Below are 56,053 nucleotides of genomic sequence, written 5' to 3'. Positions count from 1 at the left end.
GGGGCTGCTGGCGCTGCAATGGGTCGATGCCGAAGCGCTCATCAGCCATGCCCGCCTGCGCGGCGCCTGCCCCTGCTCGCAATGCCGTGCGGCGAGGTTGCAGGGGCGGGTGTCATTGGTGAGTGAGGATGTGCGCGTCGAGCAGGTGGTGGCGCAGGGGTATGGCGTGCAGCTGGTGTTCAGCGATGGGCATGAGCGGGGTATCTATCCCTGGACCTACCTGCGCGATCTCGGCTGAGTTGCATCCTCAGTCTCTGAAAATCGTCGCGATCCCTGTGGGAGCGGGCTCGCCCGCGAACACGGGCGAAGCCCGTGCCATCCACCGTGTCGCCTGATTCGCGGGCTTGCCCGCTCCCACAGGTGCGATGCAAGTCAGTATCACAACGCGATCAGCTCGGGCCGCAGGCCTTCCACCCGGCGCGCCGCTGGCGGCAGGTAACCGCCATCGCCAGTGATCTGATGCAGCACCTGCTCGCGCAGCCCATGCAAGGCCACGCCAGTGCGCAGGCGCGGGTGCGGCAAGTCGATTTCCACCACTGACTTGATCCGCCCAGGGCGCGGCTCCAGCACCACCACCCGGTCGGCGAGGTAGGTGGCTTCCTCGGCATCGTGGGTCACCAGCAAGGTGGTGATGCCGGCGCGCTCGCGGATGGCCAGCAGTTCGTCCTGCAGCTGCTGGCGGGTCAGTGCGTCAAGCGCGCCGAATGGCTCGTCGAGCAACAGGATGCGCGGGCTGGCCACCAGGCCGCGGGCAATCGCTACACGCTGGGCCATACCGCCGGACAGCTGGTGCGGGTAGGCCGACTCGAAACCGACCAGGCCTACCAGTTGCACGAACTCGTGCACACGCCGGGCGCGCTCGCCCTGGGTCAGCTGTTCGTTGACCAGACCCAGGGCGATGTTCTGTTCAACCGTCAACCAGGGGAACAGCCGATGCTCCTGGAACACGATGCCGCGCTCGCCGCCGATGCCGCTGACCGCCTGGCCATCGATGCGGATGCTGCCGCTATGGTCTGTGTCCAGCCCGACCAGCAGGCGCAGCAGGGTCGACTTGCCGCAGCCCGAGGCGCCGACGATGGCGATGAACTCGCCTTCGTTGATGGCCAGGTTGAAGTTGCGGATGGCCTCGAACGGCTGGCCATCGACGCTGAAGACCTTGCCGACGCCTTCGAAGCTGACCAGCGGCGGCGTGGTGTCGGCCTGATTGGCCGCGTGCAGGTGTGAAGCATTGAAGGCGTTCATGCGGTTCTCCAGCGCGTGGCGCGCGATTCGAGGCGTTGGCCGAGGGTGCCGAGCAGGGCGCCGACCAGGCCGATCAGGACCATTGCGGCCATCACCTGGTCCATGCGGAACAATTGCTGCGCGCCGATCATCAGGCTGGCGATGCCACCGTCCGAGGGCATGAAGTACTCAGCACCGATGGTGCCCAGCCAGGCGTAGATCAAGGACAGGCGCAAGCCGGCGAATATCGCCGGTGCGGCGCCGGGCAGCACCAGCAGGCGCAGGCGTTGCCACAGGTTCAGGCGTAGTGTGCGGGCCGCTTCGCCCAGTTGTGGCGAGAGGCTGGCGATGCCGCGCTGGGTGGCGATCAGCAGCGGGAAGAATGCCGCCAGGCCGACGAACACGTGCTTGGCCCCTTCGCCGAGGCCGAACCAGGCCGTGAGCAAGGGTACCCAGGCAAACAGCGCCACTTGCCGCAGGGCCGACAGGCTTGGCCCGAACAGGCGTTCGGCCTTTGGCGACAGCCCCAGCAGCAACCCGCTCAGCAAGCCTGCGCCGCCACCCAGGACCAGGCCGGTCAGGGTGCGCTGCAGGCTCAGCAGCATGGCTTCTGGCAGCGAGCCGTCGGCCAGCCCGCTGAACAGCGCGCGCAGCACATCCAGCGGCGAAGCGAGGATGTTCGGGTCGATCCAGCCCAAGCTATTGCTCGCCTGCCACAGCGCCAGCAAAGCCGCTGGCAGCAGCAGGCTTTGCCAGCCCCGTGGAATGGGCCCGCGCTGTTGTTCGCCGGTGGCCGGTTGAGGCCAGAACAGCAGGCGCTTCTCCAGGGTCGAGAAGCCGCGCTCCAGCAGTGCACCGACCAGACCGATCACCAGGATGCACAACAGCACCAGATCGAGCATGAACAGCTGCCTGCCCCAGACCATCAGGTAGCCGATGCCTTCGCTGGAGGCCAGCAATTCCACGGCGAGCAACGACGTCCAGCCGGTCGCCAGGGCCAGGCGCACCCCGGTGAGGAAGGCTGGCAGGGCCGCTGGCAGCAGCAGGCGCAGGAACAACAGGTGACGTGGCAGGCGCAGCACGGCGGCGGCTTCGCGCAGCTTCGGCTGCGCGTCGCGCACGCCGACCAGCGTATGCAGGGTGACCGGCACCACGACGGCTTTCACCAACACCACCAGCTTGAGCAGTTCGCCGATACCGAAGAACAGCATGAACAGCGGAATCCAGGCCAGGGTAGGGATTTGCGCCAAAGCCACGAAGGTTGGCAGTACCCAGGTCTGCGCGTGGCGTGAGGTACCCAGCCATGTGCCGAGCAGCAAGCCACAGCCGACGCCAGCCAACAGCCCCCAGAACAGCCGCTGCAGACTTATCCACAAGTGCCCCCAAAGCTCACCGGAGCCAAACTCCAGCGCGCTTTGCCACACCAGTGAGGGCGCCGGCAGGATCTGCTCGCTCATCCAGTGCTGCTGGCTCGCCACGACCCACAGCAGCGCAATCAAGACTGGCACTGCCCATGGCAAGACGCAGCCTTTGTGGGAGCGGCCTTGCGTCGCGATTGGGCCGCGCAGCGGCCCCCGAAGCCAACCCCGCCCTCTGCTCAGAACTCCATTCATCGGCCATCTCTCGAAGCGTTCCAACGTTATTCGCTCATGGAATTAAAAATTCACACAAGCAGCTTTCAAGAGATAAGAGCATGCAGTCCCTGCCTGCGGAACCCTCTCGTCATTGCGTTTTGCTCATATTTTCCATGCGTTTCCCGCAAGCCACCCCGCGCCCCGCATGAATCCTCGTTTATGTCTTTCCGTTAATGAAAAATGAAGTTTTGATCTTTGTAGGTTCTAACCAGACCTGCCTAGCTTCTGGCCAACGCGCCGGCCATCGCCGGTGGCAGCCTGCCAAGGAGCCTTGCCATGAAAACCCCGCTTCGCCACCTGATCACCGCACTCGGTCTGGCCTTTACCCTGGGCGCCCACGCAGCCGAGCCGGCCAGGCCGGAAAGCATCCGCATCGCGGTGCCCGACCTCAGCGCCGGCAGCAAGCACAGTGCGGGCGGTGTGGTCGACGTACTGCGCGACCAGCAACTGCTGGAAAAGGAATTTGCCAAAGACGGCATCCGTATCGACTGGCACTTCTTCAAGGGCGCAGGCCCCGTGGTCAACGAAGCCTTGGCCAATGGCCAGGCCGACTTCGCCTACCTGGGCGACCTGGCGGCGATCGTCGGCAAGGCCAACGGCCTCGATACCCGTGTGCTGTCGGCCGGGGTGCGTGGGGTGAAGAGCTATCTGGGCGTAGTGCCGGGGTCCGGCATCAAGTCCCTGCACGACCTCAAGGGCAAGCGCGTGGCGGTGTTCCGCGGCACCGCCAACCAGTTGTCGTTCGCCAGCGCGCTGGCCAGCCAGAGGTTGTCCGAGCGCGACCTGAAAGTGATCAACCTCGACTTCAACGCCGCCAACGCTGCGCTGGCTGCAAAACAGATCGATGCCACCTGGGGGCTTTCCAACCTGTTGTCGCTGCGTGAGCGCGGGCTGGTCGAGCTGCCTGTCAACTCCCGCGACCTGGCAGGCGCCGGCAGCACCCAGGCGGTGTTGCTCGGCACGGGCGATTTCATTCGCAAATACCCCGAGCTGGTGCAGCGCCTGGTCAATGCCCAGGAGCAGGCCACCAACTGGCTGCGCGACGAGCGTAACCGCGAGGCCTATGTCGACCTGGTGGCGAGCAACGCCAACTGGCCTCGCAGCATCCTCAGCGATGACCTGGCCAAGGAAGACCTTGCCCATTACTTCGACCCACGGCTGGACGCCGACTTCGTTGCCCAGCTGCAGCAGGGCGTCGACCTGGCCGCCCGCGAGCGCCTGATCCGCCGTGGCTTCCAGGTTTCCGAGTGGATCGAACCGCGTTTCCTCGATGCCGCACTGCAACACCAACAGGCCGTGCAGGCCGCCCGCTGAACCCAAACCCGACCATGACCGCAAGGACCACGACCATGAGCAATGCCGCACTGGCCTCCGTGCCACACAACCTCGAACTCGACATTCACCCGGTTGCCGGCCGCATCGGCGCCGAAATCCGTGGGTTGAAGTTGTCCGCCGACCTCGATGCCGCCACTATCGATGCCATCCAGGCTGCCCTGGTGAAGCACAAGGTGATCTTCTTCCGTGGCCAGACCCACCTCGACGACCTTAGCCAGGAAGGCTTTGCCAAGCTGCTCGGCGAGCCAGTCGCCCACCCCACCGTGCCAGTGGTGGACGGCACCAGCTACCTGCTGCAACTGGACGGTGCCGAAGGCCAGCGGGCCAACTCCTGGCACACCGACGTAACCTTCGTTGATGCCTACCCCAAGGCCTCGATCCTGCGCAGCGTGGTGGCGCCGGCTTCCGGAGGCGATACCGTCTGGGCCAACACGGCGGCGGCCTACCAGGAACTGCCCGAGCCGTTGCGCGAGCTGGCCGACAAGCTGTGGGCGGTGCACAGCAACGAATATGACTACGCGAGCATCAAGCCCGATGTCGACCCGGCCAAGCTTGAACGTTATCGCAAGGTGTTCACCTCGACCGTGTACGAGACCGAGCACCCGGTGGTGCGGGTACACCCGATCAGTGGTGAACGTGCATTGCAGCTGGGGCACTTCGTCAAGCGCATCAAAGGCTATTCGCTGGCGGACTCGCAGCACCTGTTCGCGGTGCTGCAGGGGCATGTGACGCGGTTGGAGAACACCGTGCGCTGGCGCTGGGAGGCGGGGGATGTGGCGATCTGGGATAACCGCGCCACGCAGCATTATGCGGTGGATGACTACGGCACCCAGCCGCGGGTGGTGCGGCGGGTGACCTTGGCCGGTGAAGTGCCGGTGGGGGTTGATGGCCAGTTGAGCCGGACCACGCGTAAAGGCTGATATCGCCGGGGCCGCTTTGCGGCCCTTTCGCGACACAAGGCCGCTCCCACAAAAAGCACGGCGTACGCCAATCAAATGTGGGAGCGGCCTCGTGTCGCGAAACGGGGGCGAAGCCCCCGCCAGCTACACCTCGGTATCACAGGCAATCAACTGCCTGACCAACCCCTGCGCCAACGGCGACAAGCCATACCCCACCCGGCTCACCACCCCATAGCGGGTATAGAACGCCTCTTCCTGCTCCGCTGCCAGGTCCACCAGTTTCAACGCCACCAGCCCCCGCTCCATCTGGTAAGGCCGCAAGTTGGCATTGCAGGCGATGCCAATGGTGTCCGAATGCATCACCACGTTCAGCAATGCATACCCATGCTCGCACTCCACCGTCGGCAGAAAGTCCTGGCGGCCGCTGAGATCGCTGAGGATCTTGCGGATGTTCGGTGGGCGGAAAGTAGTTGCCAACGGGTAGTCGAACACGTCCCGTGCGCGTACCTCGGCCTGCTCGGTCAGCGGGTGCCCGGCCCGGCAACAGAAGTGCCAGCGTTGCGGTGCCAGCTTGTGCACGCGGTAATCCGGGTCAGACTCGAACTGCCGTGTGTCGGCCACGAAGAACTCGATCTCTTCGGCGATCAGCTTGCGGTTCAGCGCCTGCCAGTTATCCACCTGGAAGCAGGTGCGCGCCGCCGGGTACTCGGCCACGAAGCGCGCCACGGCCTTTGGCACCAGGCCGCCAGCCGGTGCCGGGCCGGAGCCGAAGCGCACCACGCCGGTGGTGGCGCCATTGAACTGGTGAATCTCGTTGACCAGATTATGCGCGCCATGCACCAGGCGCCGCGAATGCTCCAGCACCAGCAAGCCCTGTCGAGTGGGTGAAAGCTCTTTGCTGGCACGGTCGACCAGGCGACAGCCGATGTTGTGCTCCAGGGTCTGGATGCTGCGGCTGAAGGCCGATTGCGACAGATTCACCGCAGCCGCCGCAGCGACGAAACTGCGGTGCTCGACAAGGGCGATGAAGTGGCGGAGCTGGCGTAGGTCGATATGCATTTTCTACATGAAAACTTTCGGTCGAATGCAATTGATGAAGAGGGTCAGCCCCCTTATAAAGGGAGTCACTTATTCCACAAAATATGATTTAAAAATATTTATATCTCTTAAAAGAATATAAGCCCAACTGACCGCGATTCGGTTCCGCCAACGGAAATGCTCGCCCAGGGCCGCAGCCTCAAGGAGCATTTGCATGTCTGGACTTTCCCGTTGGCCTGCGCGCGCGTCGCGCTTTACCTTGCAACCCTTGGCCGCCGGCGTGTTGCTGGCAGCATCCAACGGCAGCTTTGCCGAAGAACCCGTCAGCACCACGCCGGCCGTGGAGCAGGAAGCCAAGCTCGGCACGGTCACGGTCAATGCCCGCCGCCGCGAGGAAACCGCGCAGAGCGTGCCCACGCCCATCAGTGTGCTCAGCAGCGAAACCCTGGAAACCCAGCGCATCTACCGTGTGCAGGATCTGCAACAGCTGGTGCCCAGCACCAATGTCGCCTATGTGCATGCGCGGCAGTCGAGCATCTCGATTCGTGGCCTGGGCAACAACCCGGCCAGCGATGGCCTGGAAGGCAGCGTCGGCATCTATCTGGACAACGTCTACCTCGGGCGGCCGGGCATGGCGGTGTTCGACCTGCTCGATGTCGACCAGCTGGAAGTGCTGCGCGGCCCGCAGGGTACGCTGTTCGGCAAGAACACCACGGCGGGGGTGCTGAACATCACCACGCGCAAACCGACCTTCCACCCCGAGGGCAGCATTCAGCAATCGATTGGCGAGGACGGTTACCTGCAGACCCAGGGCAGTTACTCCGGGCCGATCACCGAGACGCTGGCGGGGCGCATCAGTGCCTACCACACCGAAGACGATGGTTATGTGAAGAACATCCACAACGGCGACGAGCTCAACGGTGGCAAACGCCAGGGCTTTCGTACCCAGCTGCTGTTCAAGCCGAGCGAAACCTTCAACCTGCGCTGGATCGGTGAATACAACGAAGAGGATTCCAACAACGGCATCCTCAGCCTCTACAGCACCGGGCCGACCATCAATGGCGTCAACCGCTACGAAAGCCTGGCCGCCCAGGCTGGGGCGACACTGGTATCGGGCAAGGACCGCAAGGTCAACTTCGATGCCGACCAACAGGTGACGGTGTTCCAGGGCGGTACCTCGGTCGAGGCCAACTGGACCCTGCCCAACGACTTCACCCTGACTTCGATCAGCGCCTACCGCTGGTGGGACTTCACCCCGCGTAATGACGACGGCCTCAATGTGCCGGTGTTCTACAGCGCTGGGGTGTCGGTACGCGACAAGCAGTACTCCCAGGAAATCCGCCTGGCGTCGCCCACCGGTGGCGTCTTCGACTATGTGCTCGGCGCGTACTACTTCAAGCAGGACCTGGACAACAAGTCCTTCACCTATTACGGCCCCCAGGCGGACATCTGGAACATCACCCCGGCCGGCGCCCTGGCCAACGTCAATACCATCGGCAATGGCCATATCGATACCGACAGCTACGCGCTGTTCGCCCAGGGCACCTGGCACCTTACCGATCGCCTGGACTTCACCGCCGGTATCCGCGGCACCTACGAGGAAAAGAGCGCCTGGGTGACCCGCGACGCGCCAACCGGTGGTGCTGCTGTAACCGGTGCGGCCGCCGCTGCGCGCCAGGGCAGGGTGGGGGCGTACGATTCGGGCGACCTCAACCAGTACAGCTTCAGCCCTTCCGGGCTGCTGGGGCTGAGCTATCGCTTCAACGAGCAATTGCTCGGCTACGCCACCCTGACCCACGGCGAGAAGTCTGGTGGCGTCAACCTCACCGTCGGCGCCGCGCCGCGCCTGGGCACCGACTCCTTGCTGGTCGGCACCGAGCGGGCCAACAACGCCGAGTTGGGCCTCAAGAGCACGCTGTTCGATAACCGCCTGCAGCTCAACACCAACCTGTTCTGGACCGAGGTGCATGGCTACCAGGCCAACGTCTACGACCAGATCAACCGCGTGCAGTACCTGGCCAACGCAGGCAGCGTGCGCTCGCGCGGCCTGGAGTTCGAAGCCACGGCGCTGCCGATCAAAGGCCTGACGGTGAACTTCAACGGCTCGTGGAACGACGTCCGCTACCTGAAGTACGACGACGCACCGTGCCCGCCGGAAGTGAGCCTGGCCAATGCCACGGCCACCTGCGACCTGTCCGGCCACCAGGTGGTCGGCGCCTCCAAGTACATCGCCAACCTCAACGGCGAATACAAGTGGCAGGCCAGCCAGCACGTCGAACCCTACGTCACCGCCAGCTATGCATTCCGCTCGCGGGCGGTGGGCACCATCGACGATTCCGACTTCGGCCAGATCCCCAGCTACGCGCTGGTCAACCTCTCCGCCGGTGTGCGCCTGGACCAGGGCGACGGCGTGGTCGACCTGTCGCTGTGGGTGAAGAACGCCGGCGACAAGACCTATTTCACCAGCCTGTGGAACTCCGCCAACGGTGGGTACGCCGGCGTGCTCGGTACCCCGCGCACCTTCGGCGCCACCGCCCGTTACGACTTTTGAGTAAAAAGGAGCTTTGCCATGAACGCCAAGACTGAAACCCCAGTACTGCCCGAAGGCGCCTGCCTTACTGCCAAGGTCCCCGAGCGCACCGAGGCGCTGCTCGGCGATGTGGTGGTCAACCCGTACCGCCTGGCGCCGCTGACCGCGATCATCCGCGACGGTGGGCGCAGCCTGAGCGCCGCCCATGTGCGGGTGCGCGGCAAGGGCGAGCGCGGCGTGGACATTGCCTACGAGGTGTCCGAGCGCTCGCTGTGGACCTATGGCGGTATCCCGGTATTCGGCCTGTACCCGGACTACGTCAACCAGGTGGAAGTGACCTACAAGCTCGACGGCGAGCGCATCCGCGAGCAGTACCAGATCTATGCTCCGGCCGTGCGCCTGCCAGTGGTGGCGAAGCAGACCGCCGCGCTGCCGGAGGTCGAACCGGTCAAGGTGGCGCCAGGCTTCGAGCAGCGCCTGTACCTGTTCAACCACCTGCAAGGTGACATTCCCGGTGGCCGTGCCTTCAAGTGGAACGGCCTGGGCGGCGCCGCGGAATGGGACCAGGTCGGCAACAACTGGATCTCCGACAGCAACGGTGACGTGCGTTGGTACCTGGACATCGAGCAGATCCACGACTCCAACCGCCGCGACGGCCTGGGCGGGACCATGGGCTTCCAGCAGACCCGCGACGGCAAGCTGATCTGGGGGCAGGGCCAGACCTATTCCAAGTTCGACCTGCTGGGCCGGCGTATCTGGCAGCGCAACCTGCCGGACAAGTTTGCCGACTTCTCCCACGAGATCCGCGAAACCGCCAACGGCACCTACCTGCTGCGCGTCGGCACCAGTGATTATCGGCGCCCGGACGGCAAGCGGGTGCGTTCGATACGAGACCACATCATCGAGGTCAACGAAGCCGGCGACGTGCAGGACTTCTGGGACCTGAACCAGATTCTCGACCCCTACCGCGGCGACTTGCTGGAAACCTTGGGCAAGGCGGCGATCCAGCTGCCAGAAGGTGTACAGAAGCAGGACGACCGCCTGGCCAACGAACTGGCCGAAGGCGACTTGCCGTTCGGTGATACCCCAGGCGTGGGCACCGGGCGCAACTGGGCCCATGTCAATGCCATTGACTACGACGCCGATGACGACAGCATTATCGTTTCAGCTCGCCATCAAGGGGTGGTGAAGATCGGTCGGGACAAGCAGGTGAAGTGGATTCTGGCTTCACCACAGGGCTGGCCGCAGCGCCTGCGCGAGAAGGTGCTGACCCCCGTCGAGAGCGAAGGCTTCGACTGGTCCTGGACCCAGCACACCGCCTGGCTCACTGGCAAAGGCACGCTGACCGTGTTCGACAACGGCTGGGGGCGCGACTTTGCGCCCACCAGGCTCAGTGGCAACTACAGCCGGGCGGTGGAATACAGGATCGATGAAGCCAAGGGCACGGTCGAGCAGGTCTGGGAATACGGCAAGGAGCGTGGCGACGAATGGTATAGCCCGGTGACCTCGGTGGTGGCCTACCGGCCAGAGACCGATACCCAATTCATCTATTCGGCTTCGGTGAATTTCCTTACGCCCGAGAAGCTGACCACCACGGTGCTCAATGAAGTGCGTCGAGGGACCCAGGAGGTATTGGTGGAACTCAAGGTGCACAGCCGCCAGCCGGGTTCCGTTGGCTATCGGGCCCTGGTGATCGACCTGGCCAAGGCGTTCTGACTTTGGTTGGCCTGACGTAGATTTTGTATGGGTGCATAGATCGAGCGCCGCCCGCGCGGCGCATCGCGGGCAAGCCCGCTCCCACATCTGTTTCGGGCCAGTCTCTCCTGTGCCGCCAACAGGATCCGCCTTGGTGCATGACTGGAGACTGGTGGAGCGGCATCAGCGCCCACCGAGATGCATTGCCATGCCAACAAGGCGGTCCCTGTTGGCTTCACAGGAGAGATTGGCCCGAAACAGATGTGGGAGCGGGCTTGCCCGCGATGCGCCGCGCGGGCGGCGCTCGATCTCCCAGGCGCCAAAGATGTCACGGCGAACCCTCCACCCTTCACATTTCCCTCCGCTCGATCGTCTACCCTGTAGCGACCATTTCCGGATAGGGTGTTCAACCATTCGTTCTTTTTTTCGAACGGCCTATTGTCCAACACCCCAGCAGCCGCTTAGCATTCGTTTGAGATTTCAAACGCTCGATGCCCTGCCTTGGGCGCTTTTCAAACAATCAACAATTCGGGAAGCCGACATGCAGCTCAAAGACGCTCAGTTGTTCCGCCAGCAAGCCTTCATCAACGGTGAGTGGCTGGATGCGGACAGCGGCCAGACCATCAATGTGACCAACCCGGCCACTGGTGAAGTCATCGGTACCGTGCCGAAGATGGGCACCGCGGAAACCCGCCGCGCCATCGAAGCCGCCGACAAGGCCCTGCCGGCCTGGCGTGCACTGACCGCCAAGGAGCGTTCGGCCAAGCTGCGTCGCTGGTTCGAACTGATGATCGAGAACCAGGACGACCTGGCTCGCCTGATGACCACCGAGCAAGGCAAGCCACTGGCCGAAGCCAAGGGCGAAATCGCCTACGCTGCCTCGTTCATCGAGTGGTTCGCCGAAGAAGCCAAGCGTGTCTACGGCGACACCATCCCGGGCCACCAGCCAGACAAGCGCCTGATCGTCATCAAGCAGCCGATCGGCGTTACCGCGGCCATCACCCCGTGGAACTTCCCGGCCGCCATGATCACCCGTAAAGCCGGCCCGGCCCTGGCCGCTGGCTGCACCATGGTGCTCAAGCCTGCTTCGCAGACCCCTTACTCCGCCCTGGCCCTGGTCGAGCTGGCCAACCGTGCCGGCATCCCGGCTGGCGTGCTGAGCGTCGTTACCGGCAGCGCTGGCGAAGTCGGCGGCGAGCTGACCGGCAACTCCCTGGTACGCAAGCTGTCCTTCACCGGCTCGACCGAAATCGGCCGCCAGCTGATGGAAGAGTGCGCCAAGGACATCAAGAAGGTTTCCCTGGAGCTGGGCGGCAACGCTCCGTTCATCGTGTTCGATGACGCCGACCTGGACAAGGCGGTCGAGGGCGCGATCATCTCCAAGTACCGCAACAACGGCCAGACCTGCGTCTGCGCCAACCGTATCTACGTGCAGGATGGCGTCTACGACGCGTTCGCCCAGAAGCTGGCCGCTGCTGTCGCCAAGCTGAAGATCGGTAACGGCCTGGAAGAAGGCACCACCACTGGCCCGCTGATCGACGGCAAGGCTGTCGCCAAGGTCCAGGAACACATCGAAGACGCCGTAGGCAAAGGCGCCAAGGTGCTGTCCGGTGGCAAGCTGATCGAAGGCAACTTCTTCGAGCCGACCATCCTGGTCGACGTGCCGAACACCGCTGCTGTCGCCAAGGAAGAGACCTTCGGCCCACTGGCGCCGCTGTTCCGCTTCAAAGACGAAGCCGAAGTGATCGCCATGTCCAACGACACCGAGTTCGGCCTGGCCTCGTACTTCTACGCCCGTGACATGAGCCGTGTGTTCCGTGTCGCCGAGGCCCTGGAATACGGCATGGTCGGCATCAACACCGGCCTGATCTCCAACGAAGTGGCGCCATTCGGCGGCATCAAGGCTTCGGGCCTGGGCCGCGAAGGTTCCAAATACGGTATCGAGGACTACCTCGAAATCAAATACCTGTGCATCAGCGTCTGATCGCCAGGTAAAAGGTTTTACCTCTGCCAGCGGGGCGCGAGAGCGACGTCTCGCTGGCCTTTTTGACATCGCAGTACCTGGTGGACAGGGCGTTTACGGCAGTCGATCAACGAATACTGTTCGCGAACACACCCGGCCACCCCCGAATAAAAGCGCCGCTGTCGGCGCAATGAGGGCTTTATGAGCAAGACCAACGAATCCTTGATGCAACGTCGTGTAGCCGCCGTCCCACGTGGCGTCGGCCAGATCCACCCGATCTTCGTGGAATCCGCGAAGAACTCGACGGTGATCGACGTTGAAGGCCGCGAACTGATCGACTTCGCCGGCGGCATCGCAGTACTCAACACCGGCCACCTGCACCCGAAAGTGGTTGCAGCTGTGCAAGAGCAGCTGACCAAGGTCAGCCACACCTGCTTCCAGGTGCTGGCCTACGAGCCTTACGTCGAGCTGTGCGAAAAGATCAACAAGCTGGTGCCAGGCGACTTCGACAAGAAGACCCTGCTGGTTTCCACTGGCTCCGAAGCCGTTGAAAACGCCGTCAAGATCGCCCGTGCAGCCACTGGCCGCGCTGGCGTGATCGCCTTCACCGGCGGCTACCACGGCCGTACCATGATGACCCTGGGCCTGACCGGCAAGGTCGTGCCGTACTCCGCTGGCATGGGCCTGATGCCAGGCGGCATCTTCCGCGCCCTGTTCCCGAGCGAACTGCACGGTGTCAGCGTTGACGACGCCATTGCCTCGGTCGAGCGCATCTTCAAGAACGATGCCGAGCCACGCGACATCGCCGCGATCATCCTCGAGCCAGTCCAGGGCGAAGGCGGCTTCCTGCCAGCGCCGAAAGAGCTGATGAAGCGCCTGCGCGAGCTGTGCGACAAGCACGGCATCCTGCTGATCGCCGACGAAGTGCAGACCGGCGCTGGTCGTACCGGCACCTTCTTCGCCATGGAGCAGATGGGCGTTGCGCCTGACCTGACCACCTTCGCCAAGTCCATCGCTGGCGGCTTCCCGCTGGCCGGTGTGTGCGGCAAGGCCGAAATCATGGACGCCATCGCTCCGGGCGGCCTGGGCGGCACCTACGCCGGTTCGCCGATCGCCTGCGCCGCGGCCCTGGCCGTTATCCAGGTGTTCGAGGAAGAGAAGCTGCTGGACCGTAGCAAGGCTGTTGGTGAGCACCTGACCACTGGCCTGCGCAAGATCCAGGAAAAGCATCCGATCATCGGCGACGTCCGTGGTCTGGGCTCGATGATCGCTGTGGAAGTCTTCGAAAAAGGCACCCACACCCCGAACGCTGCTGCCGTTGCCCAGGTTGTGGCCAAGGCACGCGACAAGGGTCTGATCCTGCTGTCTTGCGGCACCTACGGCAACGTCCTGCGTATCCTGGTTCCGCTGACCGCCGAAGACGCACTGCTGGACAAAGGCCTGGCCATCATCGAAGAGTGCTTCGCTGAACTCGCCTGATGTGACGCGCTTCATGAAAAAACCCGCCTAGGCGGGTTTTTTTTGTGCCCAGAAAAGCCGGGTGAGGCTATGGTGGTGAAAGGATTTGCCTTGGAAGCTGCGAAGGACTGTGTGTCAGGGATAACCAGGAGTTGGCCATGAGTGCTGCAGACCCCACCCCACCTTGCGTATTGATCGCCGAAGGCGACCCTTGGGTACGCGAAATGCTGAGCGAAATGCTGCTCAGCGTGCGTTGCGACGCCCGCTTGCAAGTCTGCGCCGACGGTTCGCAAGCGCTGACTGCGCTGGCCAGCAAACCTGACCTGATCATCGCAGCCCGTGAGCTGGCAGGCTGCGATGGCCTCGACCTGCTGCGCAACGTGCGCGCCAAAGGCCCCGAGCTGCCTTTCATTCTCATGAGCAACCGCAGCGATAGCGCCAGTGTGCGCGAAGCGCTACCGCTGCACCCCACGGCTTACCTGAGCAAACCGCTGAACCTGGACAAGCTGCGCAAAAGCCTGGAAGAGTTGCTGCTGGCCGTGGGCGAGCGGATCACCTGCCCGGTGCCGCCGTTGCAGCCTGGCGCCAACCTGCCGGCTTACCTCGAACAACGCCGCGCCACTGCCGATGGCGGGCCGTTGTTCGCCGATGTGCAGGTGGCGATCAAGCGCGCACTCAACCCGCAGGGCCTGAACCTCAAGGTGCTCGAAGAGGAAGTGCGCGACGACCCGCAGATCACGGCGGTGCTCATCGCCGCCGCCAACAGTGCCAGCCTGCACCGTGACGCACCGGTGCAGACGCTGATGCAGGCGCTGAACAAGCTCGGTAGCACCCAGAGCATGAACCTCATTCTCGGCCTTGCCCTCAAGCGCAGTGCGCGGCTGAGCGACCCGCTGCTGACGCAACATGCCACGCATTACTGGAACCTGTCGCTGCACACGGCCGAATACGCCCGCACGCTGGCGCGCATGCTCGAACTGGATCAGGAGCGCTGCTACTGTGCCGGCCTGTTGCATTGCCTGGGCGACCTGGCGGTGCTTCGTTGCCTGCAGGAGTGGCGCCTGGCCGGGGGCGAGCTGGACGAAGACCGGGTGCAGCTGTCGCTCAATGAGTTCGGCGCAGCGTTCGGCTCGGCGCTGCGTACCCGCTGGCGCTTGCCGCTGAGCCTGCGTGAGCTGATCGCGGCAATCTATCAGCTGGGTGGCGGGGTGTATTCGCGGGAGATCCTCGCCTTGAACCTGGCCGGGCAACTGGCGCGCCTGCCGGCGGATCAGGGGCTGGAGAAGATCGCCAGCAGCAAGACGGCGCGTTTGCTGAAGATTGGGCTGCCGGAGCTGAGCCGGTTGCGCAAGGTGGAGAATCCTGAGGTAAAGCCGCAGGAGGAGATTAAGGTGAGTGTTGAGGAATCACCTGCTCCTGAAGAACAATCGCCTACTTGAGAAATCGGGGCCGCTTCGCAGCCCCAGTCAGCCGCGAACTATCTGATTCTTACCCTGCCGCTTGGCCCGGTACATCGCCGCGTCGGCGCGGGCGAACAAGCTGTCCAGCGACTCGTCTTCATCCGTCAGCCCGGTCAGCCCCTGGCTCACCGTAACGTTGTACACCTCATCGCCATGGCTGAAGCCCTGGCGCTGAATTTCCCGCTGCAACCGCTCGGCAATCTGCTCGGCGACTTGGGCATTGCAGCCCGGGAACACCGCCGCGAACTCCTCACCGCCGATGCGCCCGAACAGGTCACCGCGACGTAGCACGGCCTTGCCGCTGTCGGCGATGCGCTGCAGCACCTGGTCACCTTCCTGGTGCCCGTAGCTGTCGTTGATACGCTTGAAGTCGTCGATGTCCAGCAGCAGGAAGGCCAGAGGCGTGCCGTCCTCTCGGGCACTGTCGAAGGCCTGCCGGGCACACTCGAAGAAGTGCCGGCGGTTGCTGCTCTGGGTCAGGACGTCGGTGGTGGCCAGGCGCTGCAGTTCGCCTTCGAGCTGCTTCTTTTCGGTGATGTCTTCGGCGATGCCGACGATGATCACCCGCTCGCCTTCGCTCTGCTGATTGATGTAGCACTTGTCGCTGAGCCAGCGCACCTGGCCGCTGGCGTTGAGGATGCGGTACTCGCGGTCCTCCACGGCTCCCTTGAGCAGCACCTGGGCCAGGCTGCGTTCGGCGAACTCCAGGTCGTCGGGGTAGATGCTGTCGCGCCATTCGTTGTAGTCGGCCAGCACCAGGCTGGCCGGGCGCCCGAAGATGCGCTCGTAGGCCGGGCTGACGTAGAGCACCTGGCGGGTTTCCCAGTCGAAGGCCCAGAGTACGGCGTTGACGCTGTCGAGCAGCGAGCTGTAGAGCTGTTCGCGCTCACTCAGGCGGGCGACTTCGCCCTGGGCATGGAACAGGGCCAGCAAGGTTTGTGCAGCTTCGGGAGGCGGTGTACCTGAAAATGACGAAGGAGGGTTCTTGGCCATGAGCACGGAGCAGTTCTCATTGATGAGGCGCGCGGCCACTAACCGGCCCGCCACGCGGGCGATGTGCCGGATTTGAGTGGATTTTCAGCGGGGAAGTTCCAGCAGGCACGCCCCGTTGCAGGGCGTGCCGATCAGCGGCTATCAGGCGCCGGTGGGCCGCAGGGAATAGGTTTTCAGCTGTGCCGCGAAGTCGTGCAGGGCATGGATGCCGCTGGCCTCGGCCTCGTGTACCCAGTCCTTCATGGCCGCGAGCATATCGTGGCCGTTGGCACTGGTGCGGGCCCAGATCTGTTGCAGGGCCAGACGTTTTTCGTAGATGGTTTTCAATGCCTGGCTGTGGGCAAGCATGCGCTCGATGCGCACCTGGTGGCGGTCTTCCAGCAGGCTGGTTTCACGCGAGAGCAGGCGCTTGGCACGGCGGAAGCGATGGCGCACCGAGGCATCGACCTTGGCCAGCTCCTGCTTGACCAGCGGGCCGATCACCAGTTTGCGGTACTGGGCCATGATCTGGAAACGGTTGTTGAGGATGGCCATGGCTGTGTCCATGTCCAGGCTGGCCTTGCCCTCGACGCGGTGGGCGATGGGGGCGACACGCTGCACCTTGGCCAGGCGCAGCAGGCAGAACAGGCGGATCCACGCCCAGCCCATGTCGAACTCCCAGGGCTTGACCGAGAGCTTGGCCGAGTTGGGGTAGGTGTGGTGGTTGTTGTGCAGCTCTTCGCCACCGATGACGATGCCCCACGGCACCAGGTTGGTGGCGGCGTCGCGGCATTCGAAATTGCGGTAGCCGACCGCGTGGCCCAGGCCGTTGACCACGCCGGCGGCCCAGAACGGAATCCACATCATCTGAACTGCCCAGATGGTGATGCCGATGGTGCCGAACAACAGCAGGTCGATGGCCGCCATCAGCACGATGCCGCCGAGCTTGTAGCGAGAGTAGAGGTTACGCTCGATCCAGTCTTCCGGGCAGTTCTTGCCATAGATGCGCAGGGTTTCGGGGTTGCGTGCCTCTTCGCGGTACAGTTCGGCGCCTTTGCGCAAAACTGTGCCCAGGCCCTTGTGCACCGGGCTGTGCGGGTCGTCCGGGGTTTCGCACTTGGCGTGGTGCTTGCGGTGCACGGCCGTCCATTCGCGGGTGTTCTGCGCCGTGCTCAGCCACAGCCAGAAACGGAAGAAGTGCTTGAGCGCGCCATTGAGCTCCAGGGCACGGTGGGCGGAATAGCGGTGCAGGTAGATGGTGACGCTGACGATGGTCACATGGGTCATCAGCAAGGTGACGCCAACCAGTTGCCAGGCCGACAAGTCGAGCAGACCGTTGTACCACATAGATGTAGAAGCTCTCGGGAATGCAGGGAGAAGGGGGTGATTATCCCTTGGCAGGGAAATAAAACCAGTCACCCTTTCAGATAGGAAGTCACGGCATGTTTCAGCCTTTATAATGCCCCATCATTTTTCATGGGCTTTCCCCCCCGACATGTCTGTTTCCGTTCGCGACGCCTTGCGCATGGCCGCGCTGTATGTGGTGCTCTCGTTCCTCTGGCTGGTGCTGGCCGAGGTGGTCCTGCGCAGTATGTCTGACGACCCGTTGGCGTTGACCGTGGGCCGACAGATCAACGTAGTGGTGTGGGTGCTGGTCAGTGCCTTGCTGATCTTCGTGTCCCGCGCCCGTCTGCTCAATTTCATCGGTATCGGCGCGCGCCTGCGCAGCGAGGACCGCGAGCGCCTGCGCATGGCTGCGGCGGTGTTCGACAGCACCTTGGAGGGCGTGCTGGTCACTGACCGCCAAGGCCTGATCGTGCATGTCAACCGCGCCTTCATGCGCATCACCGGCTACCAACAGGAAGAAGTGCTGGGCCATCGCCCCAGCAAGTTCAAGTCGGGCCGCCACGGCGTGCCGTTCTATCAGCAGATCTATGCCGCCCTGGCCGAAAAGGGTGAGTGGAGTGGCGAGATCTGGAACCGTCGTAAAAGCGGTGAGATCTATCCGCAGTGGCAGACGATTTGCGCCATCCGTGACGACAGTGGCGAGCTGAGCCATTACGTGGCGGTGTTCAGCGACATCAGCGCGATCAAGCATTCCGAACAGGAACTGGCCTACCTGGCCCACCATGACCCGCTCACCGGGTTGCCCAACCGCCTGCTGTTCAACGACCGCGCCGAGCAGGCGCTGGCTTCGGCGCAGGCCAACAAGCGCGGCTGTGCCTTGCTGCTGCTCGACCTGGATCACTTTCAGAGCATCAACGACGGCCTTGGCCATACCATTGGCGACCAGTTGTTGAAGCTGGTAGGCGAGCGTCTGCGTGAGGCCGTTGGCAGCAACGTGACCCTGGCGCGCCTGGGCGGTGACGAGTTCGCTGTGCTGGCCGAGAACTGCCAGCAGGTTGGCCAGGCTGGCAAGCTGGCACAGGGCATCATCGAACGCATGCGTGAGCCCTTCGAATTCGATGATCACCGGCTGTTCATCAGTGCCAGCGTGGGCATCAGCCTGTTCCCCACCGACGCCCTGAACGCCGCGCAATTGTTGCGCAATGCCGATTCGGCGCTGTTCAAGGCCAAGGGTAATGGCCGCGCATGCTATGCGCTGTACACCGAAGAACTGACCGCTCACGCCCAGCACCGGGTGGAAACCGCGAGCGAGTTGCGCCGGGCGCTGGCCAATGATGAGCTGCGGGTGTTCTACCAACCGGTGCATGACCTGTTTACGGCGCAGATGGTCGGTGTCGAGGCATTGGTCCGTTGGCGGCACCCGCAGCGTGGGTTGGTTCCGCCGAGCGATTTCATCCCCATTGCCGAACGCACCGGCCTGATTGCCGAGATCGATGCCTGGGTGTTGCGCGAGGCCTGCCGGCAGATGGTGCGGTGGCAGGAGGATGGGCGGACGTTGGCGTTCGTTGCCGTCAATATCTCCAGCCGCTTGTTCGGCCAGCGTGAGTTGTACCGGCAGGTGGCCGATGTACTGCATGAAACTGGGCTGGACCCGGCGCTGCTGGAGCTGGAAGTGACCGAGAGTGCGGTCATGGAAGACCCGGAAGTGGCGCTGGAGCAGTTGCACCGCCTGCGTGAGCTGGGGTTGAACCTGGCCATCGACGACTTCGGCACGGGGTATTCATCGCTGCTGCGGCTCAAGCGCCTGCCGGTGCAGAAGCTGAAGATCGACCAAGGCTTCGTGGCCGGCTTGCCACTGGATGACGACGACATCGCCATCGTCCGGGTGATTGTCGCACTGGCGCGGAGCATGGGCATGCAGGTGCATGCCGAGGGGATCGAGCAGGCGGAGCAGGCGCGGTTCCTGCTGGAGCAGCAGTGCCAGCTGGGGCAGGGGTACTGGTTCGGGCGGCCGGTGCCGGCTGCGGATCTGCGCTGGGGCTGATGGCCTCTTCGCGGGCTCGCCCGCTCCCACAGGTTGGACTGCCCCCAAGAAGTTGGACACCAATCCAACCCTTGGGGGATTCATGGCTAAGTACACTGAGCAGTTCAAGCTCACAGCAATCACTGCCTATTTGGATGGCAGCAACGGTTTCCGTACGGTAGCTCGAAACTTTGGCATCGATTTCAGCCTGCTGCGACGCTGGGTTGCCAGCTACCAGTTGAGACGCAGCATCAGCCCAGGCTCGCATGCACGGCGCTATACCGAGGACTTCAAGCGGCAGGTGCTGAGTTACATGCATGAGCATCGCCTTTCCCTGCGCCAAACTGCTGCGCACTTTGACCTGGGACAATCATCTCAGATAGGCATTTGGCAGCGGCAGTACTACAGTGGCAGTCCTGTCTCGCCTACTGTCATCAAGCAAAGAAAGCCAATCAACGTGTCGAAGAAAATCAAGCCAGCCAAGCCCACCAATACCGACGATGCGCAAAAGCCTCGAGAGCAGCTGATGGCTGAGCTTGAGTACCTGCGCATGGAGAACGCTGTCCTAAAGGAGCTCAAGGCCATGCGGGAGGAACAGGAGCGAACACGGACGAAAAAGTCTTAATCGTCGCCAAACTCAAGCGCAGATTTCCTTTGCCTGACCTACTGCGGGTAGTCGGGCTGGCGCGCAGCACCTTCTACTATCAGCTCAAGGCTCAGCAGAAGCCGGACAGGCATGCGGCGCTCAAAGAACTGGTACATCGTGTCTATCACGAGCACAAAGGGCTGTACGGCTATCGCCGCGTTGCGCTCGTGATAAGAAAGGACAAGCTGGTGAACAAGAAGGTCGTTGAACGACTGATGGCTGAGCAAGGGTTGAAGTCAGTGGTACGGCCTAAGAAATACCGTTCCTATCGTGGTGTTGTCGGCAAGGTGGCGGCGAATTTGCTAGAGCGAAATTTTGTTGCCCAACGACCTAATCAGAAGTGGGTGACCGACGTGACTGAATTCAAGGTGGCGCAACAGAAGCTCTATCTCTCGCCGGTGATGGATTTGTACAACGGTGAAATCGTGGCGTACGAAACGGCCAAACGTCCTTGCTACAGCCTGGTTGGGAACATGCTCGACAAGGCCCTCGACTGCTTGGGAGAGAAGCCGAAGCTTGTGCTGCATTCAGATCAGGGATGGCATTACCAGCAGGCTCAGTATCGTCACAAACTCCGTGGGCGGGGCGTGAAACAGAGCATGTCGCGCAAGGGCAATTGCCTGGACAACGCGGCCATGGAAAGCTTCTTCGGTACGCTCAAGTCTGAATTTTTCTACCTGAAGCGCTTTGAGAGTGTCGATGAGTTGAAAGCGGGCCTGGACGAGTACATCCGCTACTACAACCATGACCGCATCAAACTGAAGCTCAATGGCCTGAGCCCTGTTGAGTACAGGGCTCAGGCTGCAGCATAGAACTGTCCAACTTTTAGGGGGCAGTCCAGGTATCGCACCGCTCCTCAGAGCAGTGATAATCCTGTGGGAGCGGGCGTGCCCGCGAAGAATTCAACGCTTGTTCAAGCCTTTGGCCAACCGGTCCCCACCCAGCTGGATCAGCGCCACCAAGGCCACCAGCATGGCAATCACGGTCAGCATGATCTGGCTGTCGAAGCGCTGATAGCCATACCGATAGGCAATATCCCCCAGCCCACCCGCACCAATCGCCCCGGCCATGGCTGACGAGTTGATCAGCGTCACCAGGGTAATGGTGAACCCACCGACGATCCCCGGCAGCGCCTCGGGCAGCAGTACGTGCCAGACGATGTGCCAACGCCGGCAGCCCATGGCCTGCGCTGCCTCCACCAGGCCATGGTCGACTTCGCGCAGGCTGACCTCGGCAATCCGTGCGAAGAACGGCGTCGCGGCAATGGTCAGTGGCACCACGGCAGCCCACACGCCATAGGTAGTACCTACCACCAGCCGGGTGAAGGGAATCAGCGCGACCATCAGGATCAGGAACGGGATCGAGCGGAACAGATTGACGAAGGCGCCCAGCACTCGATTGAGCAGCGGTGCCTCGAAGATACCGCCCTTGTCGCTGGTGACCAGCAGCACCGCCATCGGCACCCCCACCAGCAGTGCGACCAGCGAGGACACGCCGACCATCAGCAACGTGTCGAGCAAGCCTTCAAGCAAGCGATCAAGCCACATGGCCCAGTACCTCCACGTCTTCGGCCCAGCGGCGGGCGCGTGCGAGCAATTGATGGGTGTCATGCGGCGAGCCCTGAATCGACAGGATCAGCTGCCCGAGCGCATGCTCGCCGATGGTCTGCACACCGCCCTGGAGCAGGCGCACGCGTCCGCCCAGTTCGCTGAACAGGTCGGACAATGCCGGCTCGCCCAGCAGGGCGAGCTTGAGCACCACCGCGCTGTCATGGCCCGCAGGGCTGGCGCGCAGCTTTGCCTGCAAAGCCACGGGCAGCTTTGTCTGCAACGGGGCGAGCAGGGTCCGGGTGACTTCATGGTGGGGGTTGCCGAACACGCGCCAGACTTCGCCCTGTTCGACCATAGCGCCACGTTCCAGCACCACCACGCGGTGGCAGATGTCGCGGATCACTGCCATTTCGTGGGTGATCAGCACCACGGTCAGGCCCAGGCGCTGGTTGATGTCGCGCAGCAGTTCGAGGATCGACGCCGTGGTCTCCGGGTCCAGCGCCGAGGTGGCTTCGTCGCACAACAGGATCTCGGGGTCATGCACCAGCGCCCGGGCGATGCCGACGCGCTGCTTCTGCCCGCCAGAGAGCTGCGCCGGATAGACGTGATGCTTGTCCTGCAAGCCAACCATCTCCAGCAGTTCGCGGACCTTGTGCTGGCGCTCGGCCTTGGCCACGCCCGCCACCTTCAGTGGCAGCTCGACGTTCTGCCACACGGTCTTGGCCGACATCAGGTTGAAGTGCTGGAAGATCATGCCGATGCGCCGGCGCAGCGCCACCAGGCGCTCTTCGTCGAACAGCGCAATGTCTACCTGATCGATCAGGACGCGGCCCTGGCTCGGCTGTTCGAGGCGGTTGATGGTGCGCAGCAGCGATGACTTGCCCGCGCCACTGCGGCCGATGATGCCGAAGATCTCACCACGGCGGATGTTCAGGTCGATGCCTTGCAGTGCCGGTTGTTGCTGGCCAGGGTAGGTCTTGCCAAGGCCGACGAAGCGGACGTGGGCTTCGTTGACCTCCGGGCGCAGGGCCTGCTCCCTGGCCGTTGGCGGCGATGGTTGTGCGGTGGGCGCCCTGAGCGCGTTGGCCTGGCTCATGTCAGCCTTCCCAACCGGCCTGGTACAGGTTGCCATGGGCCTTGTTCAACGCTGCACGCACGGCAGGCGAGTGTTGGTAGATGTCGACGAACCTTGCCAGGCGCGGGTCGTCCTTGCTTTGCGGGCGGATGACGAACTGGATCACGTATTCCTTGTTTTCCAGGCCATCGAACAGCAGCGCCGAGGTGGCATCGAAGCTGTTGGCCAGGCGGATGTAGGCCGGGTAGCCCTGCACAAGGTCGGCGTCGTCATAGGCGCGCACCAGTTGCACGGCTTCGACCTGCAGGATCTTGAGCTTCTTCGGGTTGGCGACGATGTCGTCTTCGGTGGCTTTGTAGCCGACACCCGGCTTGAGGGTGATCAGGCCGGCCTTGGCCAGCAGCTGCAGGCCACGGCCGCTGTTGATCGGGTCATTGGCGATGGCCACGCTGGCGCCTTCGGGCAGTTCGGCGAAGCTCTTGTACTTCTTCGAGTACAGGCCGACGTTGTTGATGATCCCCGGAGCGTAGGGCACCAGGTTGAAACCGGCTGCAGCCTTGGCGTTCTCGAGGAAGGGGATGTGCTGGAAGTAGTTCACGTCGATGTCGCCGCTGTTGAGGCTGACATTCGGTGCGATCCAGTCGCTGAACTCGATCAGCTTCACTTCCAGGCCTTGCTTGTGGGCCTCTTCCACCGCCGCTTCCAAGGGGATGGCAAAGGCCGCAGTGGTGCCGATCTTCAGGGGCTCGGCGGCGAACGCGCTGGTGAGCAGGCCGAGGGTGATGGCGATGGCCGCGACGGGCCGGAACAGTTTCTCAAGCATGGTGCAGGGCTCCAGTCGGGGTAGGGGTTGGGCTGTTGCGGTAAGTGGAACCAGGGTGGTCGGCGGGCAGGTGCGGGTGGTCGCTGGCGAACAGCTTCTGGCGCAGGGTGCCGTCGGCGTAGGCGGTCTTGTAGCGGCCACGTTGCTGCAGTTGCGGGACTACCAGGTCGATGAAGTCCTCATAGCTTTCCGGGGTGACGGTACGGGTCAGGTTGAAGCCGTCCAGGCCGGTTTCGTCGATCCAGGCGATCAGCTGTTCGGCTACCTGATCGGGCGCGCCGACCAGGGTGACATAGCGCCCGCCGAGGGCGTGCTGCTCCAGCAGGCGGCGGCGGGTCCAGGCGTTTTCCTGCAATTGGCGGGTGGCCGACTGGATGGCGTTGCCCTTGCTGGCGCCGATCGGCTCGTCCAGCCCGTAGGCGGCAAAGTCGATGCCGGTCGAGGCGGCGAAGTGCGCCACGCCGGCTTCGGCGCTGGCATGCTGCAGGTACTCGGCATATTTGGCCTGGGCCTGCTGCTCGGTGGGCGCGACGATCACCGTGATGCCCATGAACACCTTCACCGCCTGTGGATCGCGGCCGGCCGCCTGGGCGGCCGCGCGTACCTTGTCGACCTGGGCGCGGGTAGCGGCCTTGTCCTGGCCGCTGATGAACACGCATTCGGCATGGTTGCCGGCAAAGGCCAGGCCGCGCGGCGAGCTGCCCGCCTGGAACAGTACCGGCGTGCGCTGCGGCGAGGGTTCGCACAGGTGGTAGCCCTCGACCTTGTAGAACTCGCCCCGGTGGTGCACCTTGCGCACCTTGCCCGGCTCGGCGTACACCCGGCGCTCACGGTCGTTGACCACGGCGTCATCGGCCCAGCTGCCTTCCAGCAGCTTGTACAGCACCTGCAGGTATTCATCGGCCTGGTCGTAACGCCGGTCGTGCTCGGGCTGTTGCTCCAGGCCCATGGCGCGGGCGGCGCTGTCGAGGTAACCGGTGACAATGTTCCAGCCGACCCGGCCATTGCTCAGGTGGTCGAGGGTGGAGAGACGTCGGGCGAACAGGTACGGGGCCTCGTAGGTAAGGTTGGCGGTGAGGCCGAACCCGAGGTGGCGCGTGACGGCAGCCATCGCCGACACCAGCAGCAGCGGGTCGTTGACCGGCAGTTGGATCGACTCTTTCAGGGTCACGTCCACGGATTTGCCGTAGATGTCGTAGGTGCCGACGATGTCGGCGATGAACAGGCCGTCGAACAGCCCACGCTCCAGCAGGCGCGCCAGGTTGGTCCAGTATTCCAGGGTCTTGTACTGGGTCGAGGTGTCCCTTGGGTGGGTCCACAGACCGTGGTTGATGTGCCCGATGCAGTTCATGTTGAAGGCATTGAGCAGGATCTGCTTGGGCATCAGATAGTCCCCCGGCGTGGAGGGTTGGCGTTGTTCAGGTAGTAGTTGCCGATGGCGTGGTACTTCCAGCGCACCGGGTCGTGCAGGGTGTGCACGCGGGCGTTGCGCCAGTGGCGGTCGAGGTTGTGTTCGGCCAGGGTGGCCTGGCTGCCGGCCAGTTCGAACAGCGTAGTGCCGACGGCAAGGGACACCTCCGTACTGATGGCCCGTGCTTCGGCAACGGCGATGGAGGCAGCGGCTACGGTGTCGGCATTGCTGTCGGCCTGGGCGCGGTCGAGGATCTCGCCGGCGCGTTCGAGCAAGGCTTCAGCGGCATGCAGGCGGATCACCAGCTGGCCGAAGCTTTTCAGCGTCAGTGGGTCGTCGCTGGCCTTGTCCAGACCGGAGTCGACCCATGGCCGGCTGCGCGTGCGCACGAAGTGCAGGGCATCATCCAGGGCGGCGCGGGCGATACCGGTATCGATGGCCGCGTGGAGAATCTGTGCCAGAGGGCCAACCGGCGTCGGGCGTTCGAAGGCACTCTGGAACGGCACCACGTCGTTGGCATCGACCCAGACGTTGTCGAAGGTCACCGAGCCGCTGCCGGTAGTGCGCTGGCCGAAGCCGCTCCAGTCGTCGATCACTTGCAGGCCCTGACTGTCGGCGGGGACGAAGGCCAGTTGCTGGCGGCCTTGGTCGTCGATCACCGAGGTCGGGATCCGTTGAGCATAGAGCGCCCCGGTGGCGTAGAACTTGCGGCCGTTTATGCGGTAACCGGCGCCGTCGTGGGTCAGGCGAGTGGTGCGGTCATGGGCGGTTTTCGTACCCAGTTCGGCCAGGGCATTACCGAAACGGCGGCCGGCCAGTACTTCGGCGTACAGGCGCTGCTGCTGCTCGGGGCTGCCATTGACCCGCAGCACTTCGAGGGCATAGAAGTGGTTCTGCGGAATCTGGCCAAGGGAGGCGTCAGCCTGGGCGATGCGGGCGATGACCTGGGCCAGGGTGACATTGGACACGCCTGCGCCGCCGAAGGCTTTGGGGACGCTGATGGCCCACAGGCCGGAGCGGGTGAACAGCTCCAGTTCGGCGTGGGGCAGGCGGCGTTCGCGGTCGCGCAGGGCGCTGTCGCGTTTGAGTTGCTGGGCGATATGTTCGGCGGTAGCCAGGGCTTGGCTGTCGCTGGTGATTACTGATGTTGTCATGGTGTTCTCCGGGGCCATAGGGCCGCGCTGCGGCCCTTTCGCGACACAAGGCCGCTCCTACAAGGAACCGCGATCGCCTGTAGGAGCGGCCTTGTGTCGCGAAAGGGCTGCAAAGCAGCCCCCAAGGCCCTCAAGTCAGATCCAGGAATGCCGGGCGGGCAGGGTGCCGTTGAGGTGATAAGCGCCGACTGCGTGGTACTTCCAGCGCACCGGGTCGTGCAGGGTGTGCACCCGTGCATTGCGCCAGTGCCGGTCGAGGTTGAACTCGGCCAGGGTGGCGCGGCTGCCGGCCAGTTCGAACAGCTTCTCGCTGGCCTGCAGCGAGATTTCTGTGGTCAGCACCTTGGCCTCGGCCACGGCAATCGACGCCCGCGCTGCGGCGGCGGCATCGATCGGCCCGGCATTGACCTCGTCGAGCACGCGCGCGGCCTTGCGCAGCAGCGCCTCGGCGGCATGCAGTTCAAGTTTCAGGCGGCCGATGTCGGCGATTACATAGGGGTCGTCGCTGGCGCGCTCGACCTTGGCCTCGATCCATGGCCGGGATTTTTCGCGGACGAAGGTGATGGCGTCGTCGATGGCTGCCTCGGCGATGCCGGCATCGATGGCGGCCTGAATCAGCTGCGAGGCCGCGCCCTGGATATTGGGGATATCGCGCTGGCGCCAGTTGTCGATGACCAGTTCGGCATCGACCGGGACCTGATCGAGCAGCACGGTACCGCTGGCGGTGGTGCGCTGGCCGAAGCCGGACCAGTCGTCGACGATGCGCAGCCCCGGGCTGCCACGGCGGACAAAGGCCAGGCGCTGGCGGCCTTCGTCGTCCAGTGCCTTGACCGCCACCCAGTGGGCGAACAGCGCGCCGGTGGAGTAGAACTTCTCACCACTGATGCGATAGCCGTCACCGCTGCGGGTGATCCTCGCCTTGAGCGTCAGGGTGTCCTTGGTGCCGCGCTCGGGGCCGGCGTTGCCGATGCGCCAGCCGTCCAGCACGCTGCGGAAGATCAGCGCCTGCTGGGCTTCGGTAGCGGTCAGGCGTAGCAGTTGCAGCATGCCGAACTGGTTCTGCGGGATCTGCCCGAGGGCCGGGTCGGCGGCGCTGATCAGGCGGAACACTTCTGCCACCGTTTCGAACGAGACGTCGGGGCCGCCATAGGCCTTGGGCACGCTGATGCTGCCCAGGCCGCTACGGGTGAACTGTTCGATTTCTGCCCAGGGCAGCTTGCGTTGCTGGTCGCGGCGGGCGGCCTGCTCGCGGGCGCTCTCGGCCAGCTCACGGGCGGCTTGCAGGGCTTCGGCGTCGTTACGCAGTACCTTGGCCGGCAGCAGCAGGGGCGAGCTGTCGAGATCACTGTGGAATGGGGTATTTGGCTGGGTGGTCATCAGAACCGAACCTCACAAAGTGGATGCGTCGCTTCAGCTGATGGCGACAGACTTTTGCTGGTCCGGTGGTCCGGTTCATATACCCTAATGGCTTATTAGTGGTTTATGAACTAACTCTTTGGAATATACATAGAAGAGTGGATTTGCTGTGGATGTGCCGGCCTCTTCGCGGGCTCGCCCGCTTGTATGGTTAGACTTGAAGGGGTGGTGGGACTAAATGCCCGATTCTGACTGTTAGCAGCAGTACAGACCGTGGGAGACATCGCCCCACCCCTTCCACCAAAGCGCCGATAAAGAATGCATCGTTTGCAAGCGACGATAGAAGCAAGCCAGCGCCTCTTGGTGAAACCCCTTCAAGCCGAAAAACCATAACGTGAGGAGCCGCCCATGGCAATGCAGGCAGGTAAGTTAATCGTGGGTGCGGATGTCGCGAAAGCTGAGCTGGTTATCCACCACGATGATCGCGATGAAATTATCAGACTGAAAAACTCCAAACCCGAAATCAAACGCTGGCTGAAACAGCAGCCCCTCAATACTGCAATTGCTGTTGAGGCGACCAATGTCTACCACCTGGACTTGGTTGAGCAGGCCCATAGCCTGGGTTTCGAGGTTTATGTCATTGATGGCTTTCAACTGAGCAACTACCGAAAAAGCGTTGGAGGCCGGGTTAAAACTGACCCTTCCGATGCTCGATTGCTGTCCCGTTTTCTGAAAAATGAAGGCGAGGACCTTCGCCCTTGGAGCCCCCCTCCAGCGGTCTACGGCAAGCTTCAAAGCCTTCTGCGACGCAGAGCCGCCCTGGTGACTGCTCGCACTGCGATGACCCAGAGCTGGGCTAACGAAAGCCTCTTGCAAGCCGCCTTCGAAACCTTTGTGAAATCAATAGATCGGCTGGACAAGTTGATCCAACAGAAGATCAAGGAAGTGTTGCGAGAAGCTGGGCTGCAGGAGCAAGTCGCTCGCTGTCAGGCAGTAGAGGGCATTGGTTTTCTCACCGCCGCAGCATTGGTGATGGCTTTTATGAGGGGCGAATTCAAAAGTAGCGACTCGTACATCGCCTTTTTGGGAATGGATTTACGGGTTAGTGATTCTGGACAGAAAAATGGACGGCGTCGTCTCACCAAGCGAGGTTGCTCAGAAATTCGTCGCCTATTGCATAACGCTGCGATGGCAGCCAGCAGATCGGCCGCTTGGAAAGGGCTTTATGAACAGCACCGGAAATCTGGTAAAGCAACAACTCAAGCTCTGGTAATCCTGGCTAGAAAGCTCGCGCGGGTGGCATTCGCCCTGATGAAAAATCAGGACGAATACGTCACCAAAGGTGGGAAACTGGCTTGCTGAAAACCATAGAATCTCCCACAGGGAGCTGCGTACACCGATCAATGTGGGAGCGGGCGTGCCCGCGAAGAATACAGCCGAGGTTTTCAGTCGTGCGCAGCAGTGGTACCGAGGAACTTGCGCAGGAATTGCCGGGTACGCTCTTCCTTGGGATTGGCAAACAGCGCCTTGGCCTCACCTTGTTCCACGATCACGCCCTTGTCGAAGAAGATCACCCGGTTCGCCACATCCCGGGCAAAGCTCATCTCGTGGGTGACGATGATCATTGTGCGCTTCTCCTCGGCCAGGCCGCGGATGGTCGCGAGCACCTCGCCGACCAGTTCCGGGTCGAGGGCCGAGGTGGGCTCGTCGAACAGGATCACTTCAGGCTCCATGGCCAGCGCGCGAGCAATTGCCACGCGCTGCTGCTGGCCACCGGAAAGGCGCCTTGGATAGGCGTCTTCCTTGCCCGCCAGGCCGACCTTGGCCAGCAGCCGTCGACCCAGGTCGATGGCCTGTTGGCGAGGGGTCTTCTTGACGATCACCGGGCCTTCGATGACGTTCTCCAGCGCGGTACGGTGGGGGAACAGGTTGAAGTTCTGGAAGACGAAGCCAGCTTGCTGGCGCAGGCGGCGGATCGCACTCTGCTGGCCGCCGAGTGGGCGGTTGGCATCGATGCTGATGTCACCGATCTGAATCTGCCCGGCATCCGGGGTTTCCAGCAGGTTGAGGCAACGCAGGAAGGTGGTCTTGCCCGAGCCGCTGGGGCCGATGATGGCCACTACTTCACCGGGTTGCACGGTCAGGTCGATACCGTTGAGCACGGTCTGGCCCTTGAACTGCTTGGTCAGGCCTTTGGCGACGATCATCTCATTGCTCCTGGTCGTGCTGGTTGACCCGCGCTTCCATGCGGTTCTGGAAGTGCGCGAGGATGCTGCAGAGGACCCAGTAGATCACTGCAACGGCCAGGTACATGGTGAATACTTCGAAGGTGCGCGCGGTAATCAGCTGGGCCTGGCGGAACAGCTCGGGCACCTGGATGGTCGCGGCCAGCGCGGTGTCCTTGACCAGCGAGATGAAGCTGTTGCCCAGTGGTGGCAGCGCGGTGCGCAGTGCCTGAGGCAGGATCGCCCGGCGCATGGCCTGGGTGCGGGTCATGCCGATGCTGGCCGCAGCTTCCCACTGGCCACGGTCGATCGAGGAGATCGCCGCCCGCAGGATTTCGCAGATGTAAGCCGCCATGTTCAGTGACAAGCCGATCAGCGAGGCCGGGATCGGGTCGAGCTCGATGCCGACCTGTGGCATGCCGAAGTAGATCACGAACAGCTGCACCAGCAGCGGCGTGCCACGGAAGAACGACACGTAGATGCGTGCCAGCCAGTTCAGCGGCAAGATCTTCGACAGCCGCATCAGCGCCAGGGCAAAGCCCAGCACCAGGCCGAAGAACATGCCGCCCACACTGAGCAGCACCGTGTAACCCGCGCCCTTCAGCAGGAAGGGCGCGGAGTCAGCGACGAGTTGCAGGCTTTCAGCGATCATTTGGTGACATCGGCACCGAAGTATTTCTCGGACAGCTTGGCCAGCGTGCCGTCGGCCTTGAGTTTGTCGATGGCCTTGTTGATCGCTTCCAGCAGCTCAGGCTCGCCCTTGCGCAGCGCTACGCCGCTTTCCAGGCGCGAGAAGGCGTCGCCAGCCAGTTCGGTGTCCTTGGCCTTCTGGGCGTACTCCAGCGCTGCCAGGCGGTCGATGAGGATGGCGTCGATGCGGCCGTTGCGCAGGTCGGCGAACTTGCTCGGGTCGTCTTCATAGGTGCGCACGTCTGCCTTTGGCACGTCCTGCTTCACCCATTGCTCGTAGTTGGTACCCAGGCCGACACCGACTTTCTTGCCGGCCAGGTCCTGCGCGCTCTTGATGTTCAGCTGCTCGGCCTTCTTCTTCAGGATCAGCGCCTGGATGCCGGAGATGGTGTAGGGCTCGGAGAAGTCGTATTTCTTCTTGCGCTCCTCGGAAATGGTCACCTGGTTGACCACCACGTCCAGGCGCTTGGATTCCAGCGCGGCGAGGATGCCGTCCCACTTGGTCGGCTGGATCTTGGCCTTGACCCCCAGCTCCTTGGCCAGCAGCTCGGACAGCTCGACCTCGAAGCCGGTCAGCTTGCCGTTTTCATCCTGGAAGCTGAACGGTGGATAGGTACCTTCGAGACCGACGTTGATCACGCCCTTGTCCTTGATAGTCTTCAATTGCTCGCCGGCGAAGGCATGGCTGAGCAGGCCGGCACCCAGCAGGATGGCCAGGCTGGCGTTGAGAAGCGGTTTGGCAAATTTAGACATGGCATGGCCCCGCGCTTGTTGTGGAAGTAGTGGGTGGCGACTATAGAGTTGGCTTTATAGGTCAGGAAATAATAAAAACTTATTTTGTTATATCGATTTTGAGCCGTTCCGGGTTTTGGCTGCTTTGAGGGTAGGCCAGGATGCTGGCACCGTCATCGCGGCTTATGCCTGACTTAGCGCAGGATGGAATAAAGCGTTGTTTTTTCCAAGAGGCGGATTGCCGTAGAGTGGATTGCATAACGACAGATTGGTCACCCTGGGCAGGAGAACACCGTGAGCGAACAACCATCATCTGGGCACTGGCAACTGCACAGCATCGTCAGTGGCTTGCGCGGCGCCCGCGAACAATGGCGTAGCCGCAACGGCCGCAGCAGCGGCGAGCAGGGCGGGCGCGAGCTGCCGTCGCGCGAGGCCATGCGGCAGATTCTGGAACAGCTGTGCGGGGCGCTGTTCCCGATGCGCCTGGGCCCGGTCGACCTGCGCGAAGAGAGCGAGGATTTCTATGTTGGCCACACCCTCGACGCGGCGCTGACCGCGTTGCTGGCCCAGGCGCGGCTGGAACTGCGTTACGCCGCCCGCCAGAGCAAGACGGAACTGGAGGGCGTCGATGCCCGGGCCCTGCGCCTGATCCAGGATTTCGCGGCGGCCTTGCCGGGGCTGCGCGTGCTGCTCGATACCGATGTGCTGGCGGCTTATCACGGCGACCCGGCCGCGCGTAGTGTGGACGAGGTACTGCTGTGCTATCCGGGGATCCTGGCGATCATCCATCACCGTCTGGCCCACCACCTTTACCAGGCCGGTTTGCCGCTGCTGGCGCGGATCAGTTCGGAACTGGCGCATTCGGCCACCGGCATCGACATTCACCCCGGTGCGCAGATCGGCCAGAGCTTCTTCATCGACCACGGTACCGGTGTGGTGATTGGCGAGACCGCGATCATCGGTGAGCGGGTGCGCATCTATCAGGCGGTAACCCTGGGTGCCAAGCGTTTCCCCAGCGATGAATCGGGGACGCTGCACAAGGGGCTGGCTCGCCATCCGATCGTCGAGGACGATGTGGTGATCTATGCCGGGGCGACAATCCTGGGGCGCATCACCATCGGCAAGGGCTCGACCATTGGCGGCAACGTCTGGCTGACGCGCAGCGTGCCGGCCGAAAGCAACATTACCCAGGCTAACTTGCAGCTGGATTGCCAGGACAAGAACTGATCCGGGAAATTCATGGCTGTGCCGGCCCTTTCGCGGCTGAAGCCGCTCCCACAGATCGCGTAACGCTTAGTGTGGTGCGGTCCCTGTGGGAGCGGCTTCAGCCGCGAAAGGGCCATGACAGGAGGGCACCAATCGGCGCCCCGGTTCGCATTGAAATCCGATCCATGTTTAACTTGAACGCTTGTTCAATGAAAAAACGCTGGTCCGCTGCCGGTGTTCAACAGGAGGATTCCTTTGCTGAACCCGTTCATTCCGAACCTCACGTCGATCGACGAGGTGCCTGTCTCATGAGTGCACCGTCCCCATCCCTTGCCTCTGGCAAGATCCGCATGAACCCACCGGTGTTCTACTTCGCGGCAACATTCATTCTCCTCTTCGGGCTGGTGGTCATCGCCTTCCCGCAGGCGGCCGGCGAGTGGTTGCTGGCGGCGCAGAACTGGGCGGCCAACACGGTCGGCTGGTACTACATGCTGGCCATGACCCTGTACCTGGTGTTCGTGGTGGTCACCGCCTTGTCTGGCTACGGCAAGATCAAGCTCGGTGCCGACCATGACGAACCCGAGTTCAGTTACCTGTCCTGGGCCGGCATGCTGTTCGCCGCCGGCATCAGCATCACGCTGTTCTTCTTCTGCGTATCCGAACCGCTGACCCACATGCTCACCCCGCCCCAGGGCGAAGGCGGCACGGCCGAGGCCGGGCGTCAGGCGATGGAAATCCTGTTCCTGCACTGGGGCCTGCATGGCTGGGGCGTGTTCGCCTTCGTCGGCATGGCGCTGGCCTACTTCGCCTACCGGCACAACCTGCCACTGGCGTTGCGTTCGGCCTTGTATCCGTTGATCGGCAAGCGCATCAACGGCCCGATCGGCTATGCCGTGGATGGGTTCGGCATCATCGCCACGGTATTCGGCCTGGGCGCCGACATGGGGTTTGGTGTGCTGCACCTGAACGCCGGCCTCGACTACCTGTTCGGCATCAGCCATAGCCAATGGGTGCAGGTGATCCTCATCGCGCTGATGATGGGCGCGGCAGTCGCGGTCGCCGTGGCGGGGGTGGAAAAGGGCGTGCGGGTGATGAGCGACATCAACCTGTTCCTGGCCTGCGCGCTGCTGCTGTTCGTGCTGTTCGCCGGGCCTACCCAGCACCTGTTCAATACCCTGATCCAGAACCTGGGCGATTACCTCGGCGCCTTGCCGCGCAAGAGCTTCGATGTGTATGCCTACGGTGAGCAACGTGACTGGCTGGGTGGCTGGACGGTGTTCTACTGGGCCTGGTGGATTGCCTGGGCACCGTTCGTGGGCTTGTTCATTGCGCGCATCTCGCGTGGCCGCACCATCCGTGAATTCGTCTTCGGCGTGTTGCTGATTCCGCTGGGCTTCACCCTGGCGTGGATGTCGATCTTCGGCAACAGCGCGCTGGACCAAGTGATCAACCATGGCATGACCGCGCTCGGCCAGTCGGCATTGGACAACCCGTCGATGAGCCTGTACCTGCTCCTGGAAACCTACCCGTGGAGCAAGGTAGTCATCGCCGTGACGGTGTTCATCAGTTTCGTGTTCTTCGTCACCTCGGCTGATTCCGGCACGGTGGTGCTGTCGACCCTGTCCGCCAAGGGCGGCGGTGCTGACGAAGACGGGCCAAACTGGCTGCGTATCTTCTGGGGCGCGATGACGACGCTGATCACCAGCGGCCTGCTGTTCGCCGGCAGCATCGATTCGCTGAAGTCGGCAGTGGTGCTGACCTCGCTGCCGTTCTCGCTGATCCTGCTGTGCATGATGTGGGGGCTGCACAAGGCCTTCTACCTGGAGGGCCAGCGGCAGATCGCACAGATGCATTCGCTGGCACCCTTCGCCCAGTCACGCCGTGGCCGCGGTGGCTGGCGCCAACGCCTGAGCCAGGCCGTGCACTTCCCGTCGCGCGACGAGGTGTATCGCTTCATGGACGACGTGGTGCGTCCGGCGATTGCCGATGTGCGTGAGGTGTTCGAGCAGAAGGGCCTGGTGCTGGTGACCCAGGACGACCCGAGCCATGACAACGTCAGCCTGAAGGTAGGCCATGGCGAGGAGCAGCCGTTCATCTACCAGGTGCAGATGCGTGGCTACTTCACACCGTCGTTCGCGCTGGGTGGGCTGGGCACGCAGGAGTTGAAGAACCGCCGTTACTACCGGGCCGAAGTGCACCTGAGCGAAGGTAGCCAGAACTACGACCTGGTTGGCTACAGCAAGGAGCAGATCATCAACGACATCCTCGACCAGTACGAACGGCACATGCAGTTCCTGCATCTGGTTCGTTGATACCTGTACCGGCCTCTTCGCGGGCAAGCCCGCGAAGAGGCCGGTACAGGCAACAACTAGAAGGGCGCATCTCCAAGGATGGTCGCCCGATGCATCACCCGCCGGTTCGGCCGGTAATCATCAACCGCAAAATGCTGGGTCACGCGGTTGTCCCAGAACGCCACGTCATTTTCCTGCCAACGCCAGCGAATGCTGAACTCCGGCCGCGTGGCATGGGCGAACAGCAGCTTGAGCAGCGCCTCGCTTTCCAGCTCGCTCAGCTCATTGATGCGTGTGGTGAAACCTTCATTGACGAACAATGCCTTGCGACCGCTTACCGGATGCGTGCGCACCACCGGGTGCGACAGCGGCGGGTTGTTGCGCCGGGTCGCCTCCCAGCGCGCCAGGTCGTCGGCCGTGGTGCCAAAGCGCTCCAGGGGGAACGACTTGGTGAAGTCATGGGTGGCGGTCAGGCCATCGAGCATTTCGCGCAGCGGCGCCGACAAGGCATCGAAGGCCGCGATACCGCTGGCCCACAAGGTGTCGCCGCCATAGGCCGGCAACTGCTTGGCGCTGAGCACCGCGCCCAGCGCCGGGGTCGGCAGGAAGGTCACGTCGGTGTGCCACACGGCGTTGTCACGCACGTCGGTGACGGCCGTGTCGAGGATCAGCACCTGCGGCGTCTCTGGCACATTGGGGTAGATCGGGTGGATATGCAGGTCGCCGAAGCGGGCGGCGAAACGCGCCTGTTGCTCCGGGTTGAGCGGCTGGTTGCGGAAGAACAATACCTGATGCTGGAGCAGCGCCTGCTCGATGGCATCGCGTTGTTCGGCGCTGATGTCGCGGCTGATGTCCACGCCGCTGATCTGTGCGCCGAGCGCCGGGCTGAGGGGGGTAATGGTCAGGCTCATGTCGGTCTCTTCAATCGGGCGCCAGGGTGCTGGCGTGGTCAACAGGAATTCAGTGGCTCTGCCCGTGCCAGGGCACCAGCTTGCGTTGCAGGGCGCGCAGGCCCATCTCCAGGGCGAAGGCGATCAGGGCGATGAGCAGGATGCCCAGCACTACCACGTCGGTGACCAGGAACTGCGCCGCCGACTGCACCATGAAACCCAGGCCGCTGGTGGCGGCGATCAGTTCAGCGGCGACCAGGGTCGACCAGCCAACCCCTAAACCGATGCGGATCCCGGTCAGGATGTCGGGCAGGGCGCTGGGCAGGATCACGTGGCGGATCAGCTGCGCCCGGCTCGCGCCCAGCGACTGCGCCGCCCGCAGCTTGGCCGGGTCGACGGTACGCACCCCAGTGGCGGTGGCGATGGCGATCGGGGCGAAGATCGCCAGGTAGATCAGCAGCACCTTGGACAGCTCACCGATGCCGCACCAGATGACGATCAGCGGCAGGTAGGCCAGCGGCGGGATTGGCCGGTAGAACTCGATCAGCGGGTCGAGGACGCCACGGGCCACACGGTTGTAGCCGATGGCAATGCCGACCGGGATCGCGGTCAGGGTCGCGGCGATCAGGGCCAGGCCGATACGGCCCAGGCTGGCGCCCAGGTGCTGCCACAGGCTGGCGTCCATGTAACCTTGGGTGAGCAGGACCCAGGCCTTGGCCAGGATGTCGCCGGGCGAGGGCAGGAACAGCGGCTCGATCCAGCCGGCGGCCGTCACCAGCCACCAGGCGAACAGCAAGCTGACCAAGGTCAGGGTGCTGATCCAGCGAGTGGACAATGGGCGGCGCGCCTGGCGGGCGGGCCGGGTTTGAGTGTCGCGTTTGCCGGCGACCGGCAGATCCAGGCTGCTCATGCGCGCTCCTGCAGGCTTTGGCGTTGGGAGAACACGCGGGCCAGGACATGCTCGCGGGTTTCGATGAAGCGTGGGTCGGACTTGATCGCCCGGGCCGACTCGCCAGCTGCGTAGCGCTGGCCAAAGTCCAGTTGCAGGCGCTCGACCACGCGGCCGGGGTTGGGCGCCAGCAGCACCAGTTCGCTGGCCAGGAACACCGCTTCCTCGATGTCATGGGTGATCAGGAACACCGGTTTGGCGGTGCGCTGCCAGACTTGCAGCAGCAGTTCCTGCATCTGTTCGCGGGTGAAGGCGTCGAGGGCGCCGAACGGTTCGTCCATCAGCAGTACCCGCGGGTCGGCGGCCAGCGCCCGGGCCAGGCCCACGCGCTGTTTCTGGCCACCGGACAGCTGCCAGATGCGCCGTTCGCCGAAGCCGTCGAGGTCGACCAACGCCAGCATCTCGCGGGCCTTGGCCTCACGCTGGGCGCGCGGCACACCGGCCAGTTCCAGGCCGAAAGCGACGTTGCCCAGCACGTTCTGCCATGGCAGCAGGGCATCATCCTGGAACACCACGCCACGCTCGGCCCCCGGGCCTTGCACGGGCACGCCGTCGAGGCTGATGCGCCCGCCGCTCGGGGCAACGAAGCCGGCGATCAGGTTGAGCAGCGAGGTCTTGCCACTGCCGGATGGCCCCAGGGCCACCAGCAGCTGGCGTGGCCCAAGGCTCAGGTTGATGTCGGCCAGCACCGGGGCGGTGGTGCCGGGGTACTGTGCGCTGATGCGCTCCAGTTCGAGCAAGGCCATGGCAGGCTCCGGATCAGTTTGGAAGGAATTTGTCGCTGACGTACGGCGAATAGTCCGGCAACACGGCTTCGACTTTGCCTTGTTGCTTGAGGAAGGTGGCGGTATCGGTCAGTGCCTTGGTGGTCGGCGCACCCAGGGCGCTGGCCTGGTCAGCGGCCAATGGGTAGACGTTGCCTTGCAGCAGCACCGGAATGTCGCTGGGCTTGGCACCGGACAGCTTGGCCAGCTTGTCGATGTTGCCCTTGTCGGCCAGCCAGGCTTTCGGGTCCTTGCGGTAGTCGGCGTAGGCGTCGAGGGTGACCTTGGCGAACGCCTTGACCACGTCAGGGTGCTTGTCGGCAAAGTCCTTGCGCACGATCCAGGCATCGAAGGTCGGTGCGCCTTTTTCGGCCAGTTCGCCCGAGGTGATCAGCACCTTGCCGTTTTCCTTGGCTACACCGAGTGCCGGGTCCCAGACGTAGGTAGCGTCTATGTCGCCGCGCTTCCAGGCGGCGATGATCGCCGGTGGCGTAAGGTTGAGGATCTGCACCTTGGACGGGTCGATGTTCCAGCTTTTCAGCGCGGCCAGCAGGCTGTAGTGGCCGGTAGAAACGAACGGCACGGCGACTTTCTTGCCGATCAGGTCTTGTGGGGTCTTGATGCTGTCACGGGCGACCAGGGCCTCGCCGGCACCGATCTGGGTGGCAATGAGGAAGGTCTCGACCGGTAGCTTGCGAGTGGCGGCGGCAGCCAGAGGGCTTGAGCCGAGGTAGCCGATCTGGACGTCGCCACTGGCCACGGCGGTAATCACGTCCGCGCCGTTATCAAACTTGCGCCAGTCGATGCTGGCCTTGCTGGCTTTTTCATAATAGCCATCGACCTGGGCCACTTTGGCCGGGTCGACGGTGGTCTGGTAGGCAACGGTCAGGTCGGCGGCCTGGGCCAACCAGCTGGTGCTGGCGAGGGTCAGGGCGGCGAACAGGCGCAGCGGAGCGTGCGGGATCATGGTGAACCTCTCGTCAGGCAATGGATGTATTGGATGGCGAGAAGACTAGATGATCTAAGAAATCAAAAATAAATAACTTTTTAGAATTAGCTTAGGAGCCAAACGCTTTAACGCTGGCCACAGCTGAGAAAGGGCGGCTGGCGAAACAGTGATCCGCTGCTAACCTCTGTTCCCTTCGTGAGGGTGAGGAATTGGTTACTGGTCGGCAAACGTTTGCAAATAACTTAAAGGTATGATTGACATCGCCGATACAACTTTTCGTAGTAAAGGTTCCTACGATATTCCTTAAAAATCTTACAAATTCATAAAACGGTCATTTTGGATTTATAGGATTGTCATTATCCTGTAGCGCAGGGGGCGCCTTAGACCAAAGTCGAGAAATGTTTAGAAACGATTGACTAAATGGTCACGCTTTGGGGCTAATCGCCCATCCACGGTAGAGCAGGGCAACAGATCCTGCCGCCAGAGATACACAAGAATTAGAACGTAGAGGAGCAAAACATGTACAAGTCCAGCCTGGCTCTGGCCGTGGCAGTGGGGGTTTTCGCCCAAGCAGCAGGTGCCGCCGGTTTCGTTGAAGACAGCAAACTGTCGCTGAGCTCGCGCACCATGTACTTCAACAACGACAACCGTGATGCCCACGCCAGCCGCTCCACCAACTTCGAGCGTCCGGACCAACGCGAATCGGGTCAGGGCTTCAAGCTCGACTATATCTCGGGTTTCACCCCGGGTACCGTTGGCTTCGGTGTTGACGCCCAGGCGCTGTGGGGTATCCACCTGGATGGTGGCGAGGGTTACCACAAATCCGGTTTCTTCCCTGATGACGGCAAGGGCGCAGCTGCCCAGTGGGCTCGCTTCGGCGCCAATGCCAAGGCTCGCTTCTCCAAGACCGAAGCTCACTTCGGTAGCGCCCTGGCACCGAACCTGCCGATCCTGGTCTCCAACGATGGTCGTCTGCTGCCACAGACCTTCGAGGGTGGCACCATCCAGTCGAAAGAAATCGACAACCTGACCATTAACGCCGGCCAGCTGACCCACGCCATGGGTCGTGCTTCGAGCAACCGTACCGGTCTGTCCGTTGCTGGCGCCACTGCAGAAAGCAACAAGTTCCGCTTCGGTGGCCTGGACTACAAGCTCACTCCAGACCTGACCCTGCAGTACTACTACTCGAACCTGGAAGACTTCTACAAGCAGCACTTCCTGGGCGCGACCCACGTCTTCAAAATCGCTGACAACCAGTCGTTCAAGACCGACCTGCGCTATTTCGACAGCAGCAGCGACGGTAAAAACGGCAACGACAGCACTTACAACTTCAACAACAACGGTGGCTACGCCAAGAACACTGGCGAGGTCGACAACAAGACCTGGTCCGCCATGTTCACCTACACCCTGGGTGGCCACGCGTTCATGGTTGGCCGTCAGCAGGTTAGCGATGATGGTGGCTTCGTCTGGCTGAACCAAGGCAACCTGGTGAACGACAGCGGCACTTCCGAAGGTGCCGGTGGCTCCAGCTTCTACCTGTTCACCGACAGCATGATCAACCAGTTCGCCCGTGCCGGTGAGAACACCAACTTCGGCCAGTACTCCTACGACTTCGCTTCGCTGGGCGTTCCGGGCCTGAAGGCTTCGATTGCCTACCTGCGCGGTGACGACATTCGTTACAAGAGCGGCCATGGCACCTACAACGAGTGGGAACGTGACGCTCGCGTCGACTACACCATTCAGGAAGGCACCCTCAAAGGCCTGGGCTTCAGCCTGCGTCAAGGCGTCTACCGTGGCGGTAGCAACGAAGCCAGCGCCGACCAGGATCAGGCTCGCTTCATCGTGAACTACACTTACAGCTTCCTGTAAGCCGTAGCCACACAGAAAGCCTCGCCTAGTGCGAGGCTTTTTTATGTCCGCGCGTTCGTATGCTCAAAGGCTATAAATAAATCATTATTTATTCTTTTTATTTCACATCGAATGCAGGCACATTGAACCCACAACGCCAGAACACAGCACAGGAGCCGCACCCCATGAGCCTCAAACTCGGCGACATCGCCCCGGACTTCGAGCAGGAGTCCAGTGAAGGCAAGATCCGCTTCCACGAATGGCTGGGCAACAGCTGGGGTGTGCTGTTCTCCCACCCGGCGGACTTTACCCCGGTGTGCACCACCGAGCTGGGCCTGACCGCCAAGCTCAAGGACGACTTCGCCAAGCGCGGCGTGAAGGCCATCGCCCTGTCGGTCGACCCGGTCGAGTCGCACCACAAGTGGATCGAGGATATCAACGAGACCCAGAACACCGTGGTCAATTTCCCGATCATCGCCGATGCCGACCGCAAGGTCTCCGACCTGTACGACCTGATCCACCCCAACGCCAGCGACACCCTCACCGTGCGCTCGCTGTTCGTCATCGACCCGAACAAGAAGGTGCGCCTGACCATTACCTACCCGGCCAGTACCGGGCGCAACTTCAACGAAATCCTGCGGGTGATCGACTCGCTGCAGCTCACCGACAACCACAAGGTCGCCACGCCAGGTAACTGGCAGGACGGCGACGAGGTGGTGATCGTGCCCTCGCTGAAGGACGAAGACGAAATCAAGCAGCGCTTCCCGAAAGGTTATCGGGCGGTGAAACCCTATCTGCGGCTGACCCCGCAACCCAATCGCTGATGAATTCCTCGTTGCATTGCTCTTAGCCATAGCAGGGATTTTCGGGCCGTTTCGACGGCCCTTTTTTATGCCTGTGAGAAAAGTACTGGCTTCTTCGCGGGTAAACCCGCTCCCACAGGTAAAGCGCTGGCTCTTGGGTCAAAAGGTAAAAATAGAATAAACAAATGAAAAAATATGATTTCTAGATATATAAACTGACTGGTAATGTCACCTCAACAGCACACAAGCTCCACCACCTTACTCGCCCGCCAACGAGGCAAGCAGGTGCAACCCGAACCCAACTCGCACAGGAGAGCGCCATGCGCACAGTCTTCTTGCGTCGTGGTCTGGTCGCCCTGTTTGCGGCGGCTGTGTCCTTCGGCGCCATCACCCAAGCCCAGGCCGAGAGCCTGCGCATCGGTTACCAGAAATACGGCACCCTGGTGCTGCTCAAGGCCAAGGGCACGCTGGAGAAGCGCCTGGCCGAGCAGGGCGTGCAAGTGCAGTGGACCGAGTTCCCCGGTGGCCCGCAGCTGCTCGAAGGGCTGAACGTCGGTTCCATCGACTTCGGCGTCACTGGCGAGACGCCGCCGGTATTCGCTCAGGCCGCTGGCGCCGATCTGCTCTACGTGGCCTACGAGCCACCAGCGCCGCACAGCGAAGCCATCCTCGTGCCGAAGGGCTCGCCGATCCAGTCGGTGAAGGACCTCAAAGGCAAGAAAGTCGCCCTCAACAAAGGCTCCAACGTTCACTACCTGTTGGTCCGTGCCCTGCAGGATGCAGGCCTCACTTACAGCGACATCCAGCCCGTCTACCTGCCGCCTGCCGATGCCCGCGCCGCTTTCGAACGCGGCAGCGTCGATGCCTGGGTGATCTGGGACCCCTACCAGGCGGCCGCCGAGCAACAGTTGCAGGCCCGTACCCTGCGTGACGGCAAGGGCCTGGTCGACAACCACCAGTTCTATCTGGCTACCCGCACCTACGCCATCCAGCACCCGGCGGTGATCAGCACCCTGATCGACGAGGTACGCGCAGTGGGCCAATGGTCCCAGGCCAACCCGCAGGAAGTCACCGATCAGGTCGCGCCGCTGCTTGGCCTGCCCGCCGATATCACCCTGACCTCGGTTAAACGCCAGGGCTACGGTGCTCAGCCGCTCACCCCGCAAGTGGTGGCCGCACAACAGAAGATTGCCGACACCTTCCAGGCGCTCAAGCTGATTCCCAAGCCGCTGAGCATCAAGGACGTGATCTGGACACCCCCGGCCAAGGTCGCCACCGCGCCTTGATTGATCCGCCTGCGCCGGGGCGCCGCCCTGGCCTGCGCCACCCTTGAGGAGACAACTCCAATGAGCCTTAACATTTTCTGGTTCCTCCCTACCCACGGTGACGGCAAGTACCTGGGCACCTCCGACGGCGCCCGCGCAGTCGATCACGGCTACCTGCAACAGATCGCCCAAGCCGCCGACCGCCTCGGTTTTGGTGGGGTGCTGATCCCTACCGGGCGGTCCTGCGAGGACTCCTGGCTGGTGGCAGCGTCGTTGATTCCGGTGACCCAGCGCCTGAAGTTCCTCGTGGCCCTGCGCCCGGGCATCATTTCGCCGACCGTGGCCGCACGCCAGGCCGCTACCCTCGATCGGCTTTCCAACGGCCGTGCGCTGTTCAACCTGGTGACCGGCGGCGACCCTGATGAACTGGCCGGCGATGGCCTGCACCTGAACCACCAGGAGCGCTACGAAGCCTCGGTCGAGTTCACCCGCATCTGGCGCAAGGTGCTGGAAGGCGAAACCGTCGACTACGACGGCAAGCACATCCAGGTGAAGGGCGCCAAACTGCTCTATCCGCCGATTCAGCAGCCGCGCCCGCCACTGTACTTCGGCGGCTCTTCGGAGGCTGCCCAGGACCTCGCCGCCGAGCAGGTCGAGCTGTACCTGACCTGGGGCGAGCCGCCAAGCGCCGTTGCCGAGAAAATCGCCCAGGTGCGTGAGAAGGCCGCTGCGCAGGGCCGCGAAGTCCGCTTCGGCATTCGCCTGCATGTGATCGTGCGTGAAACCAACGAAGAAGCCTGGGCTGCCGCAGACAAGCTGATCTCGCACCTGGACGACGATACCATCGCCCGTGCCCAGGCCTCGCTGGCCCGTTTCGACTCGGTCGGCCAGCAGCGCATGGCGGCCTTGCACAAGGGCAACCGCGACAATCTCGAGGTCAGCCCCGACCTCTGGGCCGGTGTCGGCCTGGTGCGTGGCGGTGCCGGCACCGCGCTGGTCGGCGATGGCCCGACCGTGGCGGCACGGGTCAAGGAATACGCCGAGCTGGGTATCGATACGTTCATCTTCTCCGGCTATCCACACCTGGAAGAGTCGTATCGGGTGGCCGAACTGCTGTTCCCGCACCTCGATGTGCAGCGCCCGGAGCAAGCCAAGACTGGCGGCTACGTGAGCCCGTTCGGTGAGATGGTCGCCAACGACATCCTGCCCAAGTCCGTCGCGCAGAGCTGAGGGCCGGGCCATGAGTCGAGCAACCTCCACCACCCTGAGCCAGCGCCTGGCGCCGTGGGCGCTGCCAGTGCTGCTGCTGGCAGCCTGGCAACTGGCGGTCAGCGCCGGCTGGCTGTCGACCCGTATCCTGCCTGCGCCGAGCGCGGTGGTCAGTGCGGGTGTCGAGCTGGTGCGCAGCGGTGAAATCTGGACCCACCTGGCGATCAGCGGCTGGCGGGCCGGGCTGGGCTTCTTGATTGGCGGCAGCATCGGGCTGGTGCTGGGCTTCATCACCGGCCTGTCGAACTGGGGCGAACGCCTGCTCGACAGCTCGGTGCAGATGATCCGCAACGTGCCGCACCTGGCGCTGATCCCCTTGGTGATCCTGTGGTTCGGTATCGATGAGTCGGCGAAGATCTTCCTGGTCGCGCTGGGCACGCTGTTCCCGATCTACCTGAACACCTACCACGGCATCCGCAATGTCGACCCGGCACTGGTGGAAATGGCCCGCAGCTATGGCTTGTCCGGCTTCGGCCTGTTCCGCCAGGTGATCCTGCCCGGTGCGCTGCCCTCGATCCTGGTCGGTGTGCGCTTCGCCCTGGGCTTCATGTGGCTGACGCTGATCGTCGCCGAGACCATTTCGGCCAGCTCCGGCATCGGTTACCTGGCCATGAATGCCCGTGAATTCCTGCAGACCGACGTGGTGGTGCTGGCCATCGTCCTGTACGCCGTGCTCGGCAAGCTCGCCGACCTTGCTGCCCGCGGCCTGGAGCGGGTGTGGCTGCGCTGGCACCCGGCTTACCAGGTGGCGAAGAAGGAGGGCGCATGACCGTGCTCAAGGAACAGCCGCCACGCCTGCTGCGTGGTATCCCGCTGGCCGCCAACGGCCTGCGCAAGGCCTTCGGCCAGCGGGAAGTATTGAAAGGTATCGACCTGCATATCCCGGCCGGGCAGTTCGTGGCCATCGTCGGTCGCAGCGGTTGCGGCAAGAGCACCTTGCTGCGCTTGTTGGCCGGTCTCGATCAGCCGACTTCCGGACAGTTGCTGGCCGGAGCCGCCCAGCTGAGCGAAGCCCGCGAGGAAACCCGGCTGATGTTCCAGGAGGCGCGCCTGCTGCCTTGGAAAAAGGTGATCGACAACGTCGGCCTGGGGCTCAGCGGCAACTGGCGCCAGGGCGCTCTGGATGCGCTGGAGGCGGTCGGCCTGGCTGATCGTGCCAACGAATGGCCGGCGGCGTTGTCCGGTGGCCAGAAGCAGCGTGTGGCCCTGGCCCGGGCCTTGATCCACCAACCGCGCCTGCTGCTGCTGGATGAGCCGCTGGGCGCGCTGGATGCCCTGACCCGCATCGAGATGCAGCAACTGATCGAACGCCTGTGGCGTCAGCACGGCTTTACCGTGCTGCTGGTGACCCACGACGTCAATGAGGCGGTGGCTGTCGCGGATCGGGTAATCCTGATCGAAGACGGCGAAGTCGGCCTCGACCTTACCGTTGACCTGGCCAGGCCAAGGGCGCGTGGTTCGCACCGCCTGGCCGCGCTGGAAAGCGAAGTGCTCAACCGTGTTCTGTCGGCTCCGGGTACTCCGCCCGAGCCGGACCCTGTAGCCCCTTTGCCCACGCAACTGCGTTGGGCGCACTGAAGCCAAAGAGAAGGAATCAAGCCATGACCATCAAAGCGATCAACGTCCGTAACCAGTTCAAAGGCACCGTGAAAGAAATCCTCGAAGGCCCGGTATTGTCGGAAATCGACGTGCAGACTGCCTCGGGTATCGTCACTTCGGTGATTACAACCCGCTCGGTGAAAGAGCTGGAACTGCAAGTGGGCAGCGAAGTGATCGCCTTCGTGAAATCGACTGAAGTGTCCATTGCCAAACTGTGATGTTGGCATTTGGGACTGCTTTGCAGTCCTTTCGCGACACAAGGCCGCTCCTACAGAAATCACTCGATCCCTGTAGGAGCGGCCTTGTGTCGCGAAAGGCCGCACAGCGGCCCCAATAATGTCAGCCCTGACGCTTGGCCAGGAAAGGCGGCAGGTAAAGGCCCAGATACGCCTCGAACACCCGCTTGCCTTCTTCGGCCATGCGCGGCGTGATCGCCTCATGCAACTGCACTGACCGCGCATACACCCGGTCACTCAATTCCATCGCCAAGGCAAACACATCCACATCTGTCGGCATCACCGGCAGGTGAAAGTGCTGGTCGAACAGCTTTTGCATCAGGTCGCCCAGCTCCATGTCGTGCTGCCGGTCGGCCTGCACCACTTCACTGAGCCCATGCTGGGCCAGAATCAACTGCCGTGCCGCCGCATCCTCGTTGTAGATGTCGAGCATGCGCTGCTCGATCAGCCGCGAAAGCTCATGCCAGGTGGTGAACGCGCCGCTGTCGATCGGTGCGCGCAAGGCCTCGCGAAATGCCCGATGCACATCAGCGGTCAGCGCCTCCAGCAAGGCCGGGACGCTGGCGAAGAAGTGGTACACCGACGACGGCGGAATCTGCGCCCGCTCGGCCACGCTGTAGATCGAAAGCGCCGCCACCCCTTGTTCGGCCAACAGCTCACGTGCACAGGCCAGGATCGCTTCGATCCTGGCCTGGCTGCTGGCGCGTGGCTTGCGTGGGGTGGCGGTGCGGTTCATCAGTTGCTGATTGCCAGGATGCTGGCCTGGTAGGCGCCGACGAACAGGTCGAAGTCACCGACTTCTTCCTGCTCCAGCTCGGACTGCTTGGCGAGCGACTCGCGGGCCAAGGTCTCGAAGGCCTGTTGCTGCTCGACCGACAGCGGTTGCTCGCGGAAGGTCTCGGCATGCAGGCGGCTCTGGCGCAGGGAGAACTGGACGAAGGATTCGTCGTGCTCGGTCATGCGCGCCAGCACCTGGGCCGACGGGGTCAGCGAGGCGTCATCGACCTTGGCCTGCTGGGCAGCCAGGGCCCTGGCGTGTTCGTCGCCACCCTGGGCGCTGTCGAGCAACGCCGCCAGCTGGCCGATGCGGCTGATCAGCTCGGTAGCCCATTCGCGCAGCGCGACTGGCTGGCCGTTGCGCTGCAGTTTCAGCTCCGGGCGACGGCCTTCCTTGACCACGGTAAGGAAGTTGCTGGTGCACTGGCCGCACTCGCCGTTGTCCAGCTGCGGGCTTTCTTCAAGGGCGCAGAACAACAGGAAGGCGTCGAGGAAGCGCGCTTCGGTCAGGTCGATGCCCACCGGCAGGAACGGGTTGATGTCCAGGCAGCGCACTTCGACGTACTGCACGCCGCGCGAGGTCAGCGCCTGGATCGGCCGCTCTCCGGTGTAGGTAACGCGTTTCGGGCGGATGTTCGAGTAGTACTCGTTCTCGATCTGCAGGATGTTGGTGTTCAACTGCACCCATTCGCCATCCACATGCGTACCGACCTCGACATAAGGCGGGTAGGGCGTGCCCACCGCCTTGCGCAGGCTGTCGGTATAGCTGGCGAGGTTGTTGTAGCAGGGCGTGAGGCCGGCCTGGGCGTTGCTCTGGTAGCCCAGGTCGCTCATGCGCAGGCTGGTGGCATAAGGCAGGTACAGGGTTTCGGCGTCGAGTTCTTCGAGCTGGTGCGGGCGGCCGCGCAGGAAGCCCTTGTCCAGTGCTGGCGAGGCACCGAACAGGTACATCAGCAGCCAGCTGTAGCGGCGGAAGTTGCGGATCAGCGCAATGTACGCCGAGGACTGGTAGTCGCGATCGCTTTCCTCGCCGCCTTCGGCATCGCGCAGCAGCGGCCACAGCGCTTCCGGCAGGGAGAAGTTGTAATGAATGCCGGCGATGCACTGCATGGTGCGGCCGTAGCGCAGGGCCAGGCCCTTGCGGTAGACGTGCTTGAGCTTGCCGATGTTCGAAGTGCCGTACTCGGCGATCGGGATATCCTCCTCGGCCGGCAACGTGCAAGGCATCGACGGACTCCACAAATACTCGTCGCGAAGCTTGCTGTAGACGAAGCGGTGGGTCTGTTCGAGGCTTTCGAGCACCTCGGCCGGGTCGGCCAGCGCCGGTGTGATGAACTCCAGCAGCGACTCGGAATAGTCGGTGGTGATCTGCTCGTTGGTCAGCGCCGAGCCCAGTGCCTCGGGGTGCGGGGTCTGGGCCAGGCGACCTTCGTCGGTCACGCGCAGGCATTCGCGCTCAATACCGTGCAGGCACTGCTTGAGCAGGGGGAGATTGGCGCCGAGCAAGCTCAGGCGGCGGTTGAGGAGGTCGCTCAAGATGTATTCCTTCACGCGTCAGTCGCCCCAATATGGGGGTAGAGCTGACGGTCTACAAGGGTAGGAAGAAAGGAACTGGCGTTGTCGCCTGGTTTACGCGGTTCCGGCAGTGCCAGCGCACTGCCGAAAAATACCGCAGATACCCCTTGGTGAGCTAGAGAACCGCGAAGGTTCCTTGCGCTTTCGCCACCAGTTTGTCGCCTTGAACTACGTCGGCGTCGACCACCAGGGTACGGCGCCCGGCGTGCAGCACACGGGCGGTGCACAGCACTTCACCATCGCTGACCGCGCGCAGGTAGTTGATCTTGCATTCGATGGTCACACTCTGCTGGTCGAAACCGTGGCTGGCCGAGCAGGCCAGGCCCATGGCGATGTCAACCAGGCTGAAGATCGCCCCGCCGTGCAGCTTCTGGCCACGGTTGCGCAGGTGCGGCTCGAGCGCCAGGGCCACCTCGGCAACGCCTGTCTCCAGACGTTGCACGCGGCAGCCAAGGAGCTGGCTGTAAGCGCTTTGGACCACTTCCTTGGGGATGTCCATCACTTCTTCTTCAGTTGCTTGGCGTTGGCGAACAGGGCGGCCATGGCGTTGTTGGCCGGGGCTGCGGTGGCGGTTTCACGCTGGCGTGGCGCCTGCTGCTGGCGGTTGCCGCCATTGCCCCGGTTGCCGCCACGGTTGCCGTCGACTTTCTCGCCCGGGGTGTCGCTCATGCGCATGGATAGGCCGACGCGCTTGCGCGGGATGTCGACCTCCATGACCTTGACCTTGACCACGTCACCGGCCTTGACCGCTTCACGCGGGTCCTTGACGAACTTCTCCGACAGCGCCGAGATATGCACCAGGCCGTCCTGGTGCACGCCGATGTCGACGAAGGCACCGAAGTTGGTGACGTTGGTCACCACGCCTTCGAGGATCATGCCCGGCTCCAGGTCCTTGAGCTCCTCGACACCGTCCTGGAAGGTGGCGGTCTTGAACTCTGGGCGTGGGTCGCGGCCGGGTTTGTCCAGTTCCTGGAGGATGTCGGTGACGGTCGGCAGGCCGAAGGTCTCGTCGGTGAATTGCTTTGGGTCCAGGCGCTTGAGGAAGGCGCTGTCGCCAATCAGCGAGCGGATGTCACGGTCGGTGCCGGCGGCGATGCGCTGCACCAGCGGGTAGGCCTCAGGGTGCACGGCGGAGGCGTCGAGCGGGTTGTCGCCGTTCATCACGCGCAGGAAGCCTGCGGCCTGTTCGAAGGTCTTCTCGCCCAGGCGGCTGACCTTTTTCAGTGCCGCTCGGGTGGCGAACGGGCCGTTGGCGTCGCGGTGGGCGACGATATTCTGGGCCAGGGTCGCGTTCAGGCCCGAAATCCGGGTAAGCAGCGCGACCGAAGCGGTGTTGACGTCGACGCCCACGGCGTTCACGCAGTCCTCGACCACAGCGTCCAGGCCGCGGGCCAGCTTGATTTGCGAGACGTCGTGCTGGTACTGGCCGACACCGATGGATTTCGGGTCGATCTTTACCAATTCGGCCAGCGGGTCCTGCAGGCGGCGGGCGATCGACACGGCGCCACGGATCGACACGTCCAGGTCCGGGAATTCGCGGGCGGCCAGTTCAGACGCCGAATACACCGAAGCACCCGCCTCGGAGACCATGACCTTGGTGATTTTCAGGGCTGGGTACTTCTTGACCAGTTCGGCCACCAGCTTGTCGCTCTCGCGGCTGGCGGTGCCGTTGCCGATGGCGATCAGCTCCACCGAGTGCTTGGCGCACAAGGCGGCCATGATGGCAATGGTGCGGTCCCAGTCGTTCTTCGGTGCATGCGGGTAGACCGTGGTGTGGTCGAGCAATTTGCCTGTGGCATCGACCACCGCGATCTTGCAGCCGGTACGCAGGCCCGGGTCGAAGCCCAGGGTGGCGCGCGGGCCGGCCGGGGCGGCCAGCAGCAGGTCGTGCAGGTTGTGGGCGAAGACGTTGATCGCCTCGCTCTCGGCATTGTCGCGCAGCTCGCCGAACAGGTCGGTTTCCAGGTGAGTGTAGAGCTTGACCTTCCAGGTCCAGCGGACCACTTCGGCCAACCATTTGTCGGCCGGGCGGCCGCGGTTTTCGATGCCGACGTGGTTGCCGATCATCAGTTCGCACGGGTGCAAGGTCCCGGGCAATTCTTCGCCGACCTTGAGCGAGGCGCTCAGCACGCCTTCGTTGCGCCCGCGGAAAATCGCCAGGGCGCGGTGCGAAGGGGCCGTGCGCAGCAGCTCGTCATGGGCGAAGTAGTCGCGGAACTTCGCGCCCTCTTCTTCCTTGCCCGCCACCACGCGGGCGCTGAGCACCGCTTCCTGCTTGAGGAAATTGCGCAGCTTGTCGAGCAGGGCAGCGTCTTCGGCGAAACGCTCCATGAGGATGTACTTGGCGCCTTCCAGCGCGGCCTTGGCATCGGCCACGCCTTTTTCGGCGTCGACGAAGCGCGCGGCTTCGCTTTCCGGCGCCAGGCCGGGGTCGTTGAACAGGCCGTCGGCCAGCTCGCCGAGGCCGGCTTCCAGGGCGATCTGGCCCTTGGTGCGGCGCTTCTGCTTGTACGGCAGGTAGAGGTCTTCAAGACGCGTCTTGGTGTCGGCCAGCTTGATCTCGCGGGCCAGTTCCGGAGTCAGCTTGCCCTGTTCCTCGATGCTGGACAGGATGCTGGCACGGCGCTCGTCGAGCTCGCGCAGATAGCGCAGGCGCTCTTCCAGATGGCGCAGCTGGGTGTCGTCGAGGCTACCGGTCACTTCCTTGCGGTAACGGGCGATGAAAGGCACGGTCGAGCCTTCGTCCAACAGGCCCACGGCCGCCTCGACCTGCTGGGGGCGTACGCCCAGTTCCTCGGCGATACGGCTGTTGATGCTGTCCATGTAAACCACCTGACATTTGTGAATACGGGGGTCGCCGGTGGGCCTTGGGCCCGGTGGCGCTGGATGAAAGCCGCGCATTATACCCATCGCAAACGGCTTGCGGTGATGGCGCCCGGCCAGCCGGAACTGGCGCCCGGGGAAAAATCTGCTAACAATGCTCACGCAACGTGCAGCAGTGGCTACGCCATAATGCGCGGCGATATCAGAGGAGTTATTCATGACCGGCACCGCAAACACCGCTGAAGGTGACAAGATTCTCATCGTCGACGACGACCCGGGGCTCAGCAGCCTGCTGGAACGTTTCTTCACCAGCAAGGGCTACCGCGCCCGTGCGGTGCCCAACACCGAACAGATGGACCGCCTGTTGGCGCGCGAGGTGTTCAACCTGGTGGTGCTCGACCTGATGCTGCCAGGCGAAGACGGCCTGTCCGCCTGCAAGCGCCTGCGCCAGTCGAACAACCAGATCCCGATCATCATGCTCACCGCCAAAGGTGACGAGCTCAGCCGCATCAAGGGCCTTGAACTCGGTGCAGACGACTACCTGGGGAAGCCGTTCAACCCGGACGAGCTGATGGCACGGGTCAAGGCCGTGTTGCGCCGCCAGGCGCCGAGCGTGCCGGGCGCCCCGGGCACCGAGGACGAGTCGGTCACCTTCGGCGACTACGAGCTGTCGCTGGCTACCCGCGAGCTCAAGCGTGGCGACGAAGTGCACATGCTCACCACCGGCGAATTCGCCGTGCTCAAGGCGCTGGTGATGCATGCGCGCGAGCCGCTGACCCGCGACAAGCTGATGAACCTGGCCCGTGGCCGCGAGTGGGATGCCCTCGAGCGCTCCATCGACGTGCAGATCTCGCGCCTGCGCCGCATGATCGAGCCGGATCCGTCCAAACCGCGCTACATCCAGACGGTCTGGGGCGTCGGCTATGTGTTCGTGCCAGACGGAAACGCTGGCAAATGATGCTTCGCCGTCGATGAAAACGCCGCTCTGGTTCCCGCAAAGCTTCTTTGCCCGCACCCTGTGGCTGGTGTTGATCGTTGTCCTGTTCTCCAAGGCACTGACGCTGGTCTACCTGCTGATGAACGAGGACGTACTGGTCGATCGGCAGTACAGCCATGGCGTTGCGCTGACCCTTCGCGCCTATTGGGCGGCTGATGAAGAAAACCGCGACAAGATCGCCGAAGCCGCCGGGCTGATCCGGGTTACCGGTTCCGGTGTGCCGGAGGGTGAACAGCACTGGCCTTACAGCGAGATCTACCAGCGGCAGATGCAGGCCGAGCTGGGCGAAGATACCGAAGTGCGCCTGCGCATTCATGCGCCGCCCGCCTTGTGGGTGAACGCACCGAGCCTGGGCCCGGGCTGGCTGAAGGTGCCGTTGTACCCGCATCCACTGCGTGGGCAGAAGATCTGGAACGTGCTGGGCTGGTTCCTGGCCATTGGCCTGTTGTCCACTGCCTCGGCGTGGATCTTCGTGCGCCAGCTCAACCAGCCGTTGAAACGCCTGGTGTTCGCCGCCCGGCAGCTAGGTCAGGGGCGCAGCGTGCGCCTGCCGATCAGCGACACGCCCAGCGAGATGACCGAGGTCTACCGGGCCTTCAACCAAATGGCTGAAGATGTCGAGCAGGCGGGTCGTGAGCGGGAACTCATGCTGGCGGGGGTTTCACATGACTTGCGGACCCCGCTCACGCGCCTGCGCCTGTCGTTGTCGTTGTTGAACAGTGACAACGAGCTGAGTGACGACATGGTCCGCGATATCGAGGACATGGACGCGATTCTGGATCAGTTCCTCGCGTTCATCCGCGATGGTCGGGACGAGCCGGTGGAGGAGGTCGACCTGGCCGACCTGGTGCGCGAGGTGGTGGCGCCCTATAACCAGCCTGAAGAGCGCGTGCGCCTGTGTCTGGAGCCTATTCCGCCATTCCCGCTGCGTCGGGTTTCGCTCAAGCGCATGCTTGGCAACCTGATCGGCAATGCCCTGCATCACGCTGGCAAGGGCGTCGAGGTGGCGGCCTATGTGTCGGGGGACGAGAGCGCACCGTATGTGGTGCTCAGCGTGCTGGACCGGGGTACCGGGATCGACGAATCCGAGCTGGAAACCATCTTCAACCCGTTCATTCGTGGGGACCGTGCCCGCGGCGGCAAGGGGACCGGGCTGGGCTTGGCCATCGTCAAGCGGATCGCTGCGCAGCATGGCGGGAATGTCGAGTTGCGCAACCGCTCCGGTGGCGGTATCGAGGCACGGGTGCGACTGCCTCTAGGCTTGCTGCTGCCGCGTAACGCGGTGTGAGCTTGACTGGCCTCTTCGCGGCTAAAGCCGCTCCCACCGGTCCGGCACAGGCCCGAAGGCTGCGGTGATTCTGTGGGAGCGGCTTTAGCCGCGAAGGGGCCGGTGCAGGCCTGAGTCAGCCTTTACCTTTGGTCCGGGTCTGGTTCGGCCCGCCATTCTTCTCCAGGTGCTCGATGATCATCGCGGCCACATTCTTGCCGGTGGTCACTTCGATCCCTTCCAGCCCAGGCGACGAGTTCACTTCCATCACCAGTGGCCCATGGTTCGAGCGCAGGATATCCACACCCGCCACGCTCAGCCCCATCACCTTGGCGGCTCGAATGGCGGTCATACGCTCTTCAGGGGTGATCTTGATCAGGCTGGCCACCCCGCCGCGGTGCAGGTTGGAGCGGAACTCCCCCGGCTTGGCCTGGCGCTTCATCGAGGCGATCACCTTGTCGCCCACCACGAAGCAGCGGATATCCGCACCACCGGCCTCCTTGATGTACTCCTGAACCATGATGTTCTGCTTCAGCCCCATGAATGCCTCAATCACCGACTCGGCTGCCTTGGTGGTCTCGCACAGCACTACGCCGATGCCTTGGGTGCCTTCCAGCACCTTGATCACCAGCGGTGCGCCATTGACCATCTGGATCAGGTCGGGGATGTCATCCGGCGAGTGGGCGAAACCGGTGATCGGCAGGCCGATACCCCGGCGCGACAGCAGCTGCAGCGAGCGCAGCTTGTCACGCGAGCGGGCGATGGCCACCGATTCGTTGAGCGGGTATACGCCCATCATCTCGAACTGGCGCAGCACCGCGCAGCCGTAGAAGGTCACTGAGGCGCCGATGCGCGGGATCACTGCATCGAAGCCTTCCAGCGGTTTGCCGCGGTAGTGGATCTGCGGCTTGTGGCTGGCGATGTTCATGTAGGCCCGCAGGGTGTCGATCACCACCATTTCATGGCCCCGCTGGGTACCGGCTTCGACCAGACGGCGGGTGGAATACAGACGCGGATTGCGCGACAGCACAGCGATCTTCATGCAGCACCTGTGACAGGGGAGAGGGTGGCCGGATAGGCCGGTTTGTCTTGTACATATTTCAAGCCGGGGTTGACCACCAGCTGGCCATGTATCAGCGCCTTGGAGCCCAGCAGCAGGCGATAGCGCATGTTCTTGCGGCAGGCCAGGGTGAATTCGACTTCCCAGACCGCATCGCCCAGTGCCAGCGTGGTGCGGATCACGTAACGGGTCTGTGCCTGGCCGTTGGAGCTCTTGATGGTCTTCATGGTTACCAGCGGAGCCTCACAGCGGCGGTGGCGCAGTTGCACCACCGAACCAAGGTGGGCGGTGAAGCGTACCCAGCGCTGGCCGTCACGCTCGAACGGTTCGACCTCGGTGGCATGCAGGCTGGAGGTGCTGGCACCGGTGTCGATCTTGGCGCGCAGGCCTGCCACGCCAAGGTCGGGCAGGGCCACCCACTCGCGCAGGCCGATGACTGTCAGATGGTCAAATTTCTTCACGAAGCACACCCTGCGGATAAGGTGGTGAACTGTAAGCACGGCGGGGACTTTTTGCATCCGTCAGTTACGGTAGTACAGTTCGATGAAAGACAGAATTCGAGGAAACGAGATGGCACAAAAAGCCGAGGATGACGACAAGGTCCGCCTGGACAAGTGGCTGTGGGCGGCGCGCTTCTACAAGACCCGTGCACTGGCCAAGGCGGCCATCGAAAGCGGCAAGGTGCACTGCCGGGGTGAGCGCTGCAAACCGGGCAAGGAGCCGCGGGTAGGCGATGAGTTCGTACTGCGTACCGGGTTCGACGAGCGCACGGTCGTGGTCAAGGCGTTGTCGGTGGTGCGGCGTGGGGCGCCAGAAGCGCAGACGTTGTATGAAGAGACCGAGGACAGCGTGCGCCGCCGCGAGCAGGCGGCCGAAATGCGCAAGGCGGGGGCGATGGGCGTTACTTCGGATGGCCGCCCGAACAAGAAGCAGCGGCGGCAGATTCACCAGTTACACGGGAGCTTTGAATAGCTGGGGCTGCAAGGCAGCCCCAGTGGTCTAGCGGATTACTGCCAATCGCCCGACCAACGGTAACTTTCTGGCAAGGGCAAACAGCGGAGCGGTCCAGCGCAGCAGCAAGGCACTGCCCTTGGCTGCCAACGGCGTATGGCAGCTCCAGCCCAGCGCCAGCACTGCCATCAGCAGGCCACCGATGTAGTCGTCCTGTCCCCAATGTGCTCCGGCCACCAGCCGCGGCATCATGAACAGGAACGCCAGGCCCCAGACCACCAGATGCTGCACGAGCCGGCGGCTGAACAGGCTCATGAACAAGGCCCAGATCAGCAGCACCGAGGCATGATCGCCTGGGAAGCTGTTGCTTGAACGGTCTTTCAGCTCCCAGGCTTTTTCCAGGTTCGGGTAGTAGCTGCTGAGTTGTACCACGTTGTCGAACACCATCGATGGGCTGTCGTGTTGCCAACCCATTGCATCCACCCACTTGGAAAACAGCGCGCGAATCACCACTAATAGGAGCAGCGTGACCATAAAGCCCAAGAAGGCTTCGCGAACCTGGCTGGCCTTGAACACCCAGTTGCCGCGGATCAGCACGGCCAGAAGGATCAGGCCGACGACGATGTCGAAGGGGCGCAGGCTGCCGACGGTCCAGATGTAGCGCCAGGCCGTGTGGTCGGCCAGTGGTGCGTTCAGGCTGTGGAACAGCCACTCGTCGAAAGTCAGGCACAGGATCTGGCCAATAGGCCATAACCAGAAACACAGTAGAGCGATGGGAAGCAGCGTACAGGCTGCCAATGGCCCCCAGGACCACCTTGCTTGGAACAGTGGTCGATTGTCCATAAAATACCTCTATTGCCAACGGGAATCAGAGCGCCTTGTGAGCGTTCTACCACGGGATTGCGCAGTAGTTCGAAATCCCGTGTAACCATTTTGTCATCATTTTTCAGATAGCCAAAACCTATGAGCGATTTGCCTGATACCGATTTCACCCAACGTTTCATCTTCGACGAGCGCGATGTGCGCGGCGAGTGGGTGTCTCTCGATGACAGCTACGCCGCGGTGCTGGCGCGTCATGATTACCCACAGCCGGTGCAGGCACTGCTTGGCGAACTGATGGCCGCCACCGCCTTGCTGGTGGGCGCGCTGAAGTTCGACGGCCTGCTCATCCTGCAGGCGCGCTCCGAAGGGCCGATTCCGCTGCTGATGGTCGAATGCTCGGGCGAGCGCGACATCCGTGGCATGGCCCGCTACGAAGCGGAGCAGATTCCGGCCGACGCTACCCTGGAGCAGTTGA

Annotated in this window: 49 protein-coding genes (2 of these 49 cut by a window edge); 24 read left to right on the top strand and 25 right to left on the bottom strand. The window is 63.1% G+C overall.

Annotation, left to right across the window (positions count from 1 at the left end):
* Positions 1–238: the 3' portion of a DUF971 domain-containing protein gene (locus ACTORR_RS12765; protein WP_099813873.1), read on the top strand. 38 nt of this gene lie to the left of the window's left edge; only the last 238 of its 276 coding nucleotides appear in the window; the start codon falls outside the window, past its left edge; the stop codon is at positions 236–238.
* 140 nt (positions 239–378) lie between these two features.
* On the opposite strand, the gene ACTORR_RS12760 is transcribed toward ACTORR_RS12765, so the two are convergent.
* Positions 379–1,242: an ABC transporter ATP-binding protein gene (locus tag ACTORR_RS12760; protein ID WP_313365238.1), complete on the bottom strand. Its 864-nt coding sequence runs from the start codon at positions 1,240–1,242 to the stop codon at positions 379–381.
* Positions 1,239–2,834 (bottom strand): ABC transporter permease, encoded by a 1,596-nt coding sequence (locus ACTORR_RS12755; RefSeq protein WP_313365239.1) that lies wholly within the window; start codon positions 2,832–2,834, stop codon positions 1,239–1,241. Before ACTORR_RS12755 ends, ACTORR_RS12760 begins: the two co-directional genes overlap by 4 nt.
* 297 nt (positions 2,835–3,131) lie before the next feature.
* Here ACTORR_RS12755 and ACTORR_RS12750 point away from each other — a divergent pair, with 297 nt between their 5' ends.
* Together ACTORR_RS12750 and ACTORR_RS12745 are read left to right on the top strand one after the other, a co-directional pair.
* Complete coding sequence (locus ACTORR_RS12750) at positions 3,132–4,169, top strand: ABC transporter substrate-binding protein (protein ID WP_313365240.1); 1,038 nt, start codon at positions 3,132–3,134, stop codon at positions 4,167–4,169.
* A 35-nt stretch (positions 4,170–4,204) separates the two neighbouring features.
* Complete coding sequence (locus ACTORR_RS12745) at positions 4,205–5,110, top strand: TauD/TfdA dioxygenase family protein (protein ID WP_099813869.1); 906 nt, start codon at positions 4,205–4,207, stop codon at positions 5,108–5,110.
* 123 nt (positions 5,111–5,233) lie between these two features.
* Here the strand turns inward: ACTORR_RS12745 and ACTORR_RS12740 are convergent, their stop codons facing one another.
* On the bottom strand, positions 5,234–6,148 hold the full coding sequence (locus ACTORR_RS12740; RefSeq protein ID WP_313365241.1) for a LysR family transcriptional regulator: 915 nt from the start codon (positions 6,146–6,148) through the stop codon (positions 5,234–5,236).
* A gap of 193 nt (positions 6,149–6,341) precedes the next feature.
* Between ACTORR_RS12740 and ACTORR_RS12735 the strand changes: the two genes are divergently transcribed.
* The 5 genes from ACTORR_RS12735 (at position 6,342) to ACTORR_RS12715 (ending at position 15,212) form a co-directional block, all read left to right on the top strand.
* Positions 6,342–8,678 carry a TonB-dependent receptor gene (locus tag ACTORR_RS12735; RefSeq protein ID WP_313365242.1) on the top strand — a complete coding sequence of 779 codons (2,337 nt, stop codon included), beginning with the start codon at positions 6,342–6,344 and terminating at the stop codon, positions 8,676–8,678.
* Between the two features lie 18 nt (positions 8,679–8,696).
* A complete protein-coding gene (locus tag ACTORR_RS12730) occupies positions 8,697–10,373 on the top strand; it encodes an aryl-sulfate sulfotransferase (protein ID WP_313365243.1) in 1,677 nt (558 codons plus the stop codon).
* 520 nt (positions 10,374–10,893) lie between these two features.
* Complete coding sequence (gene gabD / locus ACTORR_RS12725) at positions 10,894–12,336, top strand: NADP-dependent succinate-semialdehyde dehydrogenase (protein ID WP_054887247.1); 1,443 nt, start codon at positions 10,894–10,896, stop codon at positions 12,334–12,336.
* A 180-nt stretch (positions 12,337–12,516) separates the two neighbouring features.
* Complete coding sequence (gabT, locus tag ACTORR_RS12720) at positions 12,517–13,794, top strand: 4-aminobutyrate--2-oxoglutarate transaminase (RefSeq protein ID WP_054887246.1); 1,278 nt, start codon at positions 12,517–12,519, stop codon at positions 13,792–13,794.
* A 137-nt stretch (positions 13,795–13,931) separates the two neighbouring features.
* Positions 13,932–15,212 (top strand): response regulator, encoded by a 1,281-nt coding sequence (locus tag ACTORR_RS12715; protein WP_054887245.1) that lies wholly within the window; start codon positions 13,932–13,934, stop codon positions 15,210–15,212.
* 27 nt (positions 15,213–15,239) lie between these two features.
* Here the strand turns inward: ACTORR_RS12715 and ACTORR_RS12710 are convergent, their stop codons facing one another.
* Complete coding sequence (locus ACTORR_RS12710; RefSeq protein WP_054885941.1) at positions 15,240–16,226, bottom strand: GGDEF domain-containing protein; 987 nt, start codon at positions 16,224–16,226, stop codon at positions 15,240–15,242.
* Positions 16,227–16,367: 141 nt separating this feature from the next.
* Complete coding sequence (gene desA / locus ACTORR_RS12705) at positions 16,368–17,552, bottom strand: delta-9 fatty acid desaturase DesA (protein ID WP_313365675.1); 1,185 nt, start codon at positions 17,550–17,552, stop codon at positions 16,368–16,370.
* 148 nt (positions 17,553–17,700) lie between these two features.
* Here desA and dibA point away from each other — a divergent pair, with 148 nt between their 5' ends.
* Positions 17,701–19,596, top strand: a complete 1,896-nt coding sequence (gene dibA / locus ACTORR_RS12700) for a phosphodiesterase DibA (protein ID WP_099813917.1) — start codon at positions 17,701–17,703, stop codon at positions 19,594–19,596.
* Between the two features lie 82 nt (positions 19,597–19,678).
* A protein-coding gene (locus ACTORR_RS12695; protein ID WP_212632439.1) for an IS3 family transposase occupies positions 19,679–21,033 on the top strand; the annotation gives its coding sequence in 2 pieces (ribosomal slippage) (positions 19,679–20,152 and positions 20,155–21,033; 1,353 coding nt in all).
* A 90-nt stretch (positions 21,034–21,123) separates the two neighbouring features.
* On the opposite strand, the gene ACTORR_RS12690 is transcribed toward ACTORR_RS12695, so the two are convergent.
* From ACTORR_RS12690 to ACTORR_RS12665, 6 genes are all read right to left on the bottom strand, one after another.
* Positions 21,124–21,768: a methionine ABC transporter permease gene (locus ACTORR_RS12690; protein WP_099813863.1), complete on the bottom strand. Its 645-nt coding sequence runs from the start codon at positions 21,766–21,768 to the stop codon at positions 21,124–21,126.
* Entirely contained in the window at positions 21,758–22,867 is a 1,110-nt protein-coding gene (locus ACTORR_RS12685) for a methionine ABC transporter ATP-binding protein (protein WP_313364408.1), read from the bottom strand. Before ACTORR_RS12685 ends, ACTORR_RS12690 begins: the two co-directional genes overlap by 11 nt.
* 1 nt (position 22,868) lies before the next feature.
* Positions 22,869–23,669 (bottom strand): MetQ/NlpA family ABC transporter substrate-binding protein, encoded by an 801-nt coding sequence (locus tag ACTORR_RS12680; RefSeq protein ID WP_099813861.1) that lies wholly within the window; start codon positions 23,667–23,669, stop codon positions 22,869–22,871.
* Complete coding sequence (locus tag ACTORR_RS12675; protein WP_313364409.1) at positions 23,662–25,053, bottom strand: LLM class flavin-dependent oxidoreductase; 1,392 nt, start codon at positions 25,051–25,053, stop codon at positions 23,662–23,664. The genes ACTORR_RS12680 and ACTORR_RS12675 overlap by 8 nt, the downstream gene beginning before the upstream one ends.
* Complete coding sequence (locus ACTORR_RS12670) at positions 25,053–26,234, bottom strand: SfnB family sulfur acquisition oxidoreductase (protein WP_313364410.1); 1,182 nt, start codon at positions 26,232–26,234, stop codon at positions 25,053–25,055. The genes ACTORR_RS12675 and ACTORR_RS12670 overlap by 1 nt, the downstream gene beginning before the upstream one ends.
* 135 nt (positions 26,235–26,369) lie before the next feature.
* Complete coding sequence (locus ACTORR_RS12665) at positions 26,370–27,611, bottom strand: SfnB family sulfur acquisition oxidoreductase (protein ID WP_099813858.1); 1,242 nt, start codon at positions 27,609–27,611, stop codon at positions 26,370–26,372.
* Positions 27,612–27,998: 387 nt separating this feature from the next.
* Here ACTORR_RS12665 and ACTORR_RS12660 point away from each other — a divergent pair, with 387 nt between their 5' ends.
* Positions 27,999–28,952, top strand: a complete 954-nt coding sequence (locus ACTORR_RS12660) for an IS110 family transposase (protein WP_212632438.1) — start codon at positions 27,999–28,001, stop codon at positions 28,950–28,952.
* Between the two features lie 83 nt (positions 28,953–29,035).
* Here the strand turns inward: ACTORR_RS12660 and tcyN are convergent, their stop codons facing one another.
* The 3 genes from tcyN to tcyJ are packed head-to-tail and all read right to left on the bottom strand — an operon-like array spanning position 29,036 to position 31,258.
* Entirely contained in the window at positions 29,036–29,797 is a 762-nt protein-coding gene (tcyN, locus tag ACTORR_RS12655; RefSeq protein WP_054885932.1) for an L-cystine ABC transporter ATP-binding protein TcyN, read from the bottom strand.
* Between the two features lies 1 nt (position 29,798).
* On the bottom strand, positions 29,799–30,467 hold the full coding sequence (gene tcyL, locus ACTORR_RS12650) for a cystine ABC transporter permease (protein ID WP_313364411.1): 669 nt from the start codon (positions 30,465–30,467) through the stop codon (positions 29,799–29,801).
* Complete coding sequence (gene tcyJ, locus ACTORR_RS12645) at positions 30,464–31,258, bottom strand: cystine ABC transporter substrate-binding protein (RefSeq protein WP_262108974.1); 795 nt, start codon at positions 31,256–31,258, stop codon at positions 30,464–30,466. The genes tcyL and tcyJ overlap by 4 nt, the downstream gene beginning before the upstream one ends.
* A gap of 273 nt (positions 31,259–31,531) precedes the next feature.
* Here tcyJ and epsC point away from each other — a divergent pair, with 273 nt between their 5' ends.
* Both epsC and betT read left to right on the top strand, forming a co-directional pair.
* Complete coding sequence (epsC, locus tag ACTORR_RS12640) at positions 31,532–32,464, top strand: serine O-acetyltransferase EpsC (protein ID WP_313364412.1); 933 nt, start codon at positions 31,532–31,534, stop codon at positions 32,462–32,464.
* A gap of 329 nt (positions 32,465–32,793) precedes the next feature.
* Positions 32,794–34,755, top strand: coding sequence for a choline transporter BetT (gene betT, locus ACTORR_RS12635; protein WP_441344120.1), 1,962 nt, complete (start codon positions 32,794–32,796; stop codon positions 34,753–34,755).
* A gap of 56 nt (positions 34,756–34,811) precedes the next feature.
* Here the strand turns inward: betT and tauD are convergent, their stop codons facing one another.
* The 4 genes from tauD to tauA are packed head-to-tail and all read right to left on the bottom strand — an operon-like array spanning position 34,812 to position 38,304.
* Entirely contained in the window at positions 34,812–35,645 is an 834-nt protein-coding gene (gene tauD, locus ACTORR_RS12630) for a taurine dioxygenase (RefSeq protein WP_099813854.1), read from the bottom strand.
* A 49-nt stretch (positions 35,646–35,694) separates the two neighbouring features.
* Positions 35,695–36,534: a taurine ABC transporter permease TauC gene (gene tauC / locus ACTORR_RS12625; RefSeq protein ID WP_313364413.1), complete on the bottom strand. Its 840-nt coding sequence runs from the start codon at positions 36,532–36,534 to the stop codon at positions 35,695–35,697.
* Positions 36,531–37,319 carry a taurine ABC transporter ATP-binding subunit gene (tauB, locus tag ACTORR_RS12620; RefSeq protein ID WP_212632749.1) on the bottom strand — a complete coding sequence of 263 codons (789 nt, stop codon included), beginning with the start codon at positions 37,317–37,319 and terminating at the stop codon, positions 36,531–36,533. Before tauB ends, tauC begins: the two co-directional genes overlap by 4 nt.
* 13 nt (positions 37,320–37,332) lie before the next feature.
* Positions 37,333–38,304: a taurine ABC transporter substrate-binding protein gene (gene tauA / locus ACTORR_RS12615; protein ID WP_313364414.1), complete on the bottom strand. Its 972-nt coding sequence runs from the start codon at positions 38,302–38,304 to the stop codon at positions 37,333–37,335.
* A 501-nt stretch (positions 38,305–38,805) separates the two neighbouring features.
* Here tauA and ACTORR_RS12610 point away from each other — a divergent pair.
* The 7 genes from ACTORR_RS12610 to ACTORR_RS12580 all read left to right on the top strand — a co-directional run bounded on the left by ACTORR_RS12610 (position 38,806) and on the right by ACTORR_RS12580 (position 45,288).
* A complete protein-coding gene (locus ACTORR_RS12610; protein ID WP_313364415.1) occupies positions 38,806–40,155 on the top strand; it encodes an OprD family outer membrane porin in 1,350 nt (449 codons plus the stop codon).
* 164 nt (positions 40,156–40,319) lie between these two features.
* Complete coding sequence (locus ACTORR_RS12605) at positions 40,320–40,958, top strand: peroxiredoxin (protein WP_054885922.1); 639 nt, start codon at positions 40,320–40,322, stop codon at positions 40,956–40,958.
* A 299-nt stretch (positions 40,959–41,257) separates the two neighbouring features.
* Entirely contained in the window at positions 41,258–42,223 is a 966-nt protein-coding gene (locus tag ACTORR_RS12600; protein WP_313364416.1) for a sulfonate ABC transporter substrate-binding protein, read from the top strand.
* Positions 42,224–42,283: 60 nt separating this feature from the next.
* Positions 42,284–43,432: an FMNH2-dependent alkanesulfonate monooxygenase gene (gene ssuD / locus ACTORR_RS12595; protein WP_441343647.1), complete on the top strand. Its 1,149-nt coding sequence runs from the start codon at positions 42,284–42,286 to the stop codon at positions 43,430–43,432.
* Positions 43,433–43,442: 10 nt separating this feature from the next.
* Positions 43,443–44,240 (top strand): aliphatic sulfonate ABC transporter permease SsuC, encoded by a 798-nt coding sequence (ssuC, locus tag ACTORR_RS12590; RefSeq protein WP_313364418.1) that lies wholly within the window; start codon positions 43,443–43,445, stop codon positions 44,238–44,240.
* Positions 44,237–45,049 carry an aliphatic sulfonates ABC transporter ATP-binding protein gene (gene ssuB, locus ACTORR_RS12585; RefSeq protein ID WP_313364419.1) on the top strand — a complete coding sequence of 271 codons (813 nt, stop codon included), beginning with the start codon at positions 44,237–44,239 and terminating at the stop codon, positions 45,047–45,049. The genes ssuC and ssuB overlap by 4 nt, the downstream gene beginning before the upstream one ends.
* A gap of 23 nt (positions 45,050–45,072) precedes the next feature.
* Positions 45,073–45,288, top strand: a complete 216-nt coding sequence (locus tag ACTORR_RS12580; RefSeq protein ID WP_008095172.1) for a TOBE domain-containing protein — start codon at positions 45,073–45,075, stop codon at positions 45,286–45,288.
* 121 nt (positions 45,289–45,409) lie between these two features.
* On the opposite strand, the gene ACTORR_RS12575 is transcribed toward ACTORR_RS12580, so the two are convergent.
* The 4 genes from ACTORR_RS12575 to ACTORR_RS12560 form a co-directional block, all read right to left on the bottom strand.
* Positions 45,410–46,042: a TetR/AcrR family transcriptional regulator gene (locus ACTORR_RS12575; protein ID WP_054885917.1), complete on the bottom strand. Its 633-nt coding sequence runs from the start codon at positions 46,040–46,042 to the stop codon at positions 45,410–45,412.
* Positions 46,042–47,619, bottom strand: a complete 1,578-nt coding sequence (gene gshA / locus ACTORR_RS12570; RefSeq protein WP_313364420.1) for a glutamate--cysteine ligase — start codon at positions 47,617–47,619, stop codon at positions 46,042–46,044. The genes ACTORR_RS12575 and gshA overlap by 1 nt, the downstream gene beginning before the upstream one ends.
* Positions 47,620–47,773: 154 nt before the next feature.
* A complete protein-coding gene (locus tag ACTORR_RS12565; RefSeq protein ID WP_054885915.1) occupies positions 47,774–48,157 on the bottom strand; it encodes a PaaI family thioesterase in 384 nt (127 codons plus the stop codon).
* A complete protein-coding gene (locus ACTORR_RS12560) occupies positions 48,157–50,481 on the bottom strand; it encodes a Tex family protein (protein ID WP_054885914.1) in 2,325 nt (774 codons plus the stop codon). The genes ACTORR_RS12565 and ACTORR_RS12560 overlap by 1 nt, the downstream gene beginning before the upstream one ends.
* 217 nt (positions 50,482–50,698) lie before the next feature.
* On the opposite strand from ACTORR_RS12560, the gene ompR reads away from it, so the two are divergent.
* Both ompR and ACTORR_RS12550 read left to right on the top strand, forming a co-directional pair.
* Entirely contained in the window at positions 50,699–51,439 is a 741-nt protein-coding gene (gene ompR / locus ACTORR_RS12555) for an osmolarity response regulator transcription factor OmpR (RefSeq protein ID WP_054885913.1), read from the top strand.
* 13 nt (positions 51,440–51,452) lie between these two features.
* Positions 51,453–52,766: an ATP-binding protein gene (locus tag ACTORR_RS12550; protein ID WP_099813846.1), complete on the top strand. Its 1,314-nt coding sequence runs from the start codon at positions 51,453–51,455 to the stop codon at positions 52,764–52,766.
* Between the two features lie 115 nt (positions 52,767–52,881).
* Here the strand turns inward: ACTORR_RS12550 and rimK are convergent, their stop codons facing one another.
* Both rimK and rimB read right to left on the bottom strand, forming a co-directional pair.
* Positions 52,882–53,787 (bottom strand): 30S ribosomal protein S6--L-glutamate ligase, encoded by a 906-nt coding sequence (gene rimK, locus ACTORR_RS12545; protein WP_013970455.1) that lies wholly within the window; start codon positions 53,785–53,787, stop codon positions 52,882–52,884.
* The gene (gene rimB / locus ACTORR_RS12540; protein ID WP_054885911.1) at positions 53,784–54,266 is read right to left on the bottom strand and encodes a retropepsin-like aspartic endopeptidase RimB; all 483 of its coding nucleotides are present in this window, start codon (positions 54,264–54,266) and stop codon (positions 53,784–53,786) included. Before rimB ends, rimK begins: the two co-directional genes overlap by 4 nt.
* Before the next feature lie 109 nt (positions 54,267–54,375).
* On the opposite strand from rimB, the gene ACTORR_RS12535 reads away from it, so the two are divergent.
* Positions 54,376–54,777, top strand: coding sequence for an RNA-binding S4 domain-containing protein (locus ACTORR_RS12535; RefSeq protein ID WP_054885910.1), 402 nt, complete (start codon positions 54,376–54,378; stop codon positions 54,775–54,777).
* A 27-nt stretch (positions 54,778–54,804) separates the two neighbouring features.
* On the opposite strand, the gene ACTORR_RS12530 is transcribed toward ACTORR_RS12535, so the two are convergent.
* Positions 54,805–55,599 (bottom strand): phosphatase PAP2 family protein, encoded by a 795-nt coding sequence (locus ACTORR_RS12530; RefSeq protein WP_313364421.1) that lies wholly within the window; start codon positions 55,597–55,599, stop codon positions 54,805–54,807.
* A gap of 120 nt (positions 55,600–55,719) precedes the next feature.
* On the opposite strand from ACTORR_RS12530, the gene hslO reads away from it, so the two are divergent.
* A protein-coding gene (gene hslO / locus ACTORR_RS12525; protein WP_054885908.1) for an Hsp33 family molecular chaperone HslO crosses the window boundary here: on the top strand, positions 55,720–56,053 show its beginning. 566 nt of this gene lie beyond the right edge of the window; the window shows 334 of its 900 coding nt (coding positions 1–334); it begins with the start codon at positions 55,720–55,722; the stop codon falls past the right edge of the window.

Origin of the sequence: Pseudomonas sp. SAR267 (assembly GCF_052077595.1) — a bacterium.
GTDB classification, from domain to species: Bacteria; Pseudomonadota; Gammaproteobacteria; order Pseudomonadales; family Pseudomonadaceae; genus Aquipseudomonas; species Aquipseudomonas vlassakiae.
Note: the sequence above shows the minus strand (reverse complement) of the source record. Positions and strands in the feature narration are given on the sequence as shown.

Bases quoted from the DNA above. Each gene is read 5' to 3' on its own strand.
- ACTORR_RS12535 (WP_054885910.1), top strand. From the start codon at position 54,376: ATGGCACAAAAAGCCGAGGATGACGACAAGGTCCGCCTGGACAAGTGG.
- ACTORR_RS12730 (WP_313365243.1), top strand. From the start codon at position 8,697: ATGAACGCCAAGACTGAAACCCCAGTACTGCCCGAAGGCGCCTGCCTT.
- ACTORR_RS12575 (WP_054885917.1), bottom strand. From the start codon at position 46,042: ATGAACCGCACCGCCACCCCACGCAAGCCACGCGCCAGCAGCCAGGCC.
- tauA (WP_313364414.1), bottom strand. From the start codon at position 38,304: ATGATCCCGCACGCTCCGCTGCGCCTGTTCGCCGCCCTGACCCTCGCC.
- tcyN (WP_054885932.1), bottom strand. From the start codon at position 29,797: ATGATCGTCGCCAAAGGCCTGACCAAGCAGTTCAAGGGCCAGACCGTG.
- dibA (WP_099813917.1), top strand. From the start codon at position 17,701: ATGTCTGTTTCCGTTCGCGACGCCTTGCGCATGGCCGCGCTGTATGTG.
- ACTORR_RS12560 (WP_054885914.1), bottom strand. From the start codon at position 50,481: ATGGACAGCATCAACAGCCGTATCGCCGAGGAACTGGGCGTACGCCCC.
- ACTORR_RS12755 (WP_313365239.1), bottom strand. From the start codon at position 2,834: ATGAATGGAGTTCTGAGCAGAGGGCGGGGTTGGCTTCGGGGGCCGCTG.
- gabD (WP_054887247.1), top strand. From the start codon at position 10,894: ATGCAGCTCAAAGACGCTCAGTTGTTCCGCCAGCAAGCCTTCATCAAC.
- ACTORR_RS12580 (WP_008095172.1), top strand. From the start codon at position 45,073: ATGACCATCAAAGCGATCAACGTCCGTAACCAGTTCAAAGGCACCGTG.
- ssuC (WP_313364418.1), top strand. From the start codon at position 43,443: ATGAGTCGAGCAACCTCCACCACCCTGAGCCAGCGCCTGGCGCCGTGG.
- ACTORR_RS12680 (WP_099813861.1), bottom strand. From the start codon at position 23,669: ATGCTTGAGAAACTGTTCCGGCCCGTCGCGGCCATCGCCATCACCCTC.
- ACTORR_RS12660 (WP_212632438.1), top strand. From the start codon at position 27,999: ATGGCAATGCAGGCAGGTAAGTTAATCGTGGGTGCGGATGTCGCGAAA.
- ompR (WP_054885913.1), top strand. From the start codon at position 50,699: ATGACCGGCACCGCAAACACCGCTGAAGGTGACAAGATTCTCATCGTC.
- ssuB (WP_313364419.1), top strand. From the start codon at position 44,237: ATGACCGTGCTCAAGGAACAGCCGCCACGCCTGCTGCGTGGTATCCCG.
- tcyL (WP_313364411.1), bottom strand. From the start codon at position 30,467: ATGATCGCTGAAAGCCTGCAACTCGTCGCTGACTCCGCGCCCTTCCTG.
- ACTORR_RS12740 (WP_313365241.1), bottom strand. From the start codon at position 6,148: ATGCATATCGACCTACGCCAGCTCCGCCACTTCATCGCCCTTGTCGAG.
- ssuD (WP_441343647.1), top strand. From the start codon at position 42,284: ATGAGCCTTAACATTTTCTGGTTCCTCCCTACCCACGGTGACGGCAAG.
- ACTORR_RS12760 (WP_313365238.1), bottom strand. From the start codon at position 1,242: ATGAACGCCTTCAATGCTTCACACCTGCACGCGGCCAATCAGGCCGAC.
- tauD (WP_099813854.1), bottom strand. From the start codon at position 35,645: ATGAGCCTGACCATTACCCCCCTCAGCCCGGCGCTCGGCGCACAGATC.
- ACTORR_RS12605 (WP_054885922.1), top strand. From the start codon at position 40,320: ATGAGCCTCAAACTCGGCGACATCGCCCCGGACTTCGAGCAGGAGTCC.
- tcyJ (WP_262108974.1), bottom strand. From the start codon at position 31,258: ATGTCTAAATTTGCCAAACCGCTTCTCAACGCCAGCCTGGCCATCCTG.
- ACTORR_RS12670 (WP_313364410.1), bottom strand. From the start codon at position 26,234: ATGACAACATCAGTAATCACCAGCGACAGCCAAGCCCTGGCTACCGCC.
- betT (WP_441344120.1), top strand. From the start codon at position 32,794: ATGAACCCACCGGTGTTCTACTTCGCGGCAACATTCATTCTCCTCTTC.
- tauB (WP_212632749.1), bottom strand. From the start codon at position 37,319: ATGGCCTTGCTCGAACTGGAGCGCATCAGCGCACAGTACCCCGGCACC.
- gabT (WP_054887246.1), top strand. From the start codon at position 12,517: ATGAGCAAGACCAACGAATCCTTGATGCAACGTCGTGTAGCCGCCGTC.
- ACTORR_RS12550 (WP_099813846.1), top strand. From the start codon at position 51,453: ATGAAAACGCCGCTCTGGTTCCCGCAAAGCTTCTTTGCCCGCACCCTG.
- ACTORR_RS12735 (WP_313365242.1), top strand. From the start codon at position 6,342: ATGTCTGGACTTTCCCGTTGGCCTGCGCGCGCGTCGCGCTTTACCTTG.
- ACTORR_RS12530 (WP_313364421.1), bottom strand. From the start codon at position 55,599: ATGGACAATCGACCACTGTTCCAAGCAAGGTGGTCCTGGGGGCCATTG.
- ACTORR_RS12710 (WP_054885941.1), bottom strand. From the start codon at position 16,226: ATGGCCAAGAACCCTCCTTCGTCATTTTCAGGTACACCGCCTCCCGAA.
- ACTORR_RS12675 (WP_313364409.1), bottom strand. From the start codon at position 25,053: ATGCCCAAGCAGATCCTGCTCAATGCCTTCAACATGAACTGCATCGGG.
- desA (WP_313365675.1), bottom strand. From the start codon at position 17,552: ATGTGGTACAACGGTCTGCTCGACTTGTCGGCCTGGCAACTGGTTGGC.
- ACTORR_RS12600 (WP_313364416.1), top strand. From the start codon at position 41,258: ATGCGCACAGTCTTCTTGCGTCGTGGTCTGGTCGCCCTGTTTGCGGCG.
- ACTORR_RS12565 (WP_054885915.1), bottom strand. From the start codon at position 48,157: ATGGACATCCCCAAGGAAGTGGTCCAAAGCGCTTACAGCCAGCTCCTT.
- tauC (WP_313364413.1), bottom strand. From the start codon at position 36,534: ATGAGCAGCCTGGATCTGCCGGTCGCCGGCAAACGCGACACTCAAACC.
- ACTORR_RS12685 (WP_313364408.1), bottom strand. From the start codon at position 22,867: ATGAGCCAGGCCAACGCGCTCAGGGCGCCCACCGCACAACCATCGCCG.
- ACTORR_RS12610 (WP_313364415.1), top strand. From the start codon at position 38,806: ATGTACAAGTCCAGCCTGGCTCTGGCCGTGGCAGTGGGGGTTTTCGCC.
- ACTORR_RS12745 (WP_099813869.1), top strand. From the start codon at position 4,205: ATGAGCAATGCCGCACTGGCCTCCGTGCCACACAACCTCGAACTCGAC.
- ACTORR_RS12715 (WP_054887245.1), top strand. From the start codon at position 13,932: ATGAGTGCTGCAGACCCCACCCCACCTTGCGTATTGATCGCCGAAGGC.
- ACTORR_RS12690 (WP_099813863.1), bottom strand. From the start codon at position 21,768: ATGTGGCTTGATCGCTTGCTTGAAGGCTTGCTCGACACGTTGCTGATG.
- ACTORR_RS12665 (WP_099813858.1), bottom strand. From the start codon at position 27,611: ATGACCACCCAGCCAAATACCCCATTCCACAGTGATCTCGACAGCTCG.
- ACTORR_RS12750 (WP_313365240.1), top strand. From the start codon at position 3,132: ATGAAAACCCCGCTTCGCCACCTGATCACCGCACTCGGTCTGGCCTTT.
- rimK (WP_013970455.1), bottom strand. From the start codon at position 53,787: ATGAAGATCGCTGTGCTGTCGCGCAATCCGCGTCTGTATTCCACCCGC.